Genomic DNA, 56,994 nt, shown 5'->3' on the forward strand with positions numbered 1-56,994 from the left:
CAATCCCTCTCTTTCTTTTCTAAATATACCTTTTTCTATTTTTTTATCCGTTCAATTTAGTATTAGACAATTATTTTTGGTCAATTTGACCAAAGTTTTTTTATTTACAATCAAATTATACCGCATTATTTTCTATTTGTCAGCACTTTTTTTAAAATTTTTTTATTCCTCATCTTCATCAATATCATCAAAATTTTCACTATCTTCATCTTCTATTGATTCAGCTTCTTGTAGTTCTTGTAATTCTTTATCTTTTTGTCTTTTTTTATAAAAGAAAAAACCGCCTATACCAATAACAAATCCTCCTAAAAGTAAATTATCTAAACTTAAAATACTAGAACCACTAGATTTAGATTTTTTAGTTTTAGAATTAGAATCAGATTCTCCACTTTTTTCTAATTCTTTTTTTAATTCTTCTTTAAAATTTTCTAAATCTTCTTTCTTTAATTCTTTTTCTTTATCCTTATCTTCTTTACTTCCACCATTACTTTTATTCATTTCTTTTATGATATTAGCCATTTCATTTTCATTTATTTCAGTTAAAAACTGAACTTGTTCAGATTCTTTTGTATAATCAATGATTAAGTAATAGTTTTTACCAGCTTTTGTTGTAAAAGTTAAAAACTGCCTATTTTCGTGCCTTTTATCTCCATTATAAATATGTCCATCAGAACCTATATTTTCTGTAATTTTATTATTCTTAGAATCTTTTTTCGTTTCTTCTTGTTTCTTTTCTTTTGATTCTTTTTTTGATTCTTCTTTTGTTTTGGTTTCTTTTTCTTCTTTCTTTTCTTCAGATTTTGCTTGTGTTTTTTCCTTTTCTATATCCACTTCTTCAAGTTCTATTTCCTTTGAACTTGCAAAAGAATTTGTTGGTTTAATAAAAAGAAAACTCATTAACAAAAGTAGTAAAATTTTAGATTTATTTTTCATTAGTACCTCCTAGATATTCTATAAATTCTTCAAGAGTTAAATTACTTTTTTTATAAGCCTTATAAATTTCTCTTATTTCTGTCTTTTCAACTTTCAAACTTAAAATTTCTTTTCTTTCTTCTAAATCTTCTAATTCTAAATCAAGTTTTTCTACTTTTTCTACTAATTCAGAATATTTTTTCTTTTTTACAGAAATAGAATTTATAATTTTTTCAAGTTCTTTTTCTTCTTTACTTGGCATATATACTATTTTCTCCTTTCAAATTTTGGGTCATATTTTTTTATCTCATCTTCTAGTTGTTTTAACAATACAGGGTCTGCTGGAGAATCTAAATTTGACAAAGTTATGAAATGAGTAATATTTTGTCCCCAAAAACTCATTCCACTAGGAACTCCTTCTTGATGACTTCCAGTTGTTCTATATCCATTTTCAAAGCCTAAAAATATTTCAATATGATGTTGTTGATTTAATATAGCATCTCCCGGTTTTAATGATGATTTTGGAATAGATTTTACAAATCTATTTGGCATATTAAAGGTAGCATATACTCTATCTATATTTCCACCACATTGCCCCCAAGCATTACATACAAAACTTGAACAATCCAAATAATTACCATATTTTCCAATAGGAACTCCATGTCCTGCTCCAAGTCTATATGGTATTCCTTCGTGTGTTGCACACCACATTAAAACAGCTTGTCTTATACTTCCGGGTGTTACAAGTGGAGAGTTAATATATTTTTCCATAGCCTTTTGGTATCCTTTAGCTGGTTTATATATTTTTCTATCTCCATAAATTATTGGATTTTCAAATTCTTTTAATTCATCTTCCATATTGCCTTTAGTTTCAAGTAAAGTTTCAAAATGTTCTAAATTTTCTTTATCCTCACTAAAATCATTTTTAGCTATATCTTTTATTTCTTTTCTTCTTAAATGAATTACAATCTTTTTTTGTTTCTTTTTATAAGCAGTTCCTTCTTCGTCTATATATCTGTCAACAATTGATTTAGTGATACTTTTTTTATAATTTCTTTCAAAAAGTTCATCTAAACTATTTTTAAATTTATCAAAATCTTTAATTTCTCCATATCTTGCAGTTACATAAGATAATAAATCGTGAACATCGTGTCCCACATCATCAGCATCAACTTCATAAATATCATAATTTATATAATATTTTTGTGGATTGTAAATTTCATCAAGAAGTCTTTTTTCTTTATCTCTATAATAATTTTCCATTTTTTTCAAAACTTCAATATCTGATAAATACGTTGTTGTTGCAACAATATCTGTCGTTGTATTTTGAAAAAACATCAAAGCACTTGTTAATAGTACAATAATTGTTATAAATAAAAAAGAAGATAAAGCTAACCATATTAAATTAATTATTTTACCTTTTATAAAAGTAAAAATCCTACTAGGGATTGTTTTAATATATCCCCAAACTCTTTTTAAAACATTCTCTATTTTTTTATCGATATTATAAAGATGTTTTCTTTTTATGTTTCTCCTTTGAATAAATTTACTTGTAATTTTACTATCTTTATATTTCTTTTTTCTACTTAATTTTTGCAAATCTTTTTTAAAAGCTGATTTTTTCTTTAACTTTTCTTGCTTTCTTTCAAATTTAGCAGCTTTATGCAAAAATTTTTTTGGCTTGTTTTTGTTTTTAAAATATTTTCTTGTATGAGTAGCAAGCCTTTTATCTAAAAGTTTTTCTGTTGATTCAATTCCTGCATTATTTTCATCTATATTTTTAAAAGTTCTATTTAGTTGAGAATATGCGAACATATTAGCTCTACGATAAAATTTATAGAATTTATATCTTTTCCTACTTGCTTTTAAACTGAACTTAGCAGATTTTTTTCCTTTTCTTCTTGCTCTCCAATTTAGATTTCTAGTATGATATTTTCTATAAGTTCTAAAAGGATTGAAATTTTCTTTAAAAGTTTTATTCTTTATTTCACTTCTATATTTTCTTTTTATAAAAGTAATTTTCCTTCCTTTAGAATTTTTGAAATTTCCTAAGGTTTTGTTTTTAAATTTTAAATTTTTCTTAAAATTAAAATTTTGTTTTTTGTTTTTAATAAAACTATTAATGTTTTCTTTAATTCTAATTTTTTTTATTCTAATCTTTTTCATAACATTTAACCTATTTCTCTAAAACTTGTTTGTAACAATTTATAAAGTTTAGTATTTTTAGGAAATTTATTTTCAAAAGGTACTATGTCTTTTCCAAATTTTATAAGTCCTGAACCTTTATCTGGATTGGATATATATTTTTCCTGTTCTAAAGATAGATTTAAAAGTCTTGCCATAATTTCCCTATCTTTTGGAGCTTGTTTTAAAATTAAAATAAAATCTGTATTCTCAAAAATATCTTCTACACCTTTATAAGCCAAAATATTTTTAACGTTTTGAGTCATAAGTGTCGGTACTCCGCCATATTTTCTAAATCTTTTGTAAACTTGTGTATTAAATTTTGCAGTTGTTGGGTCTTCAAAAAATAAGTGTGCTTCATCTACATAATATCTAGTTAATATTTTTTTGTTTCTATTTATAGTAACTCTATTCCAAACTTCATTTTGAATTATTTGCATACCGATTTTTCTAAGTTTTTCTCCAAGAGAATTTATATCATAACAAATAATTCTCTTTTTTATATCTATATTTGTATGATGATTAAAGATATTCATAGAACCTTTTACATAAAACTCTAAACTTTCACAAAGTTCGTATGAAATATCAGTTTTATAGCTTAATAATTCATTATATAAATCTTCTAAAATAGGAATATTTTCTTTTTTAGGATTTTTAAAATATTCTTTATAAATTTCTCTTACAGCTCTATCTATTATAGAATCCTCACGAGGTTCTAAACTTCTTTTTAATATAAGTTCAAAAAACGATAAAACAAAATCAAGTTTTATACTTAAAGCAAAATCTTCTCCACCATATCCTAAGTTAATATCTAATGGATTGATATAGTTTTTTGAGTTTGGAGAAATTTCTATAACTTCGCCATCAAGAGCTTTTGTTAGTTCTATATACTCTCTTTCCGGGTCTAAAATTATTATTTCATCATCAGTTAAAAGATAAGATAATGTCATTTCTTCCTTTGCTGCAAAAGACTTTCCAGAACCAGTTGACCCTAAGATTAAACCATTAGCAGAATTTAAGTACATTCTATCTAAGCAAATTATATTTTTACTTATTTGATTATTTCCATAATAGAATGGATTTCCTTTTGTTATTAGTTCCTTTGTTTTAAAAGGAATAAAGGCTGCAACAGATGAAGTTGTTAAAATTCTCATACTCTCTATTTCATTTTTACAAAGTGGTAAGGACGATACTAGACCTTGTTCTTGTAAATATTTTAATGGTTTTAATATCGAGTTGTTTCTCTTTGCAATTTTTCTAAGACTTGCTAAAATTTTTCTTGAATACAACTTATCTTTTGCTAAAATAGTAAAAAGAATAGTTACTTTAAAAAGTTTTTCATTTTTACTTTTTACATCTTCAAGTAAAGATTCAACACTGTCTAAATTTTCTTTTAATTTTCCACCAATTAAATCCATATCGTAACCTGATTTTATTGCCTTTTTTTGTTCTTCAATTTTCATTTGTTGAAGGTTGGTTAAAGTTTTTGCTACAAGATTAGTCCCGTCAAGTTGGTCGATAGGTTCTATATGAAAATTAATATACAAATCTTCATTGACTTCTACAAATTCTTTCAAAATTTCATCTGAAATTTCAGAACCTGTTATCTCTAAATAAAAAGTTTGTGCAAACATTTCATTTATTTTAAATTCATCATCTTTTGAAAAATCTAGTAATTTAGGCACAATTTTTTCTTTTTGGTCAATTTGACCAAAATCTAAATTCTTATGAGGATTTAACATTTCATAAAAAAGTGATAGTCTTTCTTCTAAATTCAAAATTTTTATTTCAGTGTCCAACTCTTTAAATTGCTTTTTTAAATCTTTTTCCATTCCTGTTAAATTTATATTAGCTTCTTTTAAATTCTTTGCAGTTGTTTTAAAGGTTAAAAATTTTCTTTTTTCAAAACCTTTATTTTTATTTATTTTATTTTTTAAAATTTGATTATATTCATCTCTAAATTCATCAAAAGTATCATTTTTGTTTTCTATTTTAAATCTATCTTCCAACTTAAAACTTTTTTCTCCACAGTTTATATATGAAAATTGATAAGAGTTAGAAGAGTCAAAAGAACTTAATATTTCTGAAAAGTTTATAAATAAATTTTCTCTATCTTCTTCACTTAAAGCGGTATAGTTTCTATCAAAAAATTCTAAAGTTTTACTATATTCATTTTTTGAAATTTTAAAAACTCCGTTTTTATAAACTTCTAATGGTAAAACTGTATCTTCAGTCGTAACATTATTTGTTTTAGCATTCTTATTTAAAAAAACATTTATTGAATCCAAAATTCTTTTTATATCTCTTTTAAGATTAAATTTTTCTTTTGTTTTCTTTCTGTCGATTTTTACTTTTTTTAACTCATTATTTAACTTTTTTAATTTTTCAGTTGTTTTATTATTCTTTTTTGCCAAGTCCTTTAACCCCCTTTCTCTTTCTTGTTTTTTTCATTAGTTTAAAATTTAAAATGTGAAATAAATGTTTTTCTAAGCCTTTTCCATTCTTTTCATAAAAAGCAAAAATAAAAAATGGAATAGCAAGTGTAATCATTAAATATATAGATGTGTTTATTCCTAATTTTTTAAAAGTTAATAAATATGTTGGTAAAGAAACTATTCCCGCAAGACTAAAGCAAATTAATTGTCTTTTAGTTAAATTAAATATTACTTTTGTTTTTATTTTAGTAATATCGGTAGGTACTTCAACAAAATTCATATTCTACTCCTTTTCATTTTTTTCTAATCTTTCCAATTCACAAATATCTTCAGCTACACTTTTGAAATTTCTATAAACATTTTGATTCAATTCGTTTATTTGTTTTTGTAAATAATGTTCTTTTATTTTTGAGTGAATAAATAAGGCTATTCCTCCTAAAATAAAATATTTATAATTATTTTTATATTTATATTTCATATTCCTCCTCTAATGAGTATTAAATATACTCTTTGCAAGTGAACCTGTCTTTAGCATAGTTACCACCAGTAAAACTGCATATCCTAAAACAGACCAAACAGCTTTCATTGCATTTGTATAATCTATACTCTTTACAAGTATTGCAAAAATAGTTACACAGAGCATTATTAAAAATCCTTGCAAGGCTAATGCTCCTAGATTTTTTAAATAGTTATTTCCAATATTCCAATTATGGTTTTGACTTGTAATACTAGCTACTGGAATTGGAGCTATTGCTCCCATCAGATATATTTCTATTATTCTTCCATAAATTATAACGTGAATAGCAATAGAAATTATATAGACTGCAAGTCTTACTATCAAAAGCTCTACATAAGTTACCATCAAACTACCTACCGAATTTTCTTTTAGAGTTTCTTTTATAGTTGATAAATATGAATCATCAAATTTAGCAGCTTCATTTAGATAAGGTTTTGCATCTGTTATTATCTTTTCTCCAATTTTAAATGCAAATAAAAATATCTTAGTACAATTTTTTACAAACATTAATGCTATTATGAATTTAAAAAGTGGCTTTAAAACGTCTATAACGTCTATCTCTTTCAAATTATTCTTACTTTCTGCAAGTTGTACATACTCCATTACCAAGATTGCAGCTATTATTAAAGCTGCAACTGGTAAAATAACTAGAGTAGATATATTTTTTACAAATTCCCAAATAGATGTATTCCAAGTATCTGGAGCTACTGAAATATTATTGGATATTCCTATTAAATCTTCATTTATAGAGTCAAATATTCCTGATAATATTTTACCTATTCCATCTATTATTCCATCTTTGATATAATTAGTGATTTTATCAAAGATTCCAAAAAATACCATTCTTTAACTCTCCTAGTAGTTAATATAATTTTGTAGAAGTGGTACTAATTTAAGTCCAACAACAAAAATAATAGCTCCACCTACCATTTGTTTTGTTCCACTATTTTTATCTGCAGCATTCTCAGAACCGTGTCCTTCTCCCCATTTAACAACTCCCATTACTGTTAAAAATGCTCCAAACAATTTTAATGCCCAAGCCATTAAGTTTAATATTTCTGTAAAATTCATTTTTAAAAATCCTTTCTTTTTTGTTTTAATAAAAAAAGAACTTAAAATATTCAAAATTAAAAAATATTCTAAATCCTTTATTAATTTTCTTTTTCTTCTTGTTCTTCAAATTCAAAAACTTCTATTATATCTTCTTCAGATAAATCTATTTCTCCTCTTTCTTCCTTTAAAAATTCTTCTAAATCAATTCTATTTTTTTTATTATAATCTAACAAATATTTATAATTTGGATGTTTTGTTATATCATATTTTTTAGAGAAAAACGGAGGTAAACCTGTAATCTTTAAAATACATTTATCTCTAGGTATTTCTGATAATTCATTTGCGTCTAAAAGCCTTCTACCTGTTTTTTGATAACTTGTTCCAAAAGTTTCATCTCTACCTTTATTACTTGAATTATTCATAACTTCAATAGTTTCATTTCCTATCATTTCAGAAATTTCTTTAGTGGTTTTTCCAAACTGTCCTCCTAAAAATAAAAAACTATCACAGTTTTCTATAATCGATTCACTTTGACCTTTGAACATAGCTTCAAGTTGTGCTTTTGCCTGTAAAAATATATTTACAGACATATTTCTTGACCTTAAAACTGCTATTATCCTTTGAAAATTAGGAACTTTACCACTATTAGCAAATTCATCAAATAAAAATCTTATATGATATTTTAAACTTCCTCCTTGATTATATGCTTTTTCAAAAAGTCTATCAAACATTTGAGAATACATTATAGCGGTCAAAAAGTTATATGTTGATTGAGTATCTGATGTAATCATAAATAAAGCTGTTTTTTCATCTCCAAGTGATAATAAGTCCATTTCATCATAGGACGTTATTTCTCTAACTTCTGGAATTGTAAATACTGATAATCTAGCTAAACAAGAAATAATAATAGATTGTTTAGTTTCTTTTGCACCAGAAAGATATGAATTATATTGCAATACCGCAAAATGTTCACTATCTTTTTCTTCAAGCTCCTTAAACAACAAATCTAAAGCATTATTCATACTATCTCCTACATTACCAAGTTGTAATATTTTAAAAATTGATTCAAATGTATGTTCACTTTTTTCTAGTTCATAAAAAACATAAGATGAACAAGCTAGAAGTAGCATTCTTTCAGCTTTTATCCAAAAGCTTTCTCCCTTTTTTTCTCCTTCACCATCTGTATTTTCCATTAAACTATCAATAAAGATAAACATATCACTCATATTTCTAATATATACAAAAGGATTGTAGTGCATAGACTTAGAAAAATCTATTGTATTAAAAATTTTTAATTTATATTTGGCTTTTTTAAATAAATATGCCGTTTCATCAAATACGGTTCCTTTTGGGTCTGTAACTGCATAAGATGAATGTAATTGCATTAGATTTGGCTTTACAAAAAATCTTGTTTTACCAAAACCAGTTCCACCAATTACCATAACATTTTTATTCCTAGCAAATTTTAAGCTTTTAATATTCTTTATAGTCAAACTCTCGGTTTGAGTTAAAATAATATTTTCTTTAAATTCTGCATCAATAAATGGAGCTATATCTTTTCTGTTGCCCCATCTTGCTCCTCCGTATTCTTTACCACTCTTTTTTAATTTTTTTCTGTTCTTATTTCTTAAATAAACAAAAATATTTACAATTAAAACCATAATTATAGTATTTATTAAATTTTTAAAATTAAAAACTATTTTTGTATTAATAACTTTATTTAGCTCTAAAATAGTTTTAAATGATTTATCTAAGAAATCCCCACTCATAGTATCATATATAGTTATAAATTTAAAAGAAAAGTAAAATAAAGCTAAATTGAGTATAAAAAAAGCTATATACTTTTGTTTGTGTTCTTCAAAATCTAGTTTATAGCTATCAATAAGTTTTTTTATCTTTTTCTTTGCCATATTTCTTCACCACTTTTAAAATTCTTTTTAAAAGTATCTTTTATTCTATTAATCTTTTCTGATAAAGACTCTTTGACAAAATCTTTAAATTCAGTTTCTTTTGTTTTAGTTTCTGTAAAATTTTCAGTTTTTGAATTTGTACTTTTCTCTTTTTTATTAAATTCTTCCCAAAAATTTTTTGCTTTTTCTTTCTTATCACGCCTTTCTGTTTTCATTTCCTTTTTCTTTTCTTTTTTCTTAAATTTAGATTCAAAATATCTATCAACTTCTTTATAAGCTTTTTCTAGAGCTTCTTTATCAATAGCTTTAAAATATAGTTTATAATTTATTTTTCCATTATCAAGTTTTTGTTTTTGAACATTAAAATCTACTCCACATTTTTTTAATTTCTTTTTTAATAAATCCAGATATTTTGAATCTCTAATTTCAATATTCTCAAGTTTTCCTTGCCTGTTCAATTCTTTAAACTTCATCTTTCTTCCGTTTAAGTTTTGTTTCTTCAAAGGCTTTTTATTTGCCCTATTAGAAATAAATCTTAGAGCTATTTCAAAAAGTTGCCTTGAATTTTTAGCATTAGCTATTAAAACTTGAGTGACATTTTCATTAATCAATTATACTATCAACTCCTTACATATAGAATTTAAAACTTAAGTTTTAATTATCATCAACCTCCTTTATAGTTATAGATAAATTATCTATACAAAAAAAGCAACTATTTTTGTAGTCGCTTTCTTATGTGGTTTTTATATACCTTTCCACAATACATATTCTAACATATTTTCTTGTTTTTTTCGAACTTTTTTTGCCCAATTTTTGCCCTGATTTTGAACAGTTTTTGCCCAATTTTTGCCCTACTACTTGTTGGAATTTCAACAAAAAGTTTGTTCAAATTCTTAACACTTTAAAAAATGTAAAAGTATTTTATGTATTTATCTTATATATTTTTTATTTTAGAGTAATTTAAAATGGTTATTTGCATTAAAAAAGTCAGTTTCACAAAAAATATTTTTTGTCAAGTTTTCAAAATAATTCAAAAAATTTTTGAATTATTAAAAAATCTTAACAATTGACCGTTTTCCTGATTTTTATTCTATTTTTTAAAAATAAATATACAAATATTAAGCTTTATTTTAACATTTATGACTTTAATAAGTATATATTTTAAAAAATGCTTTATAAATCTTAAAACTATATTATTCATTACATTTCCTCCTTTAATTTTTTTATAATTTATTTATATCATAAAAAAAACTTATAATTAACAATTTTTGTACATTTTTACACTTTTGCTTTTTATTTTGTGTATGCTTGTTTTATACAATAAAAAAAGAAATAGATTTTTTATTTCTATTTCCTATTTTTACAACTATTTCTATAAATTAAAGTGCTTTACTCAGTAACCAAACTATTAGTCACTTTATTTAACTTTTCTTCTAAATTAGCTAATTGTTTTTCAACATAATCAAGTTTAGCTATTGAATTAAAACCTTTATTTAATAAATCAAGTTTTTCTTTTTCTAACTCTTCTATCTCTTTTATATAAATATCTTGTTTTTTTAGTATAATATTATTTATAGGTCTTGACTTATAATAAGTATATTTGTCTTGTAATAGCTCATTTATTATAAAAACAAGTTCTTCTTTTGTATAAACTTCTGTGTTTATTAATTTCATATAAATTTCCTCGCTCACAAACAATATCTCAAATCCAATACTATCATCATAGTATTCACAAATTAGGCATCACAATCTTCATCGTTTTTCTCCTACTTTAATTTATATTCAACAGAAATTACTGAAGACTCTTCATTATTTACTGTTGTACTTTTTATTCCAACTGTCTTTTCTCCAATTTTATAGTTATAATAATCATTTCTTGACACATTTGATTCTATATTTTTATTATCAGGTGTCTTATATACAATATAGTATTCATTCGGAAATATTCCAAGCAAAACTGTTTTTTCGTATTTATCAACTATTAAAATTTCACAATCTTCATTAAATTCAGTTAAAGTTTTGATTCCTAATACTTGGTATAAAGGGTATCCAAAATTACTTTTTGACTTCTTTAAATTTTCCTCAATTCTTATTTTATTAGGTTTTTCATTCACTTTTGTCTTATCAAGGAACGACCCGGAAATATGAATTCCTATAACTACTAAAAAAAATATTATGAGAAGTGTTGCTAATGCAGTTTCTGTTTCCATATCTTTAAATAAAATAGTAATAATTAATAAGGCTAATATGGATATAGATATACATATAAATATAAATATTAAAAAGCTCATAAATTTACTCCTTAAAATCTCTTGTCTTTTGGTATTTTAGCTACTTTTGACCTACATTCACAACAATAGTAATATACACTAATTAACGTACTTGTTGCGTAGTCATACATTTCAGCATTATAGTCAGTAGCCATACCCTCATTATCAACTACATAATCATAAGTACCACTATATTTTTCTTTTGTAAAAAATAAATCTTCATTTCCACATTTTTTACATTTCAATTTCATCTTCTTGCTCCTTTTTGTGCTATATTTGACTGTCCTTTCAATTTTTGGTCAATTTGTCCAAAACTTTTATAGCGATAATTTTTCTTGTTCTTTTAGTAATTTATTTTTATTTAAGAAATCTAAAATTTCAATCCACTTACTTTTTTCAATATCAAATTTTAAATACAATTCTTCAATCTCAGTTTCTTTTTTAAATTTTTTCTTTTTATTTAATTTTTCAAAAAGTTCATCTATAACTTCCTGATTTACACTTATTTCCATAATTAAATTTTCTATGAATTGCTTACTAATTCTTTTTAATGAAATTCCTCTATCAAAAAAATATTTACAAACCTCATCTTGTTCATTTCTATTTAACTTTGCTAATTCTAAATACACTTGTTGTTTTAGCTCATTTTCATCAACCATTTTTAAAAAGGTTTCATTTAAATTTGTTATTTTTACAAATCTCCTAATTGTTTTTTCTGAAAATGGAGTATCTTTTGCTAATTCTTCCCAAACATTAAATCCTTTTTCGTCTTTATTTCTATTTTTTTGTAGTATTTCTTTTTTTATTAAATAAGAATGAGCCAATTCACTGCTCAACATATTATGCCTTTGATTCAAGTTAGCATTAATTAGCTTTATTGTAGCTTCATCATCAGTCATTTCTTTTACTATACAAGGAGCTTCTTTTTTTCCTAATTGCTTTAATGCTAAATATCTATGCCTACCAGATATAATTTCAAATAAATTTTCTCTTTTCCTAACTAAAAGTGGACTATATAACCCATTCACTTTTATATCTTCAGCTAAGGAAGTGATATATTCTTCAGATTGTAATCTAAAAGGTTGATTCTCAATTATAATTAATTCATCAAGATTTATATTAACTATTGCATATTCCTCATTTTCAAAGAATACAGATTGTATATTTTCATTACTTCTAACAAAATTTTTCATATCAACATTTTTTAATAAACTCATAATCTCACCACCTATTCTTTATTTATAACTTCTTTTGCAAGTTCTAAGTACTGTTCTCCAAGTTTACTATTTAACTTAACTAATGATGTTTTTATAGCTGTACTTTCACTTGCAATAGTTGATTTGCTTATTGTAGTATTAAATAAATCTTTTTTGTATTCTAACTTTAAATGTTCTAAAACCATTCTACTCATAACAGTGTTCTCTATCATAGTTGGTAATATTCCTAAAACTCTTAAATTTGCATTTAAATGAACTTTTATTTGTTCAATAGTGTTATATACTAAACGTAAACTTTCAATAGTAAAATATTGTGATTGAACAGGAATTATAATGTCCGTAGATGTTGCAAGAGCATTAGTCATTAAAGTTGATATTGATGGAGATGTATCTATCAAAATATAATCATATTGTTTGAAGAAATCGTCTGCTAATATCTCATTTAAAATCATTTCTCTAGCAAGTCTAGTTTCCATCTGTTTTTCAACAACAGATAGGTATGGACTACTAGGAATATATTCTATTTCATCATTCTCAGATATTTTTATATAATCAGTTAAATTTATTGTTTGTTTAAAAAGAAATTTACTAATTAAATCATCAATAGTATTTCTATCATCTCCATCGTGATTTAAATATATAGATAAACTATTTTGTGGGTCAAAATCTATCAATAAAACTCTTTTTCCCAGTTCTTTAAGAGCTACTCCTAGATTCATCGTACTAGTAGTTTTTCCAACTCCACCTTTTTGATTTCCAACTGTTACTATTTTCATCTTCCAATCCTCCTAAATTATTTGATTTTATTTTTATTTAATTTTAATAAGTAATATATACTTTGAATTAGCAAAAGATACTCCATTTTCTAAAAAATAGTTAAAATTTCATCTGATTTTTTTACTTTTAAATAATCTAATATATCTAAAAGTGCCTTATCTTCTAATTTATAAATATATCTTTCACAAAAATTATATTTTTTAGAAATTTCTGAATAAGAAAAAAAGTTTATATAAATATCTATAAGAACTTCTCTTTGAATATCATCAACATAATTTATTAAATCTTTAATCTTATCTTGTTCGAGTTTTATAATCAAGAGCTTATTATCTTGTTTTTCTAATAATTCTAAATATTTGTATAGTTGCTTCTCTTTTGAATTGTTAAAATTAGAAAATATTTTTTCATCAAAATTTGTAGCTCTCAAAGTCGTATATTTATCTTCCAATTTGTTTTTTTCTTTTACAAGTTTAAATTTTATTTTTTCAAAATATTTATATTTACTAAAATATTTTTTTAAATCTTTCTTTGTTTTTATTGAACTTTGCATCTTTACTCCTTATTTTTTTATAAAAAGTTATCTGAAAAGTCATCTGAAATTTCATTATCAATTTGTACTAATTCAGTTGAATATGAATTGTAAAGACAAGTTATTAAGTAACTTCTAATATTTTTAGCTTTTTTACTATTTTTTCTTATTGAACTTAAAACATATTCAATATGAGAATATGTTAACAATAAAAACCTCATTTTAACAAGTTCTTTAGATATGTAATTTCCAGATACTCTTATTTTTTCATCTTTAGATAAAATAACATCTAACATAACTTCAATAATTTGATTTAAATATTCCATTTCTGTTTTTGATAGACTTATTTCTAAAATTTCATAATTTAAATTTTTATAAATTAAATCTTTATATTTTTTATATTCAATCACATCAACATCAATCTCTTCGGATTGATTGATTGAATTAGTATAAATAGAATCAGTATGATTTATATTAGTATAATTAGGGTCCAAATTTTGAACTTCTAAAGGTTCATTTTTTGCACTTCTAGAAGTGCAAATTTCAGACTTCTTGAAGTCCAAATTTTGAGTTTCTAGAAGTTCAATTCTTGGACTTCTTGTATTTTTAGCCAATTCTTGATAATTTGGTTTTAAAATATATATTCTATTTGCTAAACCTTGACCCATTCTTCTTTCAAAAAGCAATTCAAATTCAATCAATTCTTTTTTATATTTTATTACTGTATTTTTTGATAAACACAAAACATCTTTTAAACTTTCTATTGTATAAATTAAAAATATCTTTCCGTTTTCATCTGTATATTTATCTTTATTTTTTAAGGATAAACTTTGTCTATCTGCTAAAATTGAATAAAGCATTTTTGCCCCTAATGATAAATTTTGATATAACTTAGAAGATATTAAAATTGCAGGTGTTTTTATAAATCTATATTCTTGATAATAGTCGTTTTCTGAATAAAATAATTCATTATTTACATCTTTATATTTCATAAATTCACCTCCTACATACCATTAGGTTTTAATAAATAATAAATGTTTTGAGATTTTTTATCTTTTTTATCTTTTTGAATCAACAAATCATTTTTTAATAATTCTTTCTTATACTTCAATGAAGTTATAGTTGATACACTTAATGCCTCATTCATTTCTTCAATAGTAAATTCAAAGAATAAAAATCCTTCTTCATCTTTCAATACATCTTCAGAAATTAGTTTGTCAAGATAAATTCCATAAAGCATTTTTGCTCCTAATGATAAATTTTGATAATATTCATTAAACAATTCTTTTGGTATTAAGTAACAATTTTCATTACTTAAATTTAAGACTTTAGGAATATCCCTAAAAAGTCTATCTTTGATTAATAATTTCATAAGTCCTCCTTTTTATAAAAAACAAATTTATTTTATCACACTATTTTGAAATAGTTAATTATAAACTCTTTTTTTCAACAAAAAAATAGATATAAACATTGATTTCTCAATACTTATATCTATTTTCACATCATATGCGGACTTACAGTTCTGTGCTAATCTACCTCACCCTATGGATTTTTAATCCCGAAACATCAAATGTCATCTGTCAAATGCCCTATTTAAAAGGGTCAAAAAACGGTATTTTTTAGCCTGTTTTTGACCCAATTTTCGTACTCAAACCACTACATGTTGTGGTTGACTCCTATTATTCCTTGTCCAAACCACAATACGTCATCAGAATTGCTGCTTCAACGTGGCTCGCAAAAACAGTATGAATAACAAGTCGTATTGTCCGTTCGTGGAAACTTGTCGAGTACACTTTTTAACGATAGGACAAGGCTATCGTTAAAAGGTTTAAGCTGTAATGATAATTATTTTCTAACATTTTATTATAAACGAAATTTTAATATTTACAATCCACTGATTATGTTGATTTTTTTTATATCTGCTCTCTGACTTTGACCTTTTGTCCGTTGACATAAAGGTAATATTCTTTGGGCATATATGTTTCCTCCATTTCTTTTTTGTCTGCGTTTTTAGACAAAAAAGGAGGACTTCTGCACATAGGCATAAGAAGTCCTCTAAAATGAAAGAAACTTGCTCTTTCTCTATATTTTAAATTTGATTTTTTATGATAATTACCAGTATCAAAAAGGTCTATTGTTTTTTTCTATATGAATAACAGACCCTAAATAATACATAGCAATTACCTCCATTATTTAATCCATTTTTTCTCCTTCTTAATTATTTAAGCTCCAGTTTTCCGACTTTGATTTAGCATCTACAAAGTCTTTATAAATTCCATCTTGCCTCATCAATTCGTCATGTGTACCACGCTGTTCAATACAGCCTTTATTCAAAACCAATATTTGATTCGCATTTCTAATCGTCTTTAGTCTATGTGCAATCATAATAACTGTTTTATTCTTGGTAAGTGATTCAATCGCCAATTTTAGTTTATCTTCATTTTCAGGATCAACATTTGCTGTTGCCTCATCGAAAATAATAATAGGAGCATCTTTTAACATCGCTCTTGCGATAGAAATTCTCTGCTTTTCTCCTCCTGAAAGTGAAGCCCCACCTTCACCTATGAAAGTGTCATATCCTTGTGGAAGAGAAACTATAAAATCATGACACTGTGCTTTTAGGGCTACTTCTATCACATCTTCTCTTGTTGCATTTTGATTTCCAAACTTTATATTATTTTCAATAGTATCTTCAAATAAATATACATCTTGAAATACCATGGAAAGATTATTCATAAGATTTTCAACGGTATAATCTTTAATATTATTTCCACCTATTTTTATTTCACCACTATTAACATCCCAAAATCGTGCAATTAAATTGCATAATGTAGTTTTCCCAGAACCCGATTTACCTACAATAGCTGTCATCTCATTCTCTTTAATAACGCATGTAACATTATCTAGAACTCTTCTATTGTCATAAGAAAACCCTATATTGTTAATATAGATATCATGATTTTGTATCATGAACTTTATATCGCCTTCATCAATTTCAGGCATATGATTAACATATTCATATGAATCGATAGCATTCTCTGCAATTCGTAAAATTGCCATATTAGAACCTGCTCCAATCAGTCCATCAAAAATTGTGAAGCTTGCTATCATCAATACAACCGTATCCGCAATATCTAAGTTTCCAGAAAGATTTAACTTAATACAAAAAAACAACATCCCTACAATTGTCAATCCTATTGCTATTCTTTGAGCTATTGTGTATGGAATAATCATTTTTTCAAGCGAGAGCGTAGTTTTGTAACTATTATCAATCGCATCATTCAAATTCTTATTGTTCTTACCGCCTAAATTGTATGATTTAATAACTTGCATTCCTTGAATTGTTGACAGTACATTCTTAGTCAAATATGTCTGAATATTTGACATATCAGCTGCATTTTTTCTTGAACGTTTTTCCATTAAGAAAGTAACAAATAAAAATACTGTCATACCAATTAATGCCACAAAACCTATTTCCAAATTTATGATAAATATGGATAAAACAAATACGAATGTATTTAAAAAGCCTCCCAAAACATTAACGAGCAATACTGGTATCCAAGACTCAATTTGTGTAAGATTTGTAGTTGCCAAAGTAGTTAATTTGCCTAGGCTGAAATTATTAAAGAATCCCATGGGAACTCTTTTTATTTTTTCTCCCAACTCTATTCTTTTATTTGCTGCCATAAAATATCCCGCATGTGTTTGATTCATTTGAGATATATTTTGTGTGATAATCTTGCCCATCAAACTAATAATTAATACTGCTAATACGATGATAATATCTTGTTGCACGACATTTTGCTTGAATAGGCATTTTAGCATATAATAAATTGCCACAAATTGAGATGCATTAAATACAGCATGAAAGAATGCTGCTACTATTGACTTTGTTAAGTTATTTCTCTCTCTGCCGGAGAAGAACCAGATTTTTTTAAATACACTTATCATGCTTCATCCTCCTTATCTAATGCCATACACATAGCGCAATATAATTTTGACTTCGCTAGTAGTTCTTCATGATTTCCACTGTTTTCAAGCATCCCATTATTAATTACAAATATTTTATCAGCTCCTTTTATTGTGTTTAGCCTGTGAGCTATAACAATTAAGGTTTTTCCCTTTACTAATTTTGAAATCGCTGCCTGAATAATATTTTCATTCTCTGGATCTATATACGATGTAGCCTCATCCAAAATTATAATTGGCGAATTTTTAAGCATTGCCCTAGCAATAGATATTCTTTGCCTTTCTCCTCCTGATAGATGTCCACCGCCTTCCCCAACAATGGTGTCATACCCATTAGAAAGCTCTCTAATAAAACTGTCGCACCCCGCTTTAATTGCAATTTGCTCAACTTCTTCATCTGTTGCATTCGGATTACCGAGTCTAATATTTTCTTTAACCGAAACATCAAACAAATAATTGTCTTGGGACACATAAGATATTAATTTTGAAAGTTGTTTTAACGGAATATCGTTCAAGTCTATTCCGTCAATTTTAATATGACCACTTTCAACATTCCAAAAGCCTGCTAAAAGTTTCGCTATTGTCGATTTCCCACTTCCAGATTCACCTACCAAAGCATTAAATGTTCCTTCTTTGAAGGTTAAATTTAAATTCTTAATTATTTGTTTTTCTCCATTATATGAAAAATCAACATCAATAAATTCAACATCAAACTTTTCAATTGGTTGGATAGTTGTCCCACATTTTATTTTTTTTGAAGCTAAAAGGCTCTCTACACTACTCGATATAGTGCCGATTCGTGCCAAATCATCTGTATAATTTAATGCTTTGAGTAGATTTGATACTGTAGCAAAAGATAGTATGACTATTGTTATCAATGTTTCTATTTCAATGCTACCATTTTGATAAAAAATCATTCCAAATGGTATGACTGTCAAAATTCCCATTGGTGATAATATACGACCAACAGAAACTCTTTTCATACATCTCCCCATCCAATCATAATAAAATTGTGCATTGTCATTAACAGAATCACTATATTTTTGGTAAGAAGTATTACTTTGATTAAATGCTTTAATAACTTCAATACCACCAATATATTCAACCAATGCATTATTCATTTTTTGACCTAAAACTACAGATTCCTTATAGTTTTTCGTGTACTCTTCATTCATCACTGACTTCATAAAACTCATGCCAACAATAAAAGGAAGTAGAGATACCAGACCTAATCGCCAGTCCAGAGTAAGCATATATATTATAAGAAATACCGGGCCAACTACATTGGCTGTCATTTCTGGTAATATATGAGATAAGGTTGTTTCCATACTATCAACTTTATCTACAATTATGTCTTTCAAAGTTCCAGAACTAATTCTGGTAATATCACCTAACGGCATTTCAAATAATTTATTTGAAATTTCTTTTCGGATATCCCTTAATGATTGAAATGTTGCAGTATGAGAAATTGTCGTTGATATTCCTGCTGATATTTCTTTAATTAAAAACATTCCTGCTATAATCAATAATTTATTTAAGTACAATTCCCAATTTGAATTCCCGTTAATTAACTCTGCTATAAGACTTGCAAGAATCATATATGAGATTAAGCCAGCCAATACACCCAAAATAGCAAACAAGACGGAAAAAGAAAATTGAGTAGATCGTTTTTTTATACATTGCCTAATTATATTCATCTAACAATTTCTCCCTCTCTTTTATTTGTTCTCCCTCTTGCAAATAAAGAAATTTATCACTTGTAGCTTTAGCTAAAAGTAAATCATGTGTAATAATAATCACTATTTTCCCTTTTGCAGAAAGAAGTTTTACCCATTTGATAATTGCACGTAATCCATCTCCATCCATTCCACTTGTTGGCTCATCTAATATATAAACATCTGCATCTGAACAATATGCTGCAGCTAATATTACTCTTTGCTTTTCTCCTCCTGACAATGATGCCGGGTGTCTATCTTTTAGTTCATTCAAGCTAAAAGCATTTAAGCTATCCACCATATCTTGCTTTAATTTTTCAGTTGTCTTTTTACCAATTGAAATTTCACCTACAACTGAATCTGAATATAATTGATAATCTGCATCTTGCATAACAAAATAGCAAAATTTATTTCTTAGATTTCTGTTTGCTGCTTTTCCTTTATATTTGATAGTTCCTCTATTTTCTTTTAGAAGCCCACTGATAACTTTACATAATGTAGTTTTTCCTGCTCCATTGTTTCCTAACAGTGAAATAACCTCTCCTTTATATAACTTCAAATTAATGTCATCAATTCCTGAATTTGTTCTTTTATAGTGAAAATGTAAGGACTCAATATCTAAAATTAAATTTTTTGACTTTTCAGTCTTACTACTTTTATTTATCGTTTTCGGTCTCAATCCAAGCTTTGATAAATTTTCATTATCAAGACTTTCAAACTCTTCCTTTGTCCAGATTTTCCTTAACATGCCTTTATCAATATAAAAAAATCTATTTACTACTTCCTTAAACGGTTCAAGCCTATGCTCACTTATAATAATAGAGATTCCTCTATCTTTAATTTTTTTAATTATTTTTATTAAAACTTTAACTCCATCTGCATCTAAATTTGATGTTGGCTCATCAAGTATCAACACTTTAGGTTGTAAAATTAAAGAAGAAGCAATTGCAACTTTTTGTTTTTGACCACTAGATAATTCATCTATATTTTTTGAAAGTAAATGTTCAATTCCGACAAATTCAACAATCTCGTCAAGTTTTTTCTTTATTTCATATGCAGAAATTCCTATATTTTCTGCCGCAAAACAAATCTCATCTTGAACGTTATTCATAAAAAATTGGCTTCTTGGATCTTGAAAAACAACGCCAAATAATTTGGCACGTTCCTCTGAATCCATTTCAGCCGGAATTTGTTTATCTATTTCAACTTTCCCTTTAAGATTCCCCTCATAAAAAACAGGAGCCAACCCACTGACAGTTCGTAAAATTGTACTTTTCCCTGATCCCGATTTGCCACAAAGTACAACACATTCCCCTGATTTTATAGAAAAATCAATCTTATTGATAGAAGAATCTCCATCACTATAAGAAAAAAATACATTTTGAAATTCTATCATCTTTATACTCCAAAATATATTAGTCCTGTGTCTTTGTCCATCGTGTCCATATATAAGTCTCTAAGCCATCTACCAGAGGAATCATATTCTGTTAGCTTATATCCACCAGTACCTGTATTCATTTGAGCCTTAAGGTTATCAATGGCACTTTGGACTCTTTCATTATCTATTTTTCTTGTGACTATACCTTCTTCTTTTATCTGCCTTACTGCATCTTGAGAACTTTGGATATATCCTTTACTTTGATTACTTCTACTTCCGAGCACCACCTTAATTTCTCCAGGCTTTTGCAGTGGTATGGTCTGTTTCATAACGGGAAAGATTCTATCCATTCCAAATGGATAGGCTCTGCATCTTACCCTATCCCCGCATTCAATGGTTTCTGTAGAGATTCCAAACTCAGATAAGTCAACAGCTGAAAGGTTTAGCTCTACCATTTCAAACTGATTATCCTTAAGCCACTCTGCTCCTTTTCTTAAAAGATTTGCAGGAATGGTAACATCATCCCAGCGTACCACCTTACAAACCCAACCAAATTCAGTGAGTGCCTCTTTAGAAACAAGATAGTTCTTACCATTATTTACTGAAGTAATATCTGTATATTGTTTTAGGACAGCATTAGCATCACCTTCTATTTCCTTACCAAGTGGAATGATGGCTGTTGCCACATCTTCTGCAGATAAGTCCTCCGTATAATCAAGAAGATTAAGTCCAAACTCTATGCTCTGATCTGTGTCTTTTCCCATTTCTTCAACCTATAAACCATATAACACGTTTTTCTATACCTGTTTTTAATTCAGTAGGAACAATAAAATGTATAGAGGTGGTCTACTATGCGTAAAAAAGAAGATAAATATGATTTTAGAGCCTTTGGTTTAGCCATTAAAGAAGCTCGATTGAAACGAGGTTTAACTCGTGAACAAGTGGGAGCATTGATTGAAATTGACCCACGGTACTTAACTAATATTGAAAATAAAGGGCAACACCCCAGCATACAAGTTCTTTATGACCTTGTATCGTTACTTCATGTTTCCGTTGATGAATTTTTCTTACCTGCTAATAACTTGGTAAAAAGCACCCGACGATTACAGATAGAGAAATACATGGATAGCTTTACAGACAAAGAACTATCCTTAATGGAATCTTTAGCCAGCGGTATCAACGAAGCAAGAAACATCGAAGACTAATTAAAAGAATCCATACATAACGGAAAGAGCCGATAAAATGAGATTGTATTAATCTCATTTTATCGGCTCTGCGTCTTTGCGTCTGGCTCTGTAATCACAGTTACTTTGAACTGCTTTATTTCAATTAAATTTTCTTGTCTGCATTTCGGACAATAGAGGAGGAATTTTTTTAATTCAGTATCTTCCCTTATCTTTAATCGTGTTTTATTTCCACATACAGGACACAATATCCACTTGTAGTTTATAATAACTATCTCCTCCTTTACACTTTAATTCAAATCTTTATTAAAAAATATTTCATCTTATTTAACAAGAAACCATATTTATATAACAACATAAAATACACTAAGTTATTTTATTGAACATATATCGTACTTTATCTATCCGACTATTTGGACGACGGGGCTGGCAAACAGGTTCACCGGTAGTAACATGGTACCCTTTTAACTCTGTTAAACAAACACTACGTCCATTTGTAAAGAAAGTTAAATCACTACGATATTCTTGAATACACCGAGCAGGGATTTCTCCACTAAGAATGACCTCATTATTTTTCAATTGAGTGTCTACGATGTTCGCACAATATTTAGGAGCATCGTTGTATGCTCGTGAAAGATATTCCTGTGGCGCATAAATTTTAAAACTAAGATATGGCTCTAACAATTCTGTTCCAGCTTTTTTTAAGACTTGTTCCAATACAATAGGAGCAAGCATCCGAAAATCTGCTGGGGTACTAACAGGGCTATAGTATAAGCCATACTTAAAACAGATTTTACAGTCCGTCACATTCCAACCATATAATCCTTGTTCGCAACCATAGCGTATCCCTTCCATAACTGCATTTTGAAATGATTGATTTAAGTATCCAAGAGAAACCGAGCTCTCATACTGCATTCCACTTCCCAACGGAAGCGGTGATACAGATAAACCAATGGAAGCCCAGAAAGGATTTGGCGGCACTTCGATGTGAATGGTATATTCTGCATTTTTTAACGGTCTCTCCATATAAATGACTGTAGGCTCTTTTAGTTCTATCTCCACATGATACTTTTCTTGCAACAGTGCACTAATCACTTCCATTTGTACTTTCCCTAAGAAAGAAAGTATAATTTCATGTGTCGTAGAATCCACGTAATATCGTAGAAGCGGATCACTATCTGAGATTTCCAAAAGGGCATCAAGCAACATTTCTCTCTGTTCAGGTTTACTCGGTTCAACAGTTGTTTGTAGTAGAGGGTGCGGATTTTCAATCTTTTTTCTCTGTGGCAATAGTTTTGTATCTCCAAGAACACTATTTAACTTCAAAAACTCATTTTGCAAAATAACAATTTCTCCAGAATAAGCCTTATCGATTTTACATAATTCACCATTTATTGAAGTATACATTTCTGTAATTTTTATTTTTTCCTTTTCCGATATTCTAACCGAATCTCGCAAATGCAGTACGCCACTATAAAGACGTATATATGCAAGACGCTGTCTTTTTTCCGAATACTCAATTTTGAAAACTTTTCCGCAAAGTTCAGACTGACCTCGATGTGTTGATGAATAAAATTTATTCGTAATCACTTCTATAAGGTTATCAATCCCTATATTGTTTTTTGCACTTCCGTGATAAACAGGGAACAGGGAACAATTCTGAAATCTTATGCTTTCCTCTTGTTCGAGTTCCAATGCTTCTAATGATTTACCGGACATATATTTCTCTAAAAGGTCATCGTTTCCCTCTATTACCGTATCCCATTGTTCAGATTCGGTAAAGTTCGTCACACACATATTAGGATACAGTTCTACCTTCTGTTTGATTACAATTTCGGCAGAAAGTTTCTCTTTAATATCCTGATAAACCGTTGATAAATCAATTCCATTTTGGTCAATCTTATTGATAAAAAAGATTGTGGGAATCCCCATTTTCCTAAGTGCATGAAATAATATACGAGTTTGTGCTTGTACGCCATCTTTTGCAGAAATCAGTAGAATTGCCCCATCTAAAACTGATAATGAACGATATACTTCTGCTAAGAAATCCATATGTCCTGGCGTGTCTATGATGTTCACCTTCGTATTTTCCCACTGAAAAGAGGTTATTCCTGTCTGAATTGTAATTCCTCTCTGACGTTCTAAAAGCGTATTATCCGTCCTCGTTGTACCTTTGTCCACGCTTCCTAATTCTGTAATCGCTCCACTGTTATATAATAAGCTTTCTGTTAAGGTAGTTTTTCCTGCATCAACATGAGCTAAAACTCCAATATTAATAATTTTCATGTGATTTTCCTCCATTCAAAAACCCAAAAGGGCATAAAAATCCCAGTGATAAATACTTTTATCACTGGGATTTTTATGCATAACCATAGGTATACAAAGCATACAGATATTCTCTGGATACTTTAGAATCACATGATAAAGGTATTCTTAAACTGGGTACAAAAAACTAAGCCCTCCTAAAAAAGGACATCCAATTATTTGTTCCCACTATCAAATTGACAGTTTATTTAAGAATACCTTGCCGCATATTTATTAACTCCTTTTATATACTTACATTAATATTAGCACATAAGAGTACATTTGTAAAGATATATCCGATTTTTTGTCAAAGGAGAACGTGGTTACAAAATAGCAGTTACAAATAGCTATAACCATGTACTAAAAGTTATTTTATAATCTTCCAGTTATTTCCTACCTTTTCTAGCACCAAATCAAATTGAGATACTTGCGTTGCTTTGGTCTGCTGGTCGAGATACTTTACTGCCAGTGATACCGTGACTTGATTATCCTTGCGATTATAAATAGGATTTACCAATTCTTGAAAGACATAATCTTTTCTGATCGGCTTCAAAATCCCATCATTCACGTAGTAAGAAAGTTCTTTTACGGTTGCGGTCGGGTAGAATTTAAAGAACGTTGTTAGAAACTCATTGATTTCATTGGTTGTGGTGGAATCAACCATGCCATCACTTTCTTTTATCTTTGGTGTATAATCTGATTTTTCTGGAACGCTGGTAATCGTCGGATTTTTAATAAGAACCATATTTCCATCACTGTCAACATAGACTGTCAATTCATAAGCAGAATGGACGGTCTTTATATTTCCCCCCTCTGTAATCAACTGGTCTACACTATAAGTCACATCAAACTGGTTTTCGCCATCCGCTTTTACCGTCCATATCTGAACCCCTCTTACAGAAGACGATACAGGAATATCTTTACGAACCGTATCGATATTGAGAGCTTGAAGTTCCTCTGTCAGATAGGCTTTGAGGTTTTCCATTCGATTATCAATAGATTTGTCGTTTAATTCCCATGAGTAGTAAACTTTCGCAAAGTTCTCTACAAAATTTTCTACATGATGAGTATCAACGTATTCCTTTTCTATGATAGTTGTTTCGTGAATAGTATGAGTATCTATAGCTGTAAAGTGCTTGAATATCGCAAAGCTGAAACTAAGCCCTAAAAGTACCCACAAGGCAATCACAACCTTTTTATGAGGATTGACCTTATAGACACGAGGTTTCTTTTCCTTTGGTATCTGTTTTTCTTTATTCTGATTTTTTCTAAATTTCATCATTAAATCTTCCTTTCTCATTGTTTGATTCGTCCTGCTCCCACTAAATGCTGTTGCCAGTAGGGGCTTGTTAAGTCGGCATAACCGATTGGGTCGCCTGCATGAAACATACGGTTATTGCCAAGGTATATCCCAACATGAGTAATATAAACATCATAATTCCCATAATAAGACTCATGATAAGAATCATACCGGGCTTTTTCACTTTCGTAAGGAAAAGCATAAACGGAATACCCCCAATGATCCCAATCATAGATGAAAGTAGTATAAGAAAAATCGGAATGAGTCCTGTCATAGCCAGCGCCATAACAATAACAAAATAGATTGCCGCATAGATTCCGATATTGATAAAATCTCTACCATTTAATTTGTTTCCTAATTCTTGTTTACTCATAAAAGTTTAGTCCTTTCTATTTTTTTAGTTAGATTAAGCTAACACAATTATAATAACTTGAAGCGTTTTGTTTGTATATGCCATTTAGACATTATTATTCTGTTTAGTTTAGAAATTTTATATAATAACAAAATTGTAGTTTATAAATTTTATATAATAACAAAATTGATCCATGACAATGACTTTTACAAATATCTGCGGTATAATATAAAAAAAATTAAAACTTGCTTAAAGCTGTTCTTATACTATTAGTATATGAGCAAGCACAGTAAGTGTACGGACACTTACGGAAAATTGACGAAGCAGCCCTTGGGGATCTGCTTCTTTTTTTATCAATTTTTAGCTTGTTAGGGAGAACCCTAAGACCCGAAGTACATTCAAAGGATTTAATTAATCCTTATTCTCTCAATATTTATTTCTATTCCAGATTTAAAGGTTATTTCAAATTTATCATCATATATTTTTATTTGCTTGATGTATTTTCTAACAAGTTCTTCATCATATTCTTTAATATTCTTGCTTTGACTTCTAAGAAACTCTTTCATATCCTTGATGCGTCTTTTGACATCTTCATCAAGAGCCTTTTGAACAAGCATCTTATGTTTTTCACCCTTTAGGGTATCAACTTCATTAGCAATGTCAGTATAGTCTTTCTTAGCTCTTACCTGTGCAAGGAGTTCCTTTTGTTTTACCTCAATTACTCTATTGATGGCTTCTATTTCTTCATCGTTACTGCCAGCAACTACTTTCTCAATATTCTTTATTAGAATTTTTTCAGTATCATCAGAGGTTTTCAAAACCTCATTCATGGCTTTTACAACTGCTTTTTGCAGTTCTTCCTCTCGTACAGTTGGTGCATCACAGCTTTTTGGCCCATGCTCAACCCTTGTACAGCATCTCCATACCACCAAATGCTCTCCACGATTATTCCAAGCAACTCGCCTGTAAATATCTCCACATTTCGAGCAAATACAAAGACTAGAAAGCGCATATTTACTTGAATAGACTCGCTTTTTCTTTTTCCCTTCTCCACTAAACATATTAGCGCGCCTTAGCATTTCTTCCTGCACCTGTATGAATATATCTCTTGGAATAATGGCTTCATGGTTATCTTTTACATAATATTGTGGCTCTGTTCCATCATTTTTTATACGAACTTTATTGATAAAATCTGTTGTAATTGTCTTTTGCAGTAGTGCGTCACCAATGTACTTTTCATTCTCCAGAATTCCTTTTATGTTAGAAACATGCCACTTAAGATGTCCTGCTCCATTTTTTATTTTATCCCTCTGGAGTCCTGTCGCAATTTCTCTTAGACTTGATCCAGCTAGATACTCACGATAGATTCTTTTTACAACCTTAGCCTCTTCCCCATCGATAATCAGATTGCCATCTGCATCTTTGGTATATCCTAAAAACCAGTTTGTATTAATCTGTACTTTTCCCTCTTGATACCTAAACTGTAGACCCATCTTAACATTCTGAGATAATGAAGCTGATTCTTGCTGAGCAAGTGATGCCATAATGGTAAGAAGAAGTTCACCGCTTGCTTCCATAGTATTTATATTTTCTTTCTCAAATATGATAGGTATGTTACTGTCTTTTAGCTGCCTTACATACTTCAGGCAGTCAATGGTATTTCTTGCAAATCGGCTGATAGATTTTGTAATGACCATATCCACCTTACCTGCCATACAATCGTTAATCATGTCATTAAAGCCTTCACGCTTTTTGGTATTTGTGCCCGATATACCATCATCCGCATAAATTCCTGCAAATTCCCAATCACTATTTCTAGAAATATAGTCCGTATAGTGCTTCACCTGCATTTCATAACTTCCAGATTGCTCCTCGCTATCAGTACTAACTCTACAATAAGCTACTACCTTTAACTTAGGTTTTTCTTTTTGATTACTTATCGAATTTCCCGGTCTTTTCCTAGCGGGAATAAGCATTACATTCTCATTCAACTCTATCCCTCCCTAATCAAACTATATACATATTCTGCCTGCTTATATGGATCATCAAATTTCAGCTCTGCTCTGCAACACTTAAATTCCGTAACAGGCACAAACGCTTCTGAAGGACTAATTTCTTTGATTCTGTTCCTTTGAATCGTATTATTTTTTCTAGCTTCTTGAACCTTATTAAATAGATCTTCATCTATCAATTCTGGATAAAATTCTGTTCCAAGATATACCGTATTTCTTAATATCTTTCCAATGGAACTATGTGTTTTATCTATTCCTACAGCTTTTGCTGATGCCCTCATTGAGTTACATTCAAGATATTTTTTATATAGAGCAATCACCTTCTCAGCCTCTGGTATATAGATAACACCTTTTGCATTCTCTACTCGGTATCCATATGGTATGTGTGTCACTTTACTATCACCTCCTCTGTTAAATTTAAGCCGCACTTCAGATGAAAGGTGAATTTAAGTCTATCTTCTATCGTAATCTTCTCAACAAATTGTGAAAAAGCATCATCAATAAAATCTTTGATACAATCACTTTTGTTTATAAATCTTAGTAGTTTTTGAGCTTCATTTAGATGATTTAGATCTCCACTAACGATTGATGAAAGACTTGCTTTTTCCTTTTCAAGTTCAGCAAGCTCCAAGGAAATATTATTGTTTTCTGCGTAAAATACATCTAGCTCTATATAACCACTACTTAATAGCTTTGTTAGTACCTGAGCTTGTTCATTCAGCTTTTCTATTTTTTCATCAAGTTCTAAAATATGCCTTAGCCGATCCTTGTTATTTCCACCTCGCAAAGTGTCTACAAAAGGCTTCAGCATAATATTTTTGCCTGCTATAAGCTTATTCATCATTTGAACATATGCTACTTTGATATGTTCTTCTCTTATATACTTCATGTTGCAGCTTTTTTTATCTTCAATATGCCTAACGCAGGTCCAAGCAGCATAGTTTCCACTTTGTGCATATCTCATGCACCTTTTTACTTTTGAACCACATTCTCCGCAATATACCTTTCCGGAAAGAGCGTATCTTTTTTGATATTTGTTATCTGAACCATCTATATTTTTTTCTTTTTTTCTCTGACCTACTACAGTTTTTACCAGTTCAAAATCCTCATGGCTAATAATAGGTTCGTGGTGATTTTTCATCATATATCTGACCTTTTCCCCACGATTTTGATGTCTGTTAAAATTCTCGTCTGTATAGGTTTTTTGAAAGATAACATCTCCTGTATATTTTTCATTCTTTAAAATAGCTTGAACTGTTGAAGAGTGCCATTTGCTGTTTTTCTTTGTAGCTATGCCTCTTTTGTTTAGTTCATTCGCTATTAGATATGATCCCAATCCTGATATTGCCATTCTAAAAATTTCCTTCACAATCTCAGCTTCACTTGGAACAACAACCATCTTTCCATCAACATTTTCATAGCCGTAGGGTGGATAGGAAATAACATAAGTCCCATTTTCAAACCTTCTTTTTAACGACCATTTGCTATTTTCCGAAATGGATCTTGATTCGCTTTCTGCAATAGAACTTAGAATTGAAAGCATAAGTTCTGAGTTCATATGCTCAGTATCTATGTTTTCCTTTTCAAAATAGATGGCTACTCCAAGTCCTGTAAGTTTTCTTACCATTTCAAGGCAGTCCACTGTATTTCTTGCAAATCTACTGATAGATTTTGTAATAACCCTATCAATTTTTCCTTTTTCACAATCATCAAGTAATTTCAGCAGGCTCTCCCTTTTTTCTATTTTTGTTCCACTGATACCTTCATCAAAATATAGCCCTGCGTATTCCCAGTAAGGATTTGCCTTTATGCAATTTTCATAGTGTTCTTTTTGCACTTCAAGACTAAGGAGTTGTTCTGCACTTTCTGTTGAAACTCTAGCATAGGCTGCTACTCGCATTTTCTTAACTCTGTTATTTTGCTGTCTTTTCTCTATTTTTGTTATCTTTGCCATCGTCTCACCTCCTTTTTGGTCAGTACTATATATCACTCTAAAGACACTATTTATCAAGTTATTAATCCAGTATTTCCTTATAAAAAGGCTCAAAATTGAGCTTATTAAGCTCGCTAACCTGCACCGCTTCATCTTCTGAAATTAATCCATTATCTACTAGTCTCTTTGTCAGCATTTGTGCCACTTCATATTCAAAGTCCTTTTGCATTTTTTCTTCTGTAAATTCCCTTGATGGTGTATCAGATCTAATTTGATTATTGCTAGTTATCTTCATGGCACTCACCTCCAAACCTGTCATAGATATAGCAGCTATGGCTACAATACTTACGATTCTTATTTCCATAAGAGATAAAAATCTTACCGCAGCTAACGCAGGTACATTCATAGTTGGCTTTCTTACTTACTAACTCTCTATTTTTATTCCACCAGTTATTTCTGCATTTATCTGAACAAAATCTTTTCTTTTTTCTCCCCGGTTTTTGTATGACAGGTTTGTCGCAATACTCACAGAGAGATGTATCCTCATCACAAGTTTTAGTTCCACCAAGGCCATGACGCTTACAGTAACTTTTGATGGTATTTACAGAAATATTTATCTCTTTTGCTATCGCTGTATATCCAAGTCCCTTTTCTCTTAAAATCTTTATCTTTTCTTTTTCTTCTAATTTCATCGGTCTACTCCCTTCTCACTGGCTAAGGGAGTTTCAAAACGATTTGTCCGACTTAATGTAAAATCTTCTCCCTATAAATCACAGGCAAAAGAAAAGAGAGGATAGTAAACCCAAATAAAAAAAGCCTGAAGATTATTCCAATTAAGGAATAGCCTCCAGGCTCATTTCACTACTTATAAAATTTCATTTACTCGTTTTTGTACTGCGTCATAGTCATATCCAGCTCTTTCAAGTCTATTCTTTCTATCTTGACCATTACCCCAGTCACCTCGGATAACTTCACGTGCTAAGGTATCAATGGATTTTCCAGTTGGTTTACTTGCACTTCCAGATAGGATTTCATTTACCCTGTTTTGAACAGCATTGTAGTTATATCCTGCAGATGTCAAACGGTTCACCCTGTCCTGTCCATTACCCCAGTTTCCTGCAATTACCTCTCTTGCAAGTGTATCGATGTTCTTTGTTGGAGTACTTGCTACCGGATATACAGATCTACCATTTGCATCATAGACAGAATAACCTGGATTTGCATTGACGCACTTTTTAGCATTCTCTAGATTTTTAAATGCACCTTTTTGGCTCTTTGCATCACTCCAAGATTTTCTTACTCTATAAAGGCTAGAAACTCCTGTGCTTGGTGCATTTGAACTACCACCAGCAAGCCTTTTATTTACCTCACTTGCAATATATGGGAACTTGCTACCAAGATAAGGCCCCGGACAGTTGGTATTGGCATACCACTCATGTTTTTGAAGAACACCAGCTTTTCCACCTGTATAAGTACAGTTTTTGATGCCATTTCTTCTGCAGATATCTGTAACTAAATCAATCAAGGTAGCAAGCACTCTATCGCTTACAGGCCAATTGCCTCCGTTACTTGAATTGGCTACTTCAATAGTGATAGCTCTATTATCGCACCATGAACTTGATGTACACCAAGAGCGGTTACTCTCATCTACACATAAAACGATTTTGTTATCATTTCCGATTCCATAATTACACGATGCCTGTCTTGAGGTCGGCTTAAAAATCTGACCGATAGTTGCTGCACTAATTGCACCTGCTGTATGGTGAATAGCAATTTTTGTAATGGGCTGATTTCTTCGTCCACTATGGTTTGGACTGTAATTTACTATACTAACTAATGAACTGTTACTCATGATTTTCCTCCTTATCGTTTAACTGCTTTAATACTGCCTTTAGCTTTTCAGGAACAGGTAGTCCTAGATGAACGGAGTTTTCAATAAGTGATAGACCCTCATTTGAAAGGTAAAAGAAAACCACTGCGGTTCTTAGTACACTTCCAGACTTAATCACCTGTACATCAATGATGTTGGCAATACCAACAAGCATAAAAATAAGCACCTTTCTAAAGATGCCTTTAAATCCTACTGCACTGGATAACTTCCTATCTACCACAGCACACATCACCCCTGTGATGTAATCAATGACTACAAATAAAACGAGTGCGATGATAAGTCCATCACACCCGCCTAAAAAATATCCAAGCCATCCTCCAACTGCCGTAAAGGCAAGTTGGCACATATTCCATAATTCTTTCATATTAGTTTCCTCCTAACCACTGTGTTATATCTGTTGATAAAATTATGTCTACAATTATCGGAAGTTCATAGGTTGGTTTCTCTCCAGCCGTATAGATCACTCCCTCTTTATCAATTGCTACTGGATAATTTTGATGCACATCAAGGAGCTTTTCTGGTGAAAGTTCCAAGGTATCAATTCTAATAAAAATAGAAACCTGCTCAAAATTAGCATCTTCTACTTTTGATTGTAGCTTTGGACAATAATAAATCCCTTTTTCCATTTTCCACTCTTCCGGTTTCACCATTAGTCTTACACGAAAAGCCTGCTTTTCTGATTCAATATAATCCATAACAGCTTTAAACATATTTGATGCATATTCACGGTTTATTACTTCTTTTCCACTAGAGAATCTTTCAAATTCCAGTGTTTCTACTGTCGGCTGTCCCTTAAAGGCAGGGCTTTCGATTGGTGCGAATCTTCCTTTTAGCTTGGCAAAGAACCTGTCTAAACCATCTTTAGTTAAAAACTTCTTAGCCATAAGAATCACCTACGCAAAAAGAGCATCAATCTCTTCATTTGTAATTCCAGTAATATCTGTAGCCTTCAAATAACCACTAAGGTCTACTGATGTAGTGCCAATCTTTTCAAACTTCTCATTCACCCAGATGAATTCATCATAAGCATCGTTATCTCCCTTATTATTAGAAACAAGATAGATAATTGCCTGTTCTCCACTTGTTGGAAGTTTCTCTACTACAGAAAATTCGATAGATTTTATATTTCCAATAAGACCTTTCACTTCTTCAGTAAGCTCTGCTTTCTTTACAAAGTCCATAGCATCTTCAAGTTCTGCTACCTTCTTAGGAATAGCCGTTACTTTTGCATAGGCATCTATACCTTCCATCCCTTCAATGCTATGAGGGATTTCAGATTTCTTAGCATAATCACCTGCATCCGCAAGGCTCTCTACCTTCGTTGGAACACTTGATTTAAGTGCATAGTTTTCAGCATCCAAAAGCTCTGTCACATTCTTTGGAATAGAATTTTTCACCTCATCAAGTTCTACCTTCTTTACAAAGGTATCCTTTAGCTTCTTCCAAACATATAAAAGTCCATTGTTGTCTAAAAATTTTGTTTTCATTTACTTCCTCCTGTTATTTAAGTAATTCTTCCAGTTCAATATTTGATATTGTGTTTAACCCTAGTTCTTCTAGGGTTCTATTGCCAATCAGCTTCACTTCATTTATCTTTGGCTGATTGATTAAGCTGTTATAATCAGAAACGGGTGTGTCTGATACTCTAATAATTGTTTCAAATGATGCATCCATCGGTGCATCTCTTTTAAACCTTGTCATAAACTCTGCCATTAGATTTCACCCTCCTTTAGAATTTCCCTAGCACTGGTTCGTATTAAACTTGATGCAATAACGCTGCCATCTTGAAATTTTGCTCGTATTTGAATAGTCACAATCCCTTCAGAAAAAAGCAGTGTTTCTCTTTGGGATAGCCTAACTTCAACCATTTCTCCATGAATGCTTACATCGTCTATAGTTTTTTCTAATACGACCTTGCCATTTTGTTTATAGGTAATAAAAAGGACAGATGCATTTGTCAAATCCACATCTGTCCTAAATATGTTTGTTGGTGTTGTTCCTCTATGCATTGGATTATCCTCCTATGCTTTTTCTTCATCTTTTGCCTTTAGCTTTAAGATTTCATCATTTAGTTCCTTTTCTCTATCTTCATAATATTTATCAATGCCTTCTCTAAAAGCCTCCACTTCAAGAGAGTTTTCTGTGATTACTGCAGATCTTACATCAGCAAGTATTCCAGAAAGTATCCCTTCTACCATATAGGTTGGAATGGGTATTTTTTGTTGTAAGTTTGCGATACTAGAACTTAACTCCCCTCGAAACTTCTGGTAGGCAAGGGCATAATTAATGGTTGGCTTCTCCATGAGATTCCTCCTTGTCTTTAAGTAATAAGTCCAATTTGTGATTGATTTCTTCAAGAAGTAAGGTGTTTTTATCATCCTTAGCTTCTTGCTTTTTTACTACATCTCTTTTAAGTGTCCCCTCATTTATGACCACTTCATTGGTGTTAATAATTAGTTCTGCCATTTTACATCCTCCTAACCATAATAATTTAAATCCATTAATACACCATCTTTAAAAACCATACATCCATTTGAACCCCATCTAGATACAGTACCATCTGAATTCATATCAAGTATCTGTACAAAGTTAATTGTGGCATTCACTCCAAATCCTGTTTCCCACTGTGGATCTACAATCTTAAATCCATGTGCATAAAGGTTACAGCCAAGATGAACTCCATACTGGCTATAAATACTGTTAGATCTGGAAAAGCAAAGCATTGTAGTGTAACTTCCAGCATTAGCAGATTCTTCTTGAGAAAATGCCATATATTTTCCTTCGCTATCAAGGTCAAAAACTAAGCCTTTATGGGAGCTGTTACCACTCCAGACATTTGTACCAATCTTTCCGATGTACTTTCCATCACGATAAAAGTGATTGCCGTTTTCATCAAAGACTGCTCTTTTATTACTGCTATCAATTGAACCGTTATATAGTCCAATCTCTCCTGCAGTAATCTGTACATATCTACTAGCACCATTAAAACCAAGTAAAAAACTGTTATAGTTTTGTCTCATAAAAGTACCAAACTCACCTTTTTTTACCATTGATGAGATAGAGCCTTCCACAACAGATATTTTTGATATTGCTGTTTCAGCCTTTTCCTTAGCTGCACTTATATCCTTATCTACAACTCTTATCCAGTCAAAAGATAGAGAAGAACTAATGCTCTCAGTTGATGAGTAATTCCATAGTTTTCTAGTTCCATCTTTGTATGGCGAGTGTTCTGACTCTGGATAAGACGAACCTGAAAGTAAAACCGTATCACCTGCATCTGTTGGCAAAGGAGATTCACTTCCTATAACTTCTTGATTAGAATCAGCTTTCTTTATAGAATCAATCTTAAAACCATAATAATCATGACCGGAGCCGTCACACCTCCAGTAAAGCCAAAACTTATCTGATGGAATAAATACCGTTTGACCCGCTATACTTGTTCCACCACATCTTGGAAGTGCATATGTCTTACCATCAAGTTCATAGAAGATTTCAACCCAGTCATATCGTTCACTTTCTGTCCTAGAACTTGCATTAAATTTAAGCTCTAGTCCTTGTCTTTTCATAATATATCTGTAAGCATAGCCTGTTGTTGTATCATAGAAAAAATCACCAACATGGGTAAGCCTTAATCTATCACTATTCCAGCTATTGGTTGGTGCTCTTGAATAATTAGGAACATAGGTGCCGTAATAATTGCCATTTTTCTGCTCTAGCTTTTGATTCACTGTTTCAACACTTGCCTCAATCTTTTTATCCGTAGCAGAAAACTTTGTATTCACTTCATTGATGGTATAATAGTTTTTTAATTTCTTATCTGTATCAGATATAGCCTCCGTCTTTGAATCAAGGATCTGCCTTTCCACTTGCGAGGTATAGGAAACTGATAGCTTTTCAGCATCAATGGAGTGACTCATTATTCTTTCACCATAAATCATCCCATCAAGTGTCATGCCTACAGCATATGGACCCTTATATCCATTATGACTTGCACCAATACCGTTCATATTTATCTGAAGAACTTTTGTGGCTGTGTCTTTGTCTATCGTGTCCATATATAAGTCTCTGAGCCATCTACCAGAGGAATCATATTCTGTCAGCTTGTATCCACCAGTACCTGTATTCATTTGAGCCTTAAGGTTATCAATGGCACTTTGGACTCTTTCATTATCTATTTTTCTTGTGACTATACCTTCTTCTTTTATCTGCCTTACTGCATCTTGAGAACTTTGGATATATCCTTTACTTTGATTACTTCTACTTCCGAGCACCACCTTAATTTCTCCAGGCTTTTGCAGTGGTATGGTCTGTTTCATAACGGGAAAGATTCTATCCATTCCAAATGGATAGGCTCTGCATCTTACCCTATCCCCGCATTCAATGGTTTCTGTAGAGATTCCAAACTCAGATAAGTCAACAGCTGAAAGGTTTAGCTCTACCATTTCAAACTGATTATCCTTAAGCCACTCTGCTCCTTTTCTTAAAAGATTTGCAGGAATGGTAACATCATCCCAGCGTACCACCTTACAAACCCAACCAAATTCAGTGAGTGCCTCTTTAGAAACAAGATAGTTCTTACCATTATTTACTGAAGTAATATCTGTATATTGTTTTAGGACAGCATTAGCATCACCTTCTATTTCCTTACCAAGTGGAATGATGGCTGTTGCCACATCTTCTGCAGATAAGTCCTCCGTATAATCAAGAAGATTAAGTCCAAACTCTATGCTCTGATCTGTGTCTTTTCCCATTTCTTCAAGTCTTAAATAATCAAGGATTAAGTGAGTGCCTTCTCTTCTTAGGTTCAAATAGCCACCAAGCTTTTCTACCATCTTTGTCATAATAGCTTCGAGTGTGGTTTCATAATTGGTGTAGCGATATAAAGAGTCATTTGGATCAGTAACAGTCACTCTTCCAAGCTTTATTCTTTTTCTTTCATCCACTTTTTCGTTATGAATCTCTAAAAACTTTGATAGTAGCTGGTATGGAGTTTGGTTATGATATTCCATTTGTGGCTGGATGCTATCAGCTAGATATGATAAAAGACCTACGCACTGGACTTTCTTATTTCCTCGTAAGTCTTTTGTTTGTTCTCTTACTTCTCCTATAAAGATTTCTCTTTCATCTCGGTATACACTGACAATGGATTTTCTGTTATAGATTTTTTCATAGTATGGATTTTCAGGAGGACACATAAAGCTAAGTGTTCCAGCGGTATTTAGTTCCAAATTCAGTGTAGAACTAATCAGAACTGCCTTCTCATCACCTGGATAATAGATGGTATTTCCATCCATCACAATTTTGTACACTTATAGCCACCCCCTCTTATATGAAATATCTAATGTGCTACTACCTGTAAAGGTAAGCACTAAGCTCTTTCTTCCTCGAACTTCTGGAAACCTGCTCATGCCTTTAGATAAAGTAAACTTCTTTCCTTCAAAATTTAAGCTTAGAATATTTTCTGTTTTGTTATGAAACTCAGGCACTATGGTCATATCTGAATCAAAGGTAAGCGTTATGGTCTTATTGCTTGTAATAGGAATGCCATCAAGCTTATGAATAAGCTCACCATTGTGCGAATCAGAAATATGATATTTATACGGATCTAACTTATAATCCAAAGTAATCAGAGAATAATTTTTATCTGACTTAAATTCACTCACCCAAAGCCTACCTTGATAGACATAGTCTTTTTCTGTATCAAGCACTAGCTTTGTCTTTTTACCATGAACTGTGCTTAGAAGTTTTCTATAAACCTCCTGCCACTTTTCTATGTCTGAAACAATAAATTCAAATGACCCTGTTCTCATTTCATAGATTACTTCTCCTGTAAGGCTTTCCGTTATATCAATTTCACCATGTCTTCCCGGTATATCAAGATACTCTAGCTTTGGTGATGGTAAGTTAATAACCGGCTTACTTGTTGGAACAAGTCCAAAGTCTTTATAGCTATGAAACTCTCCTATTTTCATTCCGTACATACTTACCACCCCCTTGCCTTTCTATTTTGTAATTTCCCTAGTGCCATATCCATCTGTGGTGCAATTCCTCCTACAAGTTCTCCAGAGTCAAGTACAATACTTGTTTCAGAAAACTTAGGAAAATAGGCATCCATGATGGCTACTATTCTATTCATGACACTAAGTAAATCTCCGTTTGCTCCAGCTGTCATATTCTGAAGAGTATCAAGTCCCATAATAACTTCCGGTCCAGCCTCTCCACCTCCAAGGAGATGTCCACCTTTACTACCAAAAATAGTTGCTCCATTTAAGAGCATTGGCTTATTCATCGCCTTTTTATACCAATCAATAGATAGATGTGGTACGGATGGTGGTGCTAAAGAGAAATGTCCACTGATGCTAAAATGAGGCAGTTTGATATGTGGTAATTTTAAGCTGATACCAGCAAAGAAACCTTTAATCGCATCAACCACATTTTTAACCTTATTCTTTGCCTCCTCAATCGGTGTAACAATGGCACTCTTTATACCATTCCAAATAGAAACTGCTGTATTTTTAATTCCATTAAATACAGAAGTAACTGTGCTTGATACCGCATTAAATACCGATGATATTTTTGACTTTATCCCGTCCACCACAGATCCAATTATACTTTTGATTCCGTTCCATACACTTGTTACAACCGTTTTTACTGCATTAAAGATTGTAGTAATCACAGTTTTGATAGCATTAAGTACTGTGGAAATCGTAGTACTAATTGCATTCCATACTGTTGTAATGAAGGTTTTTATGGCATTCATAACGGTAGAAATAAAGGCACTAATTACATTTAAGACCGTCATTACAACAGTCTTTATTGACTCCCACACAGCCATAACAGTTTCTTTACAGTTTTCCCAAATAAACCTAAATGGTAAGGTGATAAGTTCAAAGTAGCCTTTAATAAGCTCTACAATAAACATCAGTGCTACAGTAAGTACATTTTTGATAGTTTCCCAAACTGTAGTGAAGATACTAACTAGACCTTCCCATATTCCTTTAAAAAAGTTTGATATATTCTGCCAAATACTCATGATTGCAGTAGATACTGTTTCCCATAAGCTTTTGAACCACTCTGTAATAGCACCCCAGTTTTTTATAATGGCAATGATGGCCACTACTGCTACTATGATTGCTGCAATAATTCCTATAATTGGAAGAAGTGAAACATTAAGTGCTCCAAAGCCAACCGCCGCTCCACCAGCGGCAGTCCCTGCAGCTGCTGTTCCTGTTGCACTTGCACCTCCTGCAACTCCCGCAGCTGTAGTTGCTACTGTCGTTCCCGTAATAAGGCCAATTAAACTTCCTAGTGCAGATGTAATTGTTCCCACTGCTGTGATGACTTTTCCTATGACAACTAAAACAGGTCCTACAGTTGCTGCAATAAGGGCAATTTTCACAATGGCATCTTGCATACCAGGAGATAGACTATTCCACCTTTCATTTAAGGATTTCATCATCTCTGAGAACTTGGTAAGCATCGGTGCAAGAACTGACATCAGTGAATTACCAACATAAGCTCCTACTATCTTTAAGCTATTAAGAGAGGTTTGAAACTTATCGATTGGATCTAAGGTTTCATTAAAGGTTGAATCGACATTTCCAATATTGTCCTTTAATGATGTCCCTAATTCTTCAAATGATAAGGAGCCATTTTTACAAGCTTGATAAATTGCACCACCTGCTCTTTTACCAAAGAGTTCATAGGCAGCCTGCAATCCTTCTGTTTCACTACTAGCATTCACCATGCTGTCTTGGATTTCTTTTAGTGCCTCTTTCATAGGCTTTCCATTTGCTGTAGCATTAGCAAGTGCCTTTGTAAGTCCTGTCATAACCTGTGAAGTATCTGCACCAGACATTTCAACATTTCCGAGGAAGTTTGCTGCATCACTTGCAGAAAATCCTAGTTGCTGAAGTGCTGCAGAGTTTGTCACCATACTCTTTGCAAGAGTATCCATACTGATACCGGTTCTTTGTCCGACAGCATTCATGGTATCAAGTAAGGCTCCTGCATCTTCTGCCTTTAGTCCAAATGCAGATATGACTTTCTGCGTATTATCAATAGCAGTGGAAACATCTGTATTATTAAGCTGAGCAAATTTTATAAATTTACCAGAAAGTTCTTCTAGCTTTTTACCAGTAAGACCAAATCTAGTATTCACCTCACCAATTGCAGCACCTGCTGTTTCAAAGTCTGTAGGAATTGAAGTCGCAAGGTTCTTCATGCTTGTTTGCATTTCTTCAAGTGCTTTACCAGATGCACCTGTTTTCTGAACAATGATATCCATTCCTTTATCCACTTCATTAAAGGCAGATAAAGATGCAGCACCTATTGCTACGATAGGTGCTGTTACATGAGTTGATAGACCTTTACCAACTTCAGTGGTCTTATCTCCAACTTCTTTAATTTTATCTCCTGCCTCTTTCATGGAAACAGATAGTGCTGATGGCACTTTTTTAGCCTCTTCCTCAAGAGCCTTTAGGTTGTTTTCTGTTTCAATAATTTCTCTTTGCAGGGCATCATACTTATCTTGTCCAAGTTCCCCATTTTCAAGCTGCATTTTTGCCTGCTTATCTGCCTCTTTTAAGGCATTTAGCTTGTCACTTGTTTCAGAGATTTCTTTTTGTAGTAACTGTTGTTTTTGAGCAAGCAGTTTTGCATTGGAGGGATCAAGTTTAAGAAGTCTATTTACATCACGAAGCTGTGACTGCGTATTTTTAATGGTTGAGTTTACACCCTTTAAGGCTTTGTCAAGACCGGTAGTATCTCCACCAATCTCAACGGTAATTCCCTTTATTCTATTAGCCACTTGACCACCTCCTTCCTAAAAATGGACATAAAAAAGACACCTACCATTAAGTAAGTGTCGTAAAAACAGTTTAATATTCAGTTAGACAAATCTCTAATTTAAATTTCTTTTTTTGCTCAAAATATTGGAATCTCGCCTTTATAATTTAGAGATTTTTCCAACAAAGGACCTTTTGCTCCCATAGTAAATGCAATATCACTACTTCGAATAGAAAGTAATTCCATACCTATTTGTAAGTCCAAAAATTTCATCATTTCTTCCGTTAATTTTATTTTGCCATCAGGTGATATGTTTACCCAGCAGTACCATCTACCTTTATACTTCACAAACTCACCTGAATTAGTTGTATATTCTAAAAGTGATGGTGTTTCTTGCAATATATGTCCTAATTTTGAGGGATAAAGTAATTTTTTTGTAGTAACACAGAATCCACCAGTTCTTTTACTTCCAGTAAACAAATAAATCTTATCATCATTGGTGATTTTATATTCTTCTATTGCCTGCGTCGGAAATTGAATAGTACCATCTAAACGAATAGTTGACTTTCCAAAAATAAACTTACCTCCTTTATTCATTTGCGGCATTATATTGACTCACCTCCCCCAAATTCACATTTATCTCATTGATTATTATAGCATATTTTACGATAAATTAGAACTTATCAAACTCAGCTTGACCTGCTACTTTGCTGTATTTCACGCTGTCATTTGATTTTTCAGTCCAAATGTCTAGTACCATTCCAATTGTAAGTAAATCAAGTTCAGAAATGCTTATCCCTATTTCTACGCATCTTAGTAGAAATAGGGCTGTTGTCATCTCCCTGCTACTTTTTGGAAGTTTTTTTTAGACTGAACTTCCGTTTCAAGGTTTGCTCCCCAAAGTTCAAGAATCTCCGGAAGAATCTCATAAATAGAAAACATCTCAAACTGGTCAAGCCAATCATCAATATTTCCGGGGATACTTCTATCTGCATGATAGGCCATAATATATGCTACATTTTCAAATATCTCAAGGTCATCAATTTCAAAAGAACCATCACTTGCCTTGAAAGTTTTTTCAAGCTTTGACAGGTCTTTGAAGATATCTCTCTTAAATTTAATTCTATATAGCCTTGGAATGGTAGCAGATGAACGAAACTTGATATCCATCTCTCCCACTCTTACTGTTTTTTCTAGCATCCTTACACCTCCTACTTAGGTTTTACTTCGGTTTTATCCTGTGGAACATACACATTCTTATACCAATTAGCATAAGTATCTGCTGATGTAGTATCTCCAGTTCTTGATTTTACAAGACCGTCCTCTCTTGGATCCGCTGTAAGTGATAGTGTTTCTGTTCCAGGTTCAATCGTATCTTCTTTAGTTTCTGATTCAATAGATGGTCTTGATGCTGAGCAGTTATATAGAACGTGTCTAATTGCATTTATATCACCATCAAATTCGAATAACAGTGCAAACTTTTCTGTTTCAGATACATTTGCCTTTTCTACAAGTACACCATTTCTATCAAGTTCTTCTTTTAGAATTTCTGTTCTAAACCACTCTGGGATAAGTGCAATCTCTAAATCCCCGCTATATCCGTTATTAGCAGTCGATCTAAAATACACAATACCATCTGCATAAAAAGGGCTAGACTCCCCTTCAGCATCAAGACTGATACTGACAGCTCCAGGAATTGCCTTTGGATTTTCGTAAGTAAATGCACCACTTGTATCTTTTTTCAGCTTTGCAGCATGAACATTTTTAAGGTTATACTTTACCTTATTTCCCATTTGTCTTTACCTCCATTTCAAAAATATATAGGACTTCATAGAGTTTTTCAGACTCTATAAAGACTTCTGATTTGTTATAGAAAATGCCGTACTCATCTAGTACGACTTCTACCTTCTTTTCTATATCTAGATTTTTGTAATCTGTATAAACTTCAATATGAACTTCATTTGCTTTAAAATACACCCTTCCATCCGCTGAAAAGTTATCGCTTACTGGCAAGATGTAAATAAGAAAAGGTGGGTTAGGTGATTCACCTTCTGCAAAATGATGATAAGCACTCGGAAATCCAATTTTTTCTATAATTTCTAGTAGCTTATCCATTTGAAATCGCCTCCTTTATCTCTTCTTCAAATACCTTTATAGCTTTTTCCTCAGCGTTTGCAATGTGAGGTCTAGCGGATACCCTACCTCCACCACGCTTTGCATGACCAAACTCAAGAAGATGAGTAAGCTGATATCTATTTTTAGAATGAACGACAAGTTCCAGACTGTTTGATGTTTCTCTCACAGTTTTTACCGTCCAGCTTTTAGAATACTTACCTGTATCACTTGGAGAGTTGCTACTTATTTCATCACGCACGGTCTTTCCTGCATTTTGAACTGCCTTTTTTACTTTTTCAGTTGTAACATCAGCATATTTTTCAAGTTCCTTCATCACTTCAGATGAGAGACCATCTATTTTTACATTACTCATCTTTCCACTCTCCTGCAGTGCAGTTTCATACTTTTCTTCTTGTAATTCATATGGTCAATCCCCTTTATTTCATAAATAGAATTATGAAAGATTACTCTAAAACCTATTGATGAAATATCAGCTACCTCTCTACTGTAGCGAATGGTAAAATCAATCTTGCTTTCATCCCATATAGCACCGCTACTTGTTTCCTCCTGCGGACTTTCACTGCTGATAGTTGCATAGCAAGAATAGTATTTACTCCACACATTTTTATGGTTTCCTATTTTGTCCACTTCAATTTTGCTTTTTTCTATAGTAATGCGTTCATTTAATAGTGAAACTTTCATTAAAATCCCGCCTTTCTTGCTCCAAATAGCATAGATCTAAGTGTAATTGTTAACTCATGGTGGTCGGCCTCTTCTCTATGTTCATAAAGATAGGCAGCCCCATATAGAACTGCCACCTTATATTCTTCAAAATTTTCACCAATGATTTCTTCTTCATCTTTTCTTACTATAGCAAGACACATCTTTTCAGAAGACTTTATAAGGGTGCTAATCAGATTATCATCTTCACTTGTATCCACCCTCAGATAGTTTTTCATTTCATCAAGACTTACAACCATAATTAGCACCCCCCTTTCATTCTTTATGCACTAGCAGTAAGTTTTACCGGAAGAATCTGAACGGCCTCTTTTAATACAAGTTTGCCGTCTACTCTTTCTTTTGCCACAAAACCAATCATGCCGTTACCAGCAAATAATTCAGTAAGTTCCTTAAAAGAACGAGTTCCTCTATCTCCGATATTGTAATAACTATAATCACCAAAGGCGATAGCATTTTCTGGTGCAAAAGCTGAAGTATATACTGGATACCCTAGAACTCTATTTGGTTCTCCCTCCTGGTAAGTAGGTTGCCAAATATATGCACCGTTATTATCTTTAAGCTTTCTCACCTGTGCGATTGTCTTATCGTTCATAATGAAAGCTGCCTTTTTACGGTATGGACGTTTCAAGGAATGAACAAGGTCGATTAAATCATCGGTCTTAATAGCTGTAATTTCTTTTAGGAAAGTACCTCCATCTTTCTTGTTAAAGATACCGGTCGGTTTTCCATTTCCATCACCATTAAGGAAGGCATCTTCTTCTGCATTTGCAAGAGCCTTACCAAAGGCACCTAAAATATGATCCTCTAACTTAAAGGCATTATCATATAACAGTTCCTCTGTTACCTTTACTGCAACATGAAGTTTATGTGCATCAAGAAGCACCTGTGCAAACTTAGAATCACCAAAGTTAAGTGCTCCACCTTCTTCAATCCAAGCTGCTGCAGGATCTGACATAGCAATATTGATTTTATGCTGACCACTTGTTGTGATAGTTGTTCCAAGAGAACGCATGATATTTTCTTCTTCAAGGGTTTCAATCAGTCTCTTATCGTATTCAACTGGAACAAGAAAACCTCCATCAGCATCCACACCTTCCTGCAAAATATCACTTACTTTCTTGAAGTTTGTTCTAAGTGCAGTGAGCATAGATTCCTTGTATTCATCTCTTGCTCTACCCTTCTTCTCTGGTTTATCTTCAACCTTCATTGGTCTACTTACGATAGCATCAGACAGAGGCTTAGATAGTTCTTTATCCATCTCCTCAATTTTCTGTAGACGCTCAATTTCTAAGCTATAGTTATGGACTTTATTTTCCATTTCATCATAGGCTTTAGCATCTTCTTCAGAAATAAGGCCGTCCTTATCTCTCTTGCTATCAAGGAATGCTTTCGCACCCTCCCAAGCCTTATTACGTTTTTCAATCATTTCTAAAATCTTACTCATTTTTCTTCCTCCTAATTTTATTAATCAATGAAAAATGTTCTCGTGCCCAACGATAGAAATATAGAAATCTTTGATTTCGTGATATTTCATCGGAAGGGTACATAGTGTTCTACCTCCAATTTTTCATTAAAAAAAGACGGTCCATTAATTCGTCCGCCTTAATACCTGTATTTCTTTCTTTGTTTTCTATCTTGCATTTAGTAGCTATTCTTTCCATCAAGGAATTAACCACCTGTGCTTTTGAATACATCATGCTCACCTGTGGAACTTCCATATCAATAGTGTCACTTCTTTTTAAGATGTCATCTGCAAAGCCAAGCTCCACTGCTTTATGTGCATCCATCCAAGTTTCCGAGTCCATTAGATGAGATAATTTTGCTCTAGACATTCCAGTCTTAATTTCATATGCATTGATGATAGACTCCTTTACTTCATCTAGCATTGAGATTGCTTTTTCCATCTCCCCCTTATTTCCAAAAGCTATGGTCATAGGATTATGGATCATGAGCATAGATACTGGACTCATCAAAACCTTTGTACCTGCCATTGCAATCACTGATGCTGCACTTGCTGCGATACCATCAACTTTTACTGTGACATCTCCCTTATAGTCGATTAGCATATTGTAGATTTGGGCCGCTGCCACGCAGTCTCCTCCCGGAGAGTTAATCCAAACGGTAATGTTTCCATTCCCCTGATTTAACTCCTCTTTGAAAAGCTGTGGTGTCACATCATCATCAAACCACGATTCTTCAGCTATCGTTCCATTAAGGAATAGGATGCGTTCTGTCACTTCCTCTTCGTTTTGGTTTCTCATTACTTGATTCTTCCAATTCCAAAACTTCTTCATTAGGTTCTTCCTCCTTTCCATCTTTACCTGCAAATGCTCCTGCACGATTTAGTGGGAGCATATTTCCATTTATGAGATATAGGTCACCTCCATCTTCACTTGGAATACGGTCTAGGTTTTCTAATTCTCTAATATCATTGGCAGACATCCATCCGTTTTGTCTGCCGATAGAATAGCCATTCATTCTTGATTGGTAATCGCCACGAAGAAGTCCATCCACATTGAATTTGACATAGTACTTTTTCTTTTCCTCCTTAGTAAAAAGCCTTCTGACAATTGCTTGTTCCCATCTTGCTACCCAAGGATTAAGGGTATACTTTACAAACTCTAGAGACTGCTCCTCAATATTAGAAAAGCTCGATTTCTCAAGGTCACCTACCATATGTGGTGGGACTCTAAAGATTCGAGCTATCTCATTGATTTGAAATTTTCTTGTTTCTAAAAACTGTGCTTCATTTGGAGAAATCGAAATAGGTGTATACTTCATTCCTTCTTCCAAAATCGCTATCTTATGACTGTTGCTACCAGAGAACCCTTTTGACCAGCTTTCCCTCATAGCTTCAGGATCTTTAACCGTTCCCGGATACTCTAGGATTCCACTCGGAGTTGCTCCATTAGCAAAGAACTTAGCTCCATATTCTTCCGTTGCTATTGCCATACCTATGGCATTTTTAGCCATCGCAATTGGTGAATAGCCAACAAGTCCATCAAAACCAAGTCCTGGAATATGAAGGATATCTGATGCTGTAAGTTTCACAGTTCCCTGTTTCCCAAGGCTTGCATCAGAATCACTTACCATATATTCATAATAAATTTGACCTTTATCATCTCTATCTACCTTCATTCTGTCGGGCATAAGTGGATAAAGACCTAATACTTCACCTTTCCCGTTTCTGATTATTTGTGCATAGGCATTACCCCAAAGAAGTAAATGCGTCATCATGGTTTCCCTAAAGACAAAACTTGTCATTTCAGGATTTGGTTCATCATGAAGAACTTTATATAGCGGATGGTCTATTGCTTTTTCAGTTCCTGTATCTGTCCGTAAATAGACATGAAGTGGAAGGCTTGCGACTGCTTCGGATAAAATACGAACGCAGCTATATACTGCTGTCATCTGCATAGCAGAGCGTTCATTTACTCTTCTTCCGGATGATGAACCCCCCATTAGAAAGCTATATGAACTACCATTGGTTCTGTTGGTCGGCTTATCTCTAGATTTAAATAATCCACTTAGTATTCCCATTTGTTCCTCCTAATTTTTGCATAGAAAAAGCACCTACTTGCTTAGTAGATGCTTTCCCTTAATTTCATATTTATCCCTTAAAATAACTATTAATTTAAGGGATTTTTATTTTTATTATTTACATAGACATTTCGACTAAAGCATTTAGACTTTCAGTTATTTCACTAAACTCAATTCCTTTCGCATATGGATTTTTCTTTTGATATCTTATCCATCGTTCTTTAATCAAAGAATCCTCATTAATGTGAGCAATAATGACTTTTGCTTCATCCTTTGAAATATCTGTCTTCCTATATCTAAATGTCATAGAAACAGCTACTTTAAGTTCTTTTATATTAATAACTTCTGATTTATTTTTCAAAATGGCATAGATATCATAAAAATCTTTACTTCTACTATTATTTTCCGCTCTTGCCAGTACTGTTTGTAATTTTTCCGATAGTACGGATTCTAGTGGATACATCTTTAACTCAATATGATCCCCTAAAATTGTGCTATATTTTTCTACCCTTGGGAAAGGATAAATTGGATCGCCTGTGGCAATATCAATACTAAACGGTATTCTAATATTTGCTAAGTGCCCAATGATATGAAATTTCAGTCCGCCATATTCATCCTCTGCTCTAATTTCTTCAGCATTTCCGTTTAATTCAAACCATATATCTGATTGTTTGTTATATTCAATGATTTCTAATAAAACTTTTCTCATCTCTGCAGACTCTAATGGAAATCCCTTAACTAAAAAGTCAATGTCTTGAGTGGCTCTATTTTGTACACCTAAAGAATAAGTTAATAGCATACCACCCTTAAGCGTAAAATTTTCTCTATGTGCACTATTAGAAAGTAGCTTCAAAAATTCATCAAAGAAAAATTTACTTAATGCCAAATTATAATTTAAACCGAGCTCCTTTGCTTTATTTCTTAGTTTCTGTGTTACGCTATCCTTATTCATATACAATTACCTCTAGTATCTCTTCAATTTGCTGTGCTATTCCAAATTCCTTAGCATACTCTCTCAGTTTCCATATATTCTTAGAATCTTTCTTGATATATAGATTCCAAGCCTTAGAAAATATCTCTGTATCTTGATTTTTTCTATCTCTTACCAAATCACAAATGGTCCTTTCCATATCATAAGCATATACAGAATTTCCCATATCCGTTTTAATTTCAACCTTCCCACGTTCATACCATTCTTTCTTTACTTGATGAACAATCACAGAGTCCTTAATACGCCATGCATTATAACCTTGCTTTACGGTTACCTCATTAGTAAAAGGCAATCTATCTGTCAGTCTATGCAAATACAGTGCTGTTTGATAGGAATAAATGCAAGCCTTGTTTTGGAGTTGAAAAAAGTAAAGTTCATCATAATTATCAAAATTTGGATCAAAGTAGACACCTCTTGCCACTCTTTCAAGTTCTCCCTTTTGCACCAAATTTGTAAGATACCAAGAATCAATTTTATTGTCTGATACTTCCTTTGCCGTTATAACTCCATTATTTTGTTTTATGATTTCTCTTATTTTATTTTGATTCACTATTTTCACTTCCTTTTGTGCTTTATTATAAACTAAATAACGCACAAAAGCAAGTTTCCTCTTTATATGAATAAAATACCCCTGCCATCATATACACTTTCTGTATTTTGATTTCCACATCTAATTGCTCTATCAAGTCCCATAATGGTAGCAATTGCACCATCTATCTTTTCTGTGGACTTTTCTTTATCGGCTTTGATGTTTCCAGCAGGATCGGTTCTGATAAAGATATTATCCATCATCCATCTAAGAACAGGATTTCCACCATGAGCAAGTTTTTGCTCTAGTGTTAATTTCATAAGTTCCTTAGTTGGCGGACTCATATCCTTAAAACCCTGTCCAAAAGGAACTACAGTAAAACCCATATTTTCTAGGTTTTGTACCATCTGAACAGCACCCCACCTATCGAAGGCGATTTCTCTAATGTTGAACCTTTCTCCTAGCTTTTCTATGAATTTTTCAATATAGCCATAGTGAACAACATTACCTTCTGTTGTCTGAATATATCCTTGTCTTTCCCAAACATCATATGGTACATGGTCACGTTTTACTCTTAAATCCAGCGTATCTTCCGGTAACCAAAAGAAAGGCATAATACAAAACTTATCGTCTTCATCTATTGGTGGAAAGACTAAAACAAAGGCTGTAATATCCGTTGTCGATGAAAGGTCAAGTCCTCCATAGCAAATTCTTCCTTCAAGTTCATCTTCATCTACTGCAAAAGAACAAACATCCCACTTTTCCATTGGCATCCATCTGATAGCTTGTTTTACCCACTGGTTAAGTCTTAATTGTCTGAAGGAATTTTCTTCACCCGGATTTTGCTTTGCTGATTCGCAGGCTGCCTTTACCTTATCAATTCCAACAGTAACTCCTAAAGAGGGATTTGCTTTCTTCCATACTTTAGGATCTGTCCAGTCATCTTCTTCGTCAGCACCATAAATGACCGGATAAAAAGTAGAATCTATTTTTCTTCCTTCTAAAATATCCTTAGCCTTTTGATGAGTTTCATAACAAATAGAATGCGTATCCGTTCCTGCTGTTGTAATAAGAAAATATAAAGGCTGAGTTCTTGCATCCCCTGAACCTTTAGTCATAACATCAAATAGTTTTCTGTTTGGCTGGGTGTGTAACTCATCAAAAACTACCCCATGTATATTAAAGCCATGCTTGGAATAGGCTTCTGCAGATAGAACTTGGTAGAAAGAATTTGTCGGCTTATAGATAATTCTTTTTTGCGAGGCTAGAATCTTCACCCTTTTATTTAAGGCTGGACACATTCTTACCATGTCGGCTGCAACATCAAATACAATTGTTGCCTGCTGTCTATCAGCAGCACATCCATAAACTTCAGCTCTTTCCTCATTATCACCACAGCATAAAAGAAGTGCGACAGCAGCGGCAAGCTCACTCTTACCCATCTTCTTTGGGATTTCAATGTAGGCTGTATTAAACTGCCTGTATCCATTTGGCTTAATCACACCAAATAAATCTCTTATAATCTGTTCTTGCCAAGGTAGTAACTTAAATAGCTTACCTGCCCATGTTCCTTTGGTATGAGATAGGCATTCAATAAAATTCACAGCATAATCAGCATTACTTTTACTATATTTAGAATCTTTTGCTTTAAACTTTGTAGTCTTATATTTCGCCATCAAATAACCCCCTTTACGTTATAATCGCATTTTGACAAATCACAGATTTGAAACAATGCGATATCTGACCTACTACGAAATCAAAGATTTCTGTTAGGTCATAAAAAATACAGCCCACCGGCTGCTACTACGAGAAACAAAGCCTAGGCTCTGAAACTCTTTTATTGTTAGTTTTGTTTTAATGCCCACTCAATTGCGTGACCATCATCTTTAAATCTTTTGTCGCTTACTTCCCTTAGTCCAATAAAACCTTCGCATGAATGGTCATCATCTAGAAATTCATAAACTGCTGCAAAGTAACAATTTCCATCTGGGTGATAGTAGTGTCCTACAAGAATCACCCTATCTCCAAAGGTTATGACCTTACCCCATCTAGTTTCTAAATCTTCCGGTGTTGCCTGTGTTGGTATCTTGTACTTGTTAGCTAAATCTATCATTTTGCTCATCTTATTTCCCCTCCAATTCTAAGAATTCATCGTAGGTGATGAGGCCTTCGTCATAAAGCTCAAAGTTTTCATTGCCCTTGTAGAATTCTCTTTCTTTTTCTTCTCTTGCTTTGGCTCTTTTTAGGTATTCGTTCCAGCCAATCTTGCCTTCGTCATAAAGTTTTCTTTCAGGCTCTCTTTTATAAAGGGATGCTTTCTTCTCATTTAGTTTTTTTGTCGCTTCCTTAAAAATTTCTTGCTTTGTCATGTTCGTTTCTCCTTTGTTTTGGTATGTGTATATTCCCGTAATTTGAAGGATATAGCAAGTCATTTTTTAAGAAATGTGTGCTTTATTTTCATAATAATTATAGTTTTATTTGCCATAAATAATGAAATCAACATAGGCTTTTCTATCGGTTTCAAGAAAATCTACAAGTTCATAAAAGTCCATTTCGTAAGCGATTCTTTGAACAGTATTTACATCAAACATATTTGTGAGTCCCGTTTCTCTTATTGTGAGGATCTGCTCCTTTATTTTATCGTTCATCTGAAATCCTCCTACAAGAATCTTCGCCATAAGCTATGCTTAGGCTACTTCCGTTATCCCAAGAAACCATAATGGAGCCAATATCATCAACTCCCCTTACCGTTCCTTTTGTACCAATAGGCGGTGCTTGGATATCTTCCATAGATATAAGCTCCACTCTAGTTCCCACCGGATATCTTTTCCTTATTCCTTCAACAACCTCTCTACTTGGAAATCTCATCTTCATGACCTCCATTTCTAAAAGCTGATGATCCTGAAAGTTTTTCAAGAAGTAATTTTCTATCATTCTTAAATTCATCTCCGATAAAGCCAAGTCTTAAAAGAAAACATCTAAAGGCATACTTTTCATTTATAACTTCTTTGGAAGATTCGTTGATGCGTTTAGCACCCACGCTCATCTTACAAAGTGCTGCAATGAATTTTGTATATGTCATTAGATGTTCGTTATCGATATTTTCAAACCAAGGAAAACTTACTTTTTCTTCATCTTCCTCTATCTCAAGGCTTGTAACTCCCAGTGCCTTTTTGATTAAATCCCCCTTATTTTCAAAGATTTTCTCTAGCTTGGATAAATCCACCTTCTCTCTTGGAATTGCCACTGTAAGCCCCTGTGTGACCACTGGCTCCCTTTTAATCTCTTCTTTAGGTACAAAGCCGTCACCGATAAGATTGTGAACTAACCTTTCAAGTGCGAAATCATCTTCACATAAAACCGTTCCCGTCTTATCAATTGTAAAGATTCCAACCTCATAAGCTGTACTTGGCATTCCTAAATACTTGGATTTTTCATTTATGATTCTTTCAATCCCTTTGACAAGCTCTTTTCTCTCTTTACCTGTAACATTAAATTTTACTTGCACTTGTTTTTCCTCCTTTAGTTTTGGTATGTGTATATTCCCGTACTATCAGAGATTTATCAAGTTATATCTGTGCATTACTTAAAATAAAAGTGCTTAATTCCTGCAAGTACAAAACATACATTAGGAAGTGCCACGCCATTTCCCCACATCTTATATTCAGCTGAATCTGTATGAGGACTAGCAAGCCACTTTCTTATCTGTTTTTCACTTCTAGGCTTAGTAGCTTTAGTTACAACTTTCCTATAGGTTTCAAAGACTTCAGTCCAAAATATCAATTCTCCTTCAGTTGGATTTTCTGTTTCAAGTCCATCACACCAACCATCTTGGAAACCTTGAAGCCTCCCGCACTCCTTTGGAGTTAGTCTTCTAACAATATATCTTTGATCCGCCACGTCATTTACAACTGGAGGATCTTTGTAGTCACTTGCAACTAAGGTATTAGCTAGATTTTCCATCGCCTCAGTATGATGGGAGTTTTTGCTGGTTGAATAAATTTCCTTTTCTACGATAAGTTTACCTTGACCTGCCATCTCACTATGAACACCCTTTGGACCATCCATCGCACATAATGTACCTGCTGTTTTGTCACAGTAGACAATGGCAAGTCCGCCTTGATTAGCTTCCGGTGAGTTTTGACCCGTGTTAATAGTTCTTGCCACATCGGTTTCATAGATATTGGCTCTGTGATTTTTGGTGTTTTCTGAGGTAATACGGACATCAAATGTTCTGGTACTATCTTCTACTACAAAAGGCTGATTGTTTCCTCCCGTTCCAAGACTTGCTCCTATAGTATTACTCACAGCAAGAGGTCCTTTAAATCTGGAATCTTGTCCATGATTTTCAAATACCAGTGGCGGGTGATTTCCTACACTTGCAGTGATTGTTCCACTTTTTTCTTCATGAACATCCATCCTCTGACCCCCTTGGTCATTTAAGCACAGATTTGTGACTGCATCTCTAGTGCCTTCTTTAAGACCTCCGGCAGTTCTTTTCCACGGGCATTTGCTCTTTTCAAGATGCCAAGGCAAGCCTTCTGACTCAAATAATATTTTTCCGGCACTTTCTCCATTAAAATCGCAGACAAGATAGATACGTCTTCTTCTTTGGGGAACTCCCCAGTACTGAGCATCAAATACCCTCCATGCGAGTGAGAAATCTCCTGCCATGATAAGACCTGCATTTTGCCATTTTTTAGGTCTAGCCTCATCAATTTTATGTCCTTTGATCTCACAGATTTCTTTGAGAACTGAAAAGAAGTCCTCTCCTTTGTTTGAGGAGAATGCACCTGGCACATTTTCCCAAACGATATATCTTGGTTTTTCTCCATGCGTTTCCTCCCTCATCTCTTTAATAATTCTAATTGCCTCATAAAATAAATTAGAGCGAGAACCATTAAGCCCCGCTCTTTTTCCTGCTATGGACATATCTTGGCATGGACTGCCAAAAGTGATAATGTCGACTGGTTCAATTTCATTTCCCTTTATTTTTGAAACATCACCTAGGTGTTTCATGTTTGGAAATCTTCTAGTTGTCACTCTAATAGGGAATGGCTCTACTTCTGACGCCCATATCGGTGTAATTCCTGTAAGAATGCCACCAAGTGGGAAACCTCCGCTCCCGTCAAATAAGCTACCTAGTGTAAGAGGTTTATTCTGTTTTTTCTCCATCTATTTCCACCTCTTTCACCAAGTCTTTATATGATAATTTCTTACCACCACGAATCACATAGACATTTTCACTATCTCCGGTATCTTCCACATATCGTCTTAAAATGACTGATGCATATTTTTCATCAAGTTCCATCGTAAAACAGATTCGATTTGTCTTTTCGCAAGCCATTAAGGTTGAACCACTACCACCAAAGGTATCAATGACGATGGCATTTTCCTGACTTGAGTTTTGAATCGGATAGGAAAGTAAATCTAGTGGCTTTGATGTCGGATGATTTTCATTTCTCTTTGGTTTATCAAAGTTCCAAATAGTTGTTTGTTTTCTATCGGAATACCATGAATGCTTACCATTTTTAAGAAAGCCATAAAGCACCGGTTCATGTTGCCACTGATAGTCACTTCTACCAAGAACAAGTGAGTTCTTTACCCATATACAACAGCCTGCAAGATGAAATCCTGCATCAATAAAAGCTTTTCTAAAATTAAGTCCCTCCGTATCAGCGTGAAATATATAGGCTGTTCCACCACTTTCCAAATACTCGGCCATATTTTGAAAGGATATAAGAAGGAAATGATAAAACTCTTCCTCTTTCATCGAATCGTTTTTTATCGTAAGTCCACTGGCACTTTTAAATGAGACCCCATAAGGGGGATCGGTAATAATGAGATTTGCTTTTTTACCATCCATTAATTTATCTACATCTTCCTTTGAAGTAGCATCACCACACATCAGAGTGTGTTTGCCAACATTCCAGACATCGCCTTTTTCTACAAAGGTGGCTTTTTCAAGTGCTGATGTTAGGTTAAATTTATCATCTTCCACCGTTTCCTTTTCAGAGTTTCCAAATAACTCATCAAGTTCTGCTCCCTCAAAGCCCGTTAGGGCTAAATCAAAATCCATACCTTCTAATTCTTCAATCTCAATTCTTAATAGTTCCTCATCCCAGCCAGCCTCCAGTGCCATTTTGTTGTCAGCTATGATATATGCTTTCTTTTGTGCCTCAGATAGATAATCAACCAGTACACATGGCACTTCTTCAATCTTTTCTTCTTTAGCTGCCATAACTCTTCCGTGACCTGCGATGATATTAAACTTGGAATCAATGATGACCGGATTGATAAAACCAAATTCTCGTAAAGAGGATCTAAGTTTCATAATCTGCTCTGGGGAGTGAGTTCTTGCATTATTCACATAAGGGACTAGTTTACTAATTTCCACCATTTCCATTTTTGTTTTCATAAACTCACCCCATTAAAAAAGACCCCATTCAGCGAACTTTTCAAATCCACCAATAGAGTCTATATACTTTCTTGCGATATTTACGATTTCGCTATACGGCTTACCATCAACTACTTCATCACCAATGGCACAGCTAAGTTCAATCGGTCTTTGTTCCACCTGTGCTTTAAGAAAAGCATAGATATTTACTGATACATCAGCTTTGGATAAGTCCTTACCATGAAGGCCTCCACCTGTAACTGAATCAGCCATATCCGATCCAAGTTTACGGTTTGTTGCTCCTGTATCTACATCAGTTCCACCAGTCCAATCACCTAGTGGATTGATTTCTGCATAAGGATAATCATTTTTTAAAGCCTCTGTACTTGCATTACTTTGACAAATAATAAGCTTTGTATCATCTAGGATATATTTGCCATCATATGGATATTTAGAATGAATTTTTCTTGCTATCTTAGATAACTGTTTTTGTTCAAGTGTAAGAGGTACTCCTTTAAATATGCCATTATCCCCACATCGGATAGTTTCTTCTTGGTTTTTAGATAGGTGTTTATCTTGAGGAACGATTACTATATCCTTTTTTACATTTCCTGCAATACGAGCTATTGCCTCTTTAATATCCTTATACTTAAAATTGACCGTGCTTTCTATAATCACATGACAAACACCATGACCGATTAATACTTCTACGGCAACTTTAGGATTATCACAATTTTTATATGCTATATCTACAATCGCACCCGCAACTCTATCTGCAATTTTATCTGGGTGTTTTGGATTTACTTTTTCTATCATTTTTCTTATCTCCTTCTTCTTAATAGCTGCTCCATAAGGTCATCGCTATCTTCTTCATAAATTTCTGTACAGTTTTGTTTGACGATGTCGTATATCTCATACCAAATAAGATTTGCTGTTTTTTGAAACTGTGATGACATCTGAATAAATGGCGAAGCAATTACTCCACCTGTTGTTGGGTGCTTTCCAAGCATTCCATATCTACTAATAGCATCCTCGCATTGAATATATCTGGCAAAGGCCTGTGAATATGACTCAAGCAATCTTTTATTTACTAACTTTTCGCATTTTCTCTCCTTTAGCCACAACCATGTTTCTTTATATATTTCATCTGCGCCTAGTGGAATACCATCCTTTTGTTTTGCAGATAGGTACTCACCAGGTTTTGGCATATCTATTCCATCAAGTTCTACACCATCAGGTAAATCAACAGAATCAAGTTCTGCATAGTACATATCCGGTATATCATTTGCAAGCAGTTTTACTTTTTCTCCATTTTGTATTTTTTCAGCTATTGGCCTTGGTTTATCTCCTGCTTTTACTCTTCTACCACCTCTGTATGTTCCGTCTTTGGCCACATTCATCACTTCCTTTCCATTCATATTTTTTAGTTTTCTTTAATACCCCCTTTGAACCTCGCTTTTTGTGCGTGAGACCCCACGCCCGTTCCACGGTGGCTAGGTTCGTAGAGATAATGACCGCCCCTACCCATTTACTTTTTATTCCAACGGTCTCCTCTTTGGGCATGAATTCTCGCATGACACGATTTGCATAAAGATATCAAATTACTTTTATTATGATTTCCACCTTCAGAAAGAGGTTTGATGTGATGCACTTCTTCTACAGGAACTAAAATTTTCTTCTTAAAGCACTCCTCACAAAATGGATGCTCCTTAACATAGGAATCTCTTACTCTTTTCCACACTCGTCCATACCTACGGCGTACAGCAGGATTCCTGTCGTACTTCTCGTAGCGTTTGTTCTCCTCTTTTTTATGCTCCTCGCAGAACCTACCATCAGTTAAGTTAGGACATCCAGGGTAAGAACATGGACGCTTTGGTTTTCTTGGCAAGTCTTCCACCTCCTTTTGGGCATAAGAAAAGCCCTGAAGGTTTTTCCTCCAAGGCTTAGCTTATTTATACTTTTTGCTGATTATATAATATCACATTTAGCCATAGGTTCGCACCATACCAAAACATACCAAAACGTACCATTTTTCCCTAAATTCATAACCAT

General features: G+C 32.5%; 70 protein-coding genes and 1 pseudogene (1 of these 71 only partly in view). 1 reads left to right on the forward strand and 70 read right to left on the reverse strand.

The genetic code is table 11. The features are described from left to right. Positions 1–162 precede the first annotated feature (162 nt). The 22 genes from IBJ83_RS02140 to IBJ83_RS02245 all read right to left on the reverse strand — a co-directional run bounded on the left by IBJ83_RS02140 (position 163) and on the right by IBJ83_RS02245 (position 21,630). The gene (locus tag IBJ83_RS02140) at positions 163–933 is read right to left on the reverse strand and encodes a CD1107 family mobile element protein (RefSeq protein ID WP_201275148.1); all 771 of its coding nucleotides are present in this window, start codon (positions 931–933) and stop codon (positions 163–165) included. Then, a complete protein-coding gene (locus IBJ83_RS02145; protein ID WP_201275149.1) occupies positions 923–1,174 on the reverse strand; it encodes a hypothetical protein in 252 nt (83 codons plus the stop codon). Before IBJ83_RS02145 ends, IBJ83_RS02140 begins: the two co-directional genes overlap by 11 nt. Positions 1,175–1,179: 5 nt before the next feature. Continuing rightward, positions 1,180–3,078 carry a CD1108 family mobile element protein gene (locus IBJ83_RS02150; protein WP_201275150.1) on the reverse strand — a complete coding sequence of 633 codons (1,899 nt, stop codon included), beginning with the start codon at positions 3,076–3,078 and terminating at the stop codon, positions 1,180–1,182. Between the two features lie 5 nt (positions 3,079–3,083). Next, positions 3,084–5,510, reverse strand: coding sequence for a VirB4-like conjugal transfer ATPase, CD1110 family (locus IBJ83_RS02155; protein WP_201275151.1), 2,427 nt, complete (start codon positions 5,508–5,510; stop codon positions 3,084–3,086). Continuing rightward, positions 5,494–5,811 carry a PrgI family protein gene (locus IBJ83_RS02160; protein ID WP_201275152.1) on the reverse strand — a complete coding sequence of 106 codons (318 nt, stop codon included), beginning with the start codon at positions 5,809–5,811 and terminating at the stop codon, positions 5,494–5,496. Before IBJ83_RS02160 ends, IBJ83_RS02155 begins: the two co-directional genes overlap by 17 nt. A 3-nt stretch (positions 5,812–5,814) precedes the next feature. Further along, the gene (locus IBJ83_RS02165; protein WP_201275153.1) at positions 5,815–6,009 is read right to left on the reverse strand and encodes a hypothetical protein; all 195 of its coding nucleotides are present in this window, start codon (positions 6,007–6,009) and stop codon (positions 5,815–5,817) included. Between the two features lie 9 nt (positions 6,010–6,018). Continuing rightward, positions 6,019–6,891: a VirB6/TrbL-like conjugal transfer protein, CD1112 family gene (locus IBJ83_RS02170; protein WP_201275154.1), complete on the reverse strand. Its 873-nt coding sequence runs from the start codon at positions 6,889–6,891 to the stop codon at positions 6,019–6,021. A gap of 12 nt (positions 6,892–6,903) precedes the next feature. Then, positions 6,904–7,119 carry a Maff2 family mobile element protein gene (locus IBJ83_RS02175; protein ID WP_156435983.1) on the reverse strand — a complete coding sequence of 72 codons (216 nt, stop codon included), beginning with the start codon at positions 7,117–7,119 and terminating at the stop codon, positions 6,904–6,906. 80 nt (positions 7,120–7,199) lie between these two features. After that, complete coding sequence (locus tag IBJ83_RS02180) at positions 7,200–9,011, reverse strand: VirD4-like conjugal transfer protein, CD1115 family (protein ID WP_201275155.1); 1,812 nt, start codon at positions 9,009–9,011, stop codon at positions 7,200–7,202. Beyond that, positions 8,993–9,622 carry a DUF3801 domain-containing protein gene (locus IBJ83_RS02185; protein ID WP_201275156.1) on the reverse strand — a complete coding sequence of 210 codons (630 nt, stop codon included), beginning with the start codon at positions 9,620–9,622 and terminating at the stop codon, positions 8,993–8,995. Before IBJ83_RS02185 ends, IBJ83_RS02180 begins: the two co-directional genes overlap by 19 nt. Positions 9,623–10,400: 778 nt before the next feature. Then, complete coding sequence (locus tag IBJ83_RS02190; protein WP_201275157.1) at positions 10,401–10,685, reverse strand: hypothetical protein; 285 nt, start codon at positions 10,683–10,685, stop codon at positions 10,401–10,403. Positions 10,686–10,777: 92 nt separating this feature from the next. After that, a complete protein-coding gene (locus IBJ83_RS02195) occupies positions 10,778–11,302 on the reverse strand; it encodes a hypothetical protein (RefSeq protein ID WP_201275158.1) in 525 nt (174 codons plus the stop codon). Positions 11,303–11,313: 11 nt separating this feature from the next. Continuing rightward, complete coding sequence (locus IBJ83_RS02200; RefSeq protein WP_231698840.1) at positions 11,314–11,532, reverse strand: hypothetical protein; 219 nt, start codon at positions 11,530–11,532, stop codon at positions 11,314–11,316. A gap of 66 nt (positions 11,533–11,598) precedes the next feature. Further along, on the reverse strand, positions 11,599–12,498 hold the full coding sequence (locus IBJ83_RS02205; protein WP_201275159.1) for a ParB/RepB/Spo0J family partition protein: 900 nt from the start codon (positions 12,496–12,498) through the stop codon (positions 11,599–11,601). An 11-nt stretch (positions 12,499–12,509) separates the two neighbouring features. Continuing rightward, entirely contained in the window at positions 12,510–13,274 is a 765-nt protein-coding gene (locus IBJ83_RS02210; RefSeq protein ID WP_201275160.1) for a ParA family protein, read from the reverse strand. 89 nt (positions 13,275–13,363) lie between these two features. Then, positions 13,364–13,825 (reverse strand): hypothetical protein, encoded by a 462-nt coding sequence (locus IBJ83_RS02215; RefSeq protein ID WP_201275161.1) that lies wholly within the window; start codon positions 13,823–13,825, stop codon positions 13,364–13,366. 17 nt (positions 13,826–13,842) lie between these two features. After that, positions 13,843–14,796: a DUF6017 domain-containing protein gene (locus IBJ83_RS02220; RefSeq protein ID WP_068472861.1), complete on the reverse strand. Its 954-nt coding sequence runs from the start codon at positions 14,794–14,796 to the stop codon at positions 13,843–13,845. Positions 14,797–14,807: 11 nt separating this feature from the next. After that, complete coding sequence (locus IBJ83_RS02225; protein WP_068472863.1) at positions 14,808–15,176, reverse strand: replication initiator protein A; 369 nt, start codon at positions 15,174–15,176, stop codon at positions 14,808–14,810. An 842-nt stretch (positions 15,177–16,018) separates the two neighbouring features. Continuing rightward, entirely contained in the window at positions 16,019–17,755 is a 1,737-nt protein-coding gene (locus IBJ83_RS02230) for an ABC transporter ATP-binding protein (RefSeq protein WP_065956984.1), read from the reverse strand. Next, positions 17,752–19,470, reverse strand: a complete 1,719-nt coding sequence (locus IBJ83_RS02235; RefSeq protein ID WP_063633145.1) for an ABC transporter ATP-binding protein — start codon at positions 19,468–19,470, stop codon at positions 17,752–17,754. The genes IBJ83_RS02230 and IBJ83_RS02235 overlap by 4 nt, the downstream gene beginning before the upstream one ends. Further along, positions 19,457–20,884: an ABC transporter ATP-binding protein gene (locus IBJ83_RS02240; protein WP_063633144.1), complete on the reverse strand. Its 1,428-nt coding sequence runs from the start codon at positions 20,882–20,884 to the stop codon at positions 19,457–19,459. Before IBJ83_RS02240 ends, IBJ83_RS02235 begins: the two co-directional genes overlap by 14 nt. Positions 20,885–20,886: 2 nt before the next feature. Further along, entirely contained in the window at positions 20,887–21,630 is a 744-nt protein-coding gene (locus IBJ83_RS02245; protein WP_227975888.1) for a phage tail spike protein, read from the reverse strand. An 87-nt stretch (positions 21,631–21,717) separates the two neighbouring features. On the opposite strand from IBJ83_RS02245, the gene IBJ83_RS02250 reads away from it, so the two are divergent. Beyond that, entirely contained in the window at positions 21,718–22,071 is a 354-nt protein-coding gene (locus tag IBJ83_RS02250; protein ID WP_001227347.1) for a helix-turn-helix transcriptional regulator, read from the forward strand. Positions 22,072–22,130: 59 nt separating this feature from the next. Here the strand turns inward: IBJ83_RS02250 and IBJ83_RS02255 are convergent, their stop codons facing one another. The 48 genes and pseudogenes from IBJ83_RS02255 to IBJ83_RS02480 all read right to left on the reverse strand — a co-directional run. Next, positions 22,131–22,298 carry a cysteine-rich KTR domain-containing protein gene (locus IBJ83_RS02255; RefSeq protein ID WP_032459511.1) on the reverse strand — a complete coding sequence of 56 codons (168 nt, stop codon included), beginning with the start codon at positions 22,296–22,298 and terminating at the stop codon, positions 22,131–22,133. Between the two features lie 118 nt (positions 22,299–22,416). Further along, positions 22,417–24,336 (reverse strand): tetracycline resistance ribosomal protection protein Tet(M), encoded by a 1,920-nt coding sequence (gene tet(M), locus IBJ83_RS02260; protein ID WP_002843300.1) that lies wholly within the window; start codon positions 24,334–24,336, stop codon positions 22,417–22,419. Between the two features lie 15 nt (positions 24,337–24,351). After that, a complete protein-coding gene (locus IBJ83_RS02265) occupies positions 24,352–24,438 on the reverse strand; it encodes a tetracycline resistance determinant leader peptide (protein ID WP_011058339.1) in 87 nt (28 codons plus the stop codon). A 283-nt stretch (positions 24,439–24,721) separates the two neighbouring features. Beyond that, entirely contained in the window at positions 24,722–25,654 is a 933-nt protein-coding gene (locus IBJ83_RS02270) for a conjugal transfer protein (protein ID WP_201275162.1), read from the reverse strand. Next, positions 25,651–25,743, reverse strand: a complete 93-nt coding sequence (locus IBJ83_RS02275) for a hypothetical protein (protein ID WP_456299552.1) — start codon at positions 25,741–25,743, stop codon at positions 25,651–25,653. The genes IBJ83_RS02270 and IBJ83_RS02275 overlap by 4 nt, the downstream gene beginning before the upstream one ends. Next, positions 25,704–26,027, reverse strand: a complete 324-nt coding sequence (locus IBJ83_RS08550; RefSeq protein WP_456299553.1) for an MptD family putative ECF transporter S component — start codon at positions 26,025–26,027, stop codon at positions 25,704–25,706. The genes IBJ83_RS02275 and IBJ83_RS08550 overlap by 40 nt, the downstream gene beginning before the upstream one ends. A gap of 386 nt (positions 26,028–26,413) precedes the next feature. Beyond that, positions 26,414–27,997, reverse strand: coding sequence for a recombinase family protein (locus IBJ83_RS02280; RefSeq protein ID WP_063633079.1), 1,584 nt, complete (start codon positions 27,995–27,997; stop codon positions 26,414–26,416). A gap of 2 nt (positions 27,998–27,999) precedes the next feature. Next, a complete protein-coding gene (locus tag IBJ83_RS02285; RefSeq protein ID WP_063633078.1) occupies positions 28,000–28,410 on the reverse strand; it encodes a recombinase family protein in 411 nt (136 codons plus the stop codon). Next, entirely contained in the window at positions 28,407–29,918 is a 1,512-nt protein-coding gene (locus IBJ83_RS02290) for a recombinase family protein (protein ID WP_231698841.1), read from the reverse strand. Before IBJ83_RS02290 ends, IBJ83_RS02285 begins: the two co-directional genes overlap by 4 nt. A 115-nt stretch (positions 29,919–30,033) precedes the next feature. Further along, positions 30,034–30,246 (reverse strand): SHOCT domain-containing protein, encoded by a 213-nt coding sequence (locus IBJ83_RS02295; RefSeq protein WP_063633076.1) that lies wholly within the window; start codon positions 30,244–30,246, stop codon positions 30,034–30,036. Then, complete coding sequence (locus tag IBJ83_RS02300; protein ID WP_063633075.1) at positions 30,233–30,643, reverse strand: helix-turn-helix domain-containing protein; 411 nt, start codon at positions 30,641–30,643, stop codon at positions 30,233–30,235. Before IBJ83_RS02300 ends, IBJ83_RS02295 begins: the two co-directional genes overlap by 14 nt. A gap of 173 nt (positions 30,644–30,816) precedes the next feature. After that, positions 30,817–30,981, reverse strand: coding sequence for a hypothetical protein (locus IBJ83_RS08605; RefSeq protein ID WP_408635027.1), 165 nt, complete (start codon positions 30,979–30,981; stop codon positions 30,817–30,819). Continuing rightward, positions 30,976–31,803 (reverse strand): annotated as a pseudogene (locus tag IBJ83_RS02305) (N-acetylmuramoyl-L-alanine amidase); the annotation flags it as partial. The gene IBJ83_RS08605 and the pseudogene IBJ83_RS02305, both read right to left, overlap by 6 nt. Continuing rightward, positions 31,796–32,206: a phage holin family protein gene (locus IBJ83_RS02310; RefSeq protein ID WP_063633073.1), complete on the reverse strand. Its 411-nt coding sequence runs from the start codon at positions 32,204–32,206 to the stop codon at positions 31,796–31,798. The pseudogene IBJ83_RS02305 and the gene IBJ83_RS02310, both read right to left, overlap by 8 nt. Position 32,207: 1 nt before the next feature. After that, positions 32,208–32,726, reverse strand: a complete 519-nt coding sequence (locus tag IBJ83_RS02315; RefSeq protein ID WP_063633072.1) for a hypothetical protein — start codon at positions 32,724–32,726, stop codon at positions 32,208–32,210. A gap of 9 nt (positions 32,727–32,735) precedes the next feature. Then, positions 32,736–33,329, reverse strand: a complete 594-nt coding sequence (locus tag IBJ83_RS02320; protein WP_063633071.1) for a hypothetical protein — start codon at positions 33,327–33,329, stop codon at positions 32,736–32,738. 13 nt (positions 33,330–33,342) lie between these two features. Continuing rightward, on the reverse strand, positions 33,343–33,555 hold the full coding sequence (locus tag IBJ83_RS02325; RefSeq protein WP_063633070.1) for a hypothetical protein: 213 nt from the start codon (positions 33,553–33,555) through the stop codon (positions 33,343–33,345). Then, a complete protein-coding gene (locus IBJ83_RS02330) occupies positions 33,555–33,851 on the reverse strand; it encodes a hypothetical protein (RefSeq protein WP_063633069.1) in 297 nt (98 codons plus the stop codon). Before IBJ83_RS02330 ends, IBJ83_RS02325 begins: the two co-directional genes overlap by 1 nt. Before the next feature lie 12 nt (positions 33,852–33,863). Further along, positions 33,864–34,145, reverse strand: a complete 282-nt coding sequence (locus IBJ83_RS02335) for a hypothetical protein (protein WP_063633068.1) — start codon at positions 34,143–34,145, stop codon at positions 33,864–33,866. After that, positions 34,126–34,308: a hypothetical protein gene (locus IBJ83_RS02340; RefSeq protein ID WP_063633067.1), complete on the reverse strand. Its 183-nt coding sequence runs from the start codon at positions 34,306–34,308 to the stop codon at positions 34,126–34,128. The genes IBJ83_RS02335 and IBJ83_RS02340 overlap by 20 nt, the downstream gene beginning before the upstream one ends. An 11-nt stretch (positions 34,309–34,319) precedes the next feature. Then, complete coding sequence (locus tag IBJ83_RS02345; protein WP_231698843.1) at positions 34,320–37,136, reverse strand: phage tail spike protein; 2,817 nt, start codon at positions 37,134–37,136, stop codon at positions 34,320–34,322. Between the two features lie 15 nt (positions 37,137–37,151). Beyond that, positions 37,152–37,823, reverse strand: a complete 672-nt coding sequence (locus IBJ83_RS02350) for a phage tail family protein (RefSeq protein WP_201275164.1) — start codon at positions 37,821–37,823, stop codon at positions 37,152–37,154. A gap of 2 nt (positions 37,824–37,825) precedes the next feature. Further along, entirely contained in the window at positions 37,826–40,651 is a 2,826-nt protein-coding gene (locus IBJ83_RS02355; RefSeq protein ID WP_201275165.1) for a phage tail tape measure protein, read from the reverse strand. Positions 40,652–40,767: 116 nt separating this feature from the next. Further along, complete coding sequence (locus IBJ83_RS02360) at positions 40,768–41,235, reverse strand: hypothetical protein (RefSeq protein ID WP_201275166.1); 468 nt, start codon at positions 41,233–41,235, stop codon at positions 40,768–40,770. Between the two features lie 67 nt (positions 41,236–41,302). Next, complete coding sequence (locus IBJ83_RS02365) at positions 41,303–41,467, reverse strand: hypothetical protein (protein ID WP_176269816.1); 165 nt, start codon at positions 41,465–41,467, stop codon at positions 41,303–41,305. Next, positions 41,464–41,829: a hypothetical protein gene (locus IBJ83_RS02370; protein WP_150412414.1), complete on the reverse strand. Its 366-nt coding sequence runs from the start codon at positions 41,827–41,829 to the stop codon at positions 41,464–41,466. Before IBJ83_RS02370 ends, IBJ83_RS02365 begins: the two co-directional genes overlap by 4 nt. A gap of 11 nt (positions 41,830–41,840) precedes the next feature. Next, on the reverse strand, positions 41,841–42,422 hold the full coding sequence (locus IBJ83_RS02375; RefSeq protein ID WP_201275167.1) for a major tail protein: 582 nt from the start codon (positions 42,420–42,422) through the stop codon (positions 41,841–41,843). Then, positions 42,412–42,744, reverse strand: a complete 333-nt coding sequence (locus tag IBJ83_RS02380) for a hypothetical protein (protein ID WP_201275168.1) — start codon at positions 42,742–42,744, stop codon at positions 42,412–42,414. Before IBJ83_RS02380 ends, IBJ83_RS02375 begins: the two co-directional genes overlap by 11 nt. After that, entirely contained in the window at positions 42,737–43,117 is a 381-nt protein-coding gene (locus IBJ83_RS02385; protein WP_201275169.1) for an HK97-gp10 family putative phage morphogenesis protein, read from the reverse strand. Before IBJ83_RS02385 ends, IBJ83_RS02380 begins: the two co-directional genes overlap by 8 nt. Further along, entirely contained in the window at positions 43,114–43,446 is a 333-nt protein-coding gene (locus tag IBJ83_RS02390; protein ID WP_201275170.1) for a phage head closure protein, read from the reverse strand. Before IBJ83_RS02390 ends, IBJ83_RS02385 begins: the two co-directional genes overlap by 4 nt. Continuing rightward, entirely contained in the window at positions 43,446–43,724 is a 279-nt protein-coding gene (locus IBJ83_RS02395; RefSeq protein WP_201275171.1) for a head-tail connector protein, read from the reverse strand. The genes IBJ83_RS02390 and IBJ83_RS02395 overlap by 1 nt, the downstream gene beginning before the upstream one ends. Before the next feature lie 23 nt (positions 43,725–43,747). Beyond that, positions 43,748–44,929 carry a phage major capsid protein gene (locus tag IBJ83_RS02400; protein ID WP_201275172.1) on the reverse strand — a complete coding sequence of 394 codons (1,182 nt, stop codon included), beginning with the start codon at positions 44,927–44,929 and terminating at the stop codon, positions 43,748–43,750. 109 nt (positions 44,930–45,038) lie between these two features. After that, entirely contained in the window at positions 45,039–45,779 is a 741-nt protein-coding gene (locus IBJ83_RS02405) for a head maturation protease, ClpP-related (protein WP_231698842.1), read from the reverse strand. After that, a complete protein-coding gene (locus IBJ83_RS02410) occupies positions 45,697–47,025 on the reverse strand; it encodes a phage portal protein (RefSeq protein WP_201275173.1) in 1,329 nt (442 codons plus the stop codon). Before IBJ83_RS02410 ends, IBJ83_RS02405 begins: the two co-directional genes overlap by 83 nt. 118 nt (positions 47,026–47,143) lie before the next feature. Further along, the gene (locus tag IBJ83_RS02415; RefSeq protein ID WP_201275174.1) at positions 47,144–47,977 is read right to left on the reverse strand and encodes a nucleotidyl transferase AbiEii/AbiGii toxin family protein; all 834 of its coding nucleotides are present in this window, start codon (positions 47,975–47,977) and stop codon (positions 47,144–47,146) included. Further along, on the reverse strand, positions 47,970–48,566 hold the full coding sequence (locus IBJ83_RS02420; RefSeq protein WP_201275175.1) for a type IV toxin-antitoxin system AbiEi family antitoxin domain-containing protein: 597 nt from the start codon (positions 48,564–48,566) through the stop codon (positions 47,970–47,972). Before IBJ83_RS02420 ends, IBJ83_RS02415 begins: the two co-directional genes overlap by 8 nt. 62 nt (positions 48,567–48,628) lie before the next feature. Continuing rightward, complete coding sequence (locus IBJ83_RS02425; RefSeq protein WP_201275176.1) at positions 48,629–50,221, reverse strand: terminase large subunit; 1,593 nt, start codon at positions 50,219–50,221, stop codon at positions 48,629–48,631. Positions 50,222–50,388: 167 nt separating this feature from the next. Then, entirely contained in the window at positions 50,389–50,667 is a 279-nt protein-coding gene (locus tag IBJ83_RS02430) for an Nmad4 family putative nucleotide modification protein (protein ID WP_201275177.1), read from the reverse strand. A 1-nt stretch (position 50,668) separates the two neighbouring features. After that, positions 50,669–50,914 carry a hypothetical protein gene (locus tag IBJ83_RS02435; protein ID WP_117625168.1) on the reverse strand — a complete coding sequence of 82 codons (246 nt, stop codon included), beginning with the start codon at positions 50,912–50,914 and terminating at the stop codon, positions 50,669–50,671. Between the two features lie 105 nt (positions 50,915–51,019). Next, entirely contained in the window at positions 51,020–51,193 is a 174-nt protein-coding gene (locus IBJ83_RS02440) for a DUF5049 domain-containing protein (protein WP_201275178.1), read from the reverse strand. Then, entirely contained in the window at positions 51,183–51,491 is a 309-nt protein-coding gene (locus tag IBJ83_RS02445) for a DUF4314 domain-containing protein (protein WP_456299554.1), read from the reverse strand. Before IBJ83_RS02445 ends, IBJ83_RS02440 begins: the two co-directional genes overlap by 11 nt. Beyond that, positions 51,397–52,053 carry a virulence protein gene (locus IBJ83_RS02450; RefSeq protein ID WP_201275180.1) on the reverse strand — a complete coding sequence of 219 codons (657 nt, stop codon included), beginning with the start codon at positions 52,051–52,053 and terminating at the stop codon, positions 51,397–51,399. The genes IBJ83_RS02445 and IBJ83_RS02450 overlap by 95 nt, the downstream gene beginning before the upstream one ends. A gap of 74 nt (positions 52,054–52,127) precedes the next feature. Beyond that, the gene (locus tag IBJ83_RS02455) at positions 52,128–53,720 is read right to left on the reverse strand and encodes a DNA cytosine methyltransferase (RefSeq protein WP_201275181.1); all 1,593 of its coding nucleotides are present in this window, start codon (positions 53,718–53,720) and stop codon (positions 52,128–52,130) included. Continuing rightward, on the reverse strand, positions 53,701–54,963 hold the full coding sequence (locus tag IBJ83_RS02460; RefSeq protein ID WP_201275182.1) for a site-specific DNA-methyltransferase: 1,263 nt from the start codon (positions 54,961–54,963) through the stop codon (positions 53,701–53,703). Before IBJ83_RS02460 ends, IBJ83_RS02455 begins: the two co-directional genes overlap by 20 nt. Positions 54,964–54,975: 12 nt before the next feature. Then, the gene (locus tag IBJ83_RS02465; protein ID WP_201275183.1) at positions 54,976–55,758 is read right to left on the reverse strand and encodes an S-adenosylmethionine synthetase N-terminal domain-containing protein; all 783 of its coding nucleotides are present in this window, start codon (positions 55,756–55,758) and stop codon (positions 54,976–54,978) included. A gap of 5 nt (positions 55,759–55,763) precedes the next feature. Then, positions 55,764–56,342 (reverse strand): P27 family phage terminase small subunit, encoded by a 579-nt coding sequence (locus IBJ83_RS02470; RefSeq protein WP_194251712.1) that lies wholly within the window; start codon positions 56,340–56,342, stop codon positions 55,764–55,766. 128 nt (positions 56,343–56,470) lie between these two features. Further along, positions 56,471–56,839 carry an HNH endonuclease gene (locus IBJ83_RS02475; RefSeq protein ID WP_456299555.1) on the reverse strand — a complete coding sequence of 123 codons (369 nt, stop codon included), beginning with the start codon at positions 56,837–56,839 and terminating at the stop codon, positions 56,471–56,473. A gap of 145 nt (positions 56,840–56,984) precedes the next feature. After that, positions 56,985–56,994, reverse strand: partial view of a DUF1492 domain-containing protein gene (locus tag IBJ83_RS02480; RefSeq protein WP_201275185.1) — the 3' portion only. 419 nt of this gene lie beyond the right edge of the window; only the last 10 of its 429 coding nucleotides appear in the window; its start codon lies off the right edge, out of view — the gene reads right to left on this strand; it ends in the stop codon at positions 56,985–56,987.

The organism is Parvimonas parva, assembly GCF_016552165.1.
Classification (GTDB): Bacteria; Bacillota; Clostridia; order Tissierellales; family Peptoniphilaceae; genus Parvimonas; species Parvimonas parva.

Bases quoted from the DNA above. Each gene is read 5' to 3' on its own strand.
- IBJ83_RS02315 (WP_063633072.1), bottom strand. From the start codon at position 32,726: ATGGCTAAGAAGTTTTTAACTAAAGATGGTTTAGACAGGTTCTTTGCC.
- IBJ83_RS02470 (WP_194251712.1), bottom strand. From the start codon at position 56,342: ATGAATGTGGCCAAAGACGGAACATACAGAGGTGGTAGAAGAGTAAAA.
- IBJ83_RS02300 (WP_063633075.1), bottom strand. From the start codon at position 30,643: ATGAAATTAGAAGAAAAAGAAAAGATAAAGATTTTAAGAGAAAAGGGA.
- IBJ83_RS02410 (WP_201275173.1), bottom strand. From the start codon at position 47,025: ATGGGAATACTAAGTGGATTATTTAAATCTAGAGATAAGCCGACCAAC.
- IBJ83_RS02245 (WP_227975888.1), bottom strand. From the start codon at position 21,630: ATGGGAAAAGACACAGATCAGAGCATAGAGTTTGGACTTAATCTTCTT.
- IBJ83_RS02375 (WP_201275167.1), bottom strand. From the start codon at position 42,422: ATGGGAAATAAGGTAAAGTATAACCTTAAAAATGTTCATGCTGCAAAG.
- IBJ83_RS02310 (WP_063633073.1), bottom strand. From the start codon at position 32,206: ATGAAAGAATTATGGAATATGTGCCAACTTGCCTTTACGGCAGTTGGA.
- IBJ83_RS02225 (WP_068472863.1), bottom strand. From the start codon at position 15,176: ATGAAATTATTAATCAAAGATAGACTTTTTAGGGATATTCCTAAAGTC.
- IBJ83_RS02250 (WP_001227347.1), top strand. From the start codon at position 21,718: ATGCGTAAAAAAGAAGATAAATATGATTTTAGAGCCTTTGGTTTAGCC.
- IBJ83_RS02275 (WP_456299552.1), bottom strand. From the start codon at position 25,743: ATGTTTCATGCAGGCGACCCAATCGGTTATGCCGACTTAACAAGCCCC.
- IBJ83_RS02170 (WP_201275154.1), bottom strand. From the start codon at position 6,891: ATGGTATTTTTTGGAATCTTTGATAAAATCACTAATTATATCAAAGAT.
- IBJ83_RS02265 (WP_011058339.1), bottom strand. From the start codon at position 24,438: ATGCTTTGTATACCTATGGTTATGCATAAAAATCCCAGTGATAAAAGT.
- IBJ83_RS02220 (WP_068472861.1), bottom strand. From the start codon at position 14,796: ATGAAATATAAAGATGTAAATAATGAATTATTTTATTCAGAAAACGAC.
- IBJ83_RS02350 (WP_201275164.1), bottom strand. From the start codon at position 37,823: ATGTACGGAATGAAAATAGGAGAGTTTCATAGCTATAAAGACTTTGGA.
- IBJ83_RS02320 (WP_063633071.1), bottom strand. From the start codon at position 33,329: ATGAAAACAAAATTTTTAGACAACAATGGACTTTTATATGTTTGGAAG.
- IBJ83_RS02385 (WP_201275169.1), bottom strand. From the start codon at position 43,117: ATGAGTAATGTAAAAATAGATGGTCTCTCATCTGAAGTGATGAAGGAA.
- IBJ83_RS02390 (WP_201275170.1), bottom strand. From the start codon at position 43,446: ATGAAAGTTTCACTATTAAATGAACGCATTACTATAGAAAAAAGCAAA.
- IBJ83_RS02175 (WP_156435983.1), bottom strand. From the start codon at position 7,119: ATGAATTTTACAGAAATATTAAACTTAATGGCTTGGGCATTAAAATTG.
- IBJ83_RS02145 (WP_201275149.1), bottom strand. From the start codon at position 1,174: ATGCCAAGTAAAGAAGAAAAAGAACTTGAAAAAATTATAAATTCTATT.
- IBJ83_RS02295 (WP_063633076.1), bottom strand. From the start codon at position 30,246: ATGAAGATAACTAGCAATAATCAAATTAGATCTGATACACCATCAAGG.
- IBJ83_RS02415 (WP_201275174.1), bottom strand. From the start codon at position 47,977: ATGAATAAGGATAGCGTAACACAGAAACTAAGAAATAAAGCAAAGGAG.
- IBJ83_RS02205 (WP_201275159.1), bottom strand. From the start codon at position 12,498: ATGAGTTTATTAAAAAATGTTGATATGAAAAATTTTGTTAGAAGTAAT.
- IBJ83_RS02380 (WP_201275168.1), bottom strand. From the start codon at position 42,744: ATGGATAAGCTACTAGAAATTATAGAAAAAATTGGATTTCCGAGTGCT.
- IBJ83_RS02440 (WP_201275178.1), bottom strand. From the start codon at position 51,193: ATGAACGATAAAATAAAGGAGCAGATCCTCACAATAAGAGAAACGGGA.
- IBJ83_RS02215 (WP_201275161.1), bottom strand. From the start codon at position 13,825: ATGCAAAGTTCAATAAAAACAAAGAAAGATTTAAAAAAATATTTTAGT.
- IBJ83_RS02235 (WP_063633145.1), bottom strand. From the start codon at position 19,470: ATGAATATAATTAGGCAATGTATAAAAAAACGATCTACTCAATTTTCT.
- IBJ83_RS02360 (WP_201275166.1), bottom strand. From the start codon at position 41,235: ATGCCGCAAATGAATAAAGGAGGTAAGTTTATTTTTGGAAAGTCAACT.
- IBJ83_RS02400 (WP_201275172.1), bottom strand. From the start codon at position 44,929: ATGAGTAAGATTTTAGAAATGATTGAAAAACGTAATAAGGCTTGGGAG.
- IBJ83_RS02345 (WP_231698843.1), bottom strand. From the start codon at position 37,136: ATGGATGGAAATACCATCTATTATCCAGGTGATGAGAAGGCAGTTCTG.
- IBJ83_RS08550 (WP_456299553.1), bottom strand. From the start codon at position 26,027: ATGAGTAAACAAGAATTAGGAAACAAATTAAATGGTAGAGATTTTATC.
- IBJ83_RS02290 (WP_231698841.1), bottom strand. From the start codon at position 29,918: ATGCGAGTAGCAGCCTATGCTAGAGTTTCAACAGAAAGTGCAGAACAA.
- IBJ83_RS02270 (WP_201275162.1), bottom strand. From the start codon at position 25,654: ATGAGAAAGGAAGATTTAATGATGAAATTTAGAAAAAATCAGAATAAA.
- IBJ83_RS02190 (WP_201275157.1), bottom strand. From the start codon at position 10,685: ATGAAATTAATAAACACAGAAGTTTATACAAAAGAAGAACTTGTTTTT.
- IBJ83_RS02395 (WP_201275171.1), bottom strand. From the start codon at position 43,724: ATGGTTGTAAGTCTTGATGAAATGAAAAACTATCTGAGGGTGGATACA.
- IBJ83_RS02430 (WP_201275177.1), bottom strand. From the start codon at position 50,667: ATGAGCAAAATGATAGATTTAGCTAACAAGTACAAGATACCAACACAG.
- IBJ83_RS02435 (WP_117625168.1), bottom strand. From the start codon at position 50,914: ATGACAAAGCAAGAAATTTTTAAGGAAGCGACAAAAAAACTAAATGAG.
- IBJ83_RS02200 (WP_231698840.1), bottom strand. From the start codon at position 11,532: ATGAAATTGAAATGTAAAAAATGTGGAAATGAAGATTTATTTTTTACA.
- IBJ83_RS02180 (WP_201275155.1), bottom strand. From the start codon at position 9,011: ATGGCAAAGAAAAAGATAAAAAAACTTATTGATAGCTATAAACTAGAT.
- IBJ83_RS02365 (WP_176269816.1), bottom strand. From the start codon at position 41,467: ATGACAACAGCCCTATTTCTACTAAGATGCGTAGAAATAGGGATAAGC.
- IBJ83_RS02460 (WP_201275182.1), bottom strand. From the start codon at position 54,963: ATGAAAACAAAAATGGAAATGGTGGAAATTAGTAAACTAGTCCCTTAT.
- IBJ83_RS02330 (WP_063633069.1), bottom strand. From the start codon at position 33,851: ATGCATAGAGGAACAACACCAACAAACATATTTAGGACAGATGTGGAT.
- IBJ83_RS02160 (WP_201275152.1), bottom strand. From the start codon at position 5,811: ATGAATTTTGTTGAAGTACCTACCGATATTACTAAAATAAAAACAAAA.
- IBJ83_RS02335 (WP_063633068.1), bottom strand. From the start codon at position 34,145: ATGGAGAAGCCAACCATTAATTATGCCCTTGCCTACCAGAAGTTTCGA.
- IBJ83_RS02230 (WP_065956984.1), bottom strand. From the start codon at position 17,755: ATGATAAGTGTATTTAAAAAAATCTGGTTCTTCTCCGGCAGAGAGAGA.
- IBJ83_RS02195 (WP_201275158.1), bottom strand. From the start codon at position 11,302: ATGAGCTTTTTAATATTTATATTTATATGTATATCTATATCCATATTA.
- IBJ83_RS02425 (WP_201275176.1), bottom strand. From the start codon at position 50,221: ATGGCGAAATATAAGACTACAAAGTTTAAAGCAAAAGATTCTAAATAT.
- IBJ83_RS02240 (WP_063633144.1), bottom strand. From the start codon at position 20,884: ATGATAGAATTTCAAAATGTATTTTTTTCTTATAGTGATGGAGATTCT.
- IBJ83_RS02210 (WP_201275160.1), bottom strand. From the start codon at position 13,274: ATGAAAATAGTAACAGTTGGAAATCAAAAAGGTGGAGTTGGAAAAACT.
- IBJ83_RS02150 (WP_201275150.1), bottom strand. From the start codon at position 3,078: ATGAAAAAGATTAGAATAAAAAAAATTAGAATTAAAGAAAACATTAAT.
- IBJ83_RS02455 (WP_201275181.1), bottom strand. From the start codon at position 53,720: ATGGAGAAAAAACAGAATAAACCTCTTACACTAGGTAGCTTATTTGAC.
- IBJ83_RS02405 (WP_231698842.1), bottom strand. From the start codon at position 45,779: ATGAAGAAGTTTTGGAATTGGAAGAATCAAGTAATGAGAAACCAAAAC.
- IBJ83_RS02325 (WP_063633070.1), bottom strand. From the start codon at position 33,555: ATGGCAGAGTTTATGACAAGGTTTAAAAGAGATGCACCGATGGATGCA.
- IBJ83_RS02340 (WP_063633067.1), bottom strand. From the start codon at position 34,308: ATGGCAGAACTAATTATTAACACCAATGAAGTGGTCATAAATGAGGGG.
- IBJ83_RS02465 (WP_201275183.1), bottom strand. From the start codon at position 55,758: ATGATAGAAAAAGTAAATCCAAAACACCCAGATAAAATTGCAGATAGA.
- IBJ83_RS02165 (WP_201275153.1), bottom strand. From the start codon at position 6,009: ATGAAATATAAATATAAAAATAATTATAAATATTTTATTTTAGGAGGA.
- IBJ83_RS02140 (WP_201275148.1), bottom strand. From the start codon at position 933: ATGAAAAATAAATCTAAAATTTTACTACTTTTGTTAATGAGTTTTCTT.
- IBJ83_RS02370 (WP_150412414.1), bottom strand. From the start codon at position 41,829: ATGCTAGAAAAAACAGTAAGAGTGGGAGAGATGGATATCAAGTTTCGT.
- IBJ83_RS02445 (WP_456299554.1), bottom strand. From the start codon at position 51,491: ATGAATTTAAGAATGATAGAAAATTACTTCTTGAAAAACTTTCAGGAT.